This is a genomic window from Oscillospiraceae bacterium NTUH-002-81 (assembly GCA_032620915.1).
Lineage (GTDB): Bacteria > Bacillota > Clostridia > Lachnospirales > Lachnospiraceae > JAGTTR01.
Window position 1 is genome coordinate 961,769 of record CP136052.1, and the last position, 57,671, is coordinate 1,019,439.

At 49.8% G+C, this 57,671-nt stretch carries 53 protein-coding genes and 3 pseudogenes (2 of these 56 running past the window's edge); 53 read left to right on the forward strand and 3 right to left on the reverse strand.

Features of this window, described 5'->3' with window-relative positions:
• From RJD28_04650 to RJD28_04660, 3 genes and pseudogenes are all read right to left on the reverse strand, one after another.
• Positions 1-302: pseudogene (locus tag RJD28_04650) on the reverse strand (amino acid ABC transporter ATP-binding protein); it reaches 422 nt to the left of the window's first position.
• Between the two features lie 16 nt (positions 303-318).
• Positions 319-1,020, reverse strand: a complete 702-nt coding sequence (locus RJD28_04655; GenBank protein WNV58809.1) for an amino acid ABC transporter permease — start codon at positions 1,018-1,020, stop codon at positions 319-321.
• Positions 1,021-1,149: 129 nt separating this feature from the next.
• On the reverse strand, positions 1,150-2,061 hold the full coding sequence (locus RJD28_04660; protein ID WNV58810.1) for a transporter substrate-binding domain-containing protein: 912 nt from the start codon (positions 2,059-2,061) through the stop codon (positions 1,150-1,152).
• 223 nt (positions 2,062-2,284) lie between these two features.
• Here RJD28_04660 and RJD28_04665 point away from each other — a divergent pair, with 223 nt between their 5' ends.
• From RJD28_04665 to RJD28_04925, 53 genes and pseudogenes are all read left to right on the forward strand, one after another.
• The gene (locus RJD28_04665) at positions 2,285-3,253 is read left to right on the forward strand and encodes an SIS domain-containing protein (GenBank protein WNV58811.1); all 969 of its coding nucleotides are present in this window, start codon (positions 2,285-2,287) and stop codon (positions 3,251-3,253) included.
• Entirely contained in the window at positions 3,253-4,113 is an 861-nt protein-coding gene (locus tag RJD28_04670) for a PfkB family carbohydrate kinase (protein WNV58812.1), read from the forward strand. The genes RJD28_04665 and RJD28_04670 overlap by 1 nt, the downstream gene beginning before the upstream one ends.
• Positions 4,106-4,915 (forward strand): fructoselysine 6-kinase, encoded by an 810-nt coding sequence (frlD, locus tag RJD28_04675; protein ID WNV58813.1) that lies wholly within the window; start codon positions 4,106-4,108, stop codon positions 4,913-4,915. The genes RJD28_04670 and frlD overlap by 8 nt, the downstream gene beginning before the upstream one ends.
• 42 nt (positions 4,916-4,957) lie before the next feature.
• Complete coding sequence (locus tag RJD28_04680) at positions 4,958-5,809, forward strand: amidohydrolase family protein (GenBank protein ID WNV58814.1); 852 nt, start codon at positions 4,958-4,960, stop codon at positions 5,807-5,809.
• Between the two features lies 1 nt (position 5,810).
• A complete protein-coding gene (locus RJD28_04685) occupies positions 5,811-6,242 on the forward strand; it encodes a secondary thiamine-phosphate synthase enzyme YjbQ (GenBank protein ID WNV58815.1) in 432 nt (143 codons plus the stop codon).
• A gap of 483 nt (positions 6,243-6,725) precedes the next feature.
• Complete coding sequence (locus RJD28_04690; protein WNV58816.1) at positions 6,726-7,940, forward strand: ABC transporter substrate-binding protein; 1,215 nt, start codon at positions 6,726-6,728, stop codon at positions 7,938-7,940.
• Positions 7,941-8,169: 229 nt separating this feature from the next.
• Entirely contained in the window at positions 8,170-9,045 is an 876-nt protein-coding gene (locus RJD28_04695) for a branched-chain amino acid ABC transporter permease (protein WNV58817.1), read from the forward strand.
• Positions 9,046-9,047: 2 nt separating this feature from the next.
• Positions 9,048-10,034, forward strand: coding sequence for a branched-chain amino acid ABC transporter permease (locus RJD28_04700; GenBank protein WNV58818.1), 987 nt, complete (start codon positions 9,048-9,050; stop codon positions 10,032-10,034).
• Positions 10,035-10,036: 2 nt separating this feature from the next.
• Positions 10,037-10,801: an ABC transporter ATP-binding protein gene (locus tag RJD28_04705; GenBank protein ID WNV58819.1), complete on the forward strand. Its 765-nt coding sequence runs from the start codon at positions 10,037-10,039 to the stop codon at positions 10,799-10,801.
• Entirely contained in the window at positions 10,802-11,536 is a 735-nt protein-coding gene (locus RJD28_04710) for an ABC transporter ATP-binding protein (protein WNV58820.1), read from the forward strand.
• 102 nt (positions 11,537-11,638) lie between these two features.
• A complete protein-coding gene (allB, locus tag RJD28_04715; GenBank protein WNV58821.1) occupies positions 11,639-13,027 on the forward strand; it encodes an allantoinase AllB in 1,389 nt (462 codons plus the stop codon).
• A 19-nt stretch (positions 13,028-13,046) separates the two neighbouring features.
• Positions 13,047-14,339, forward strand: a complete 1,293-nt coding sequence (locus tag RJD28_04720) for a CapA family protein (GenBank protein WNV58822.1) — start codon at positions 13,047-13,049, stop codon at positions 14,337-14,339.
• Positions 14,340-14,358: 19 nt separating this feature from the next.
• Positions 14,359-15,582: a hydantoinase/carbamoylase family amidase gene (locus tag RJD28_04725; GenBank protein WNV58823.1), complete on the forward strand. Its 1,224-nt coding sequence runs from the start codon at positions 14,359-14,361 to the stop codon at positions 15,580-15,582.
• Positions 15,579-16,860: pseudogene (locus RJD28_04730) on the forward strand (dihydroorotase). The gene RJD28_04725 and the pseudogene RJD28_04730 overlap by 4 nt, the downstream one beginning before the upstream one ends.
• 217 nt (positions 16,861-17,077) lie before the next feature.
• Entirely contained in the window at positions 17,078-17,761 is a 684-nt protein-coding gene (locus RJD28_04735) for a YjjG family noncanonical pyrimidine nucleotidase (protein WNV58824.1), read from the forward strand.
• Positions 17,762-17,998: 237 nt separating this feature from the next.
• Entirely contained in the window at positions 17,999-18,439 is a 441-nt protein-coding gene (locus tag RJD28_04740) for a hypothetical protein (GenBank protein WNV58825.1), read from the forward strand.
• Between the two features lie 52 nt (positions 18,440-18,491).
• The gene (locus RJD28_04745; GenBank protein ID WNV58826.1) at positions 18,492-19,316 is read left to right on the forward strand and encodes a hypothetical protein; all 825 of its coding nucleotides are present in this window, start codon (positions 18,492-18,494) and stop codon (positions 19,314-19,316) included.
• 412 nt (positions 19,317-19,728) lie between these two features.
• Positions 19,729-21,132: an alanine/glycine:cation symporter family protein gene (locus tag RJD28_04750; protein WNV58827.1), complete on the forward strand. Its 1,404-nt coding sequence runs from the start codon at positions 19,729-19,731 to the stop codon at positions 21,130-21,132.
• Positions 21,133-21,282: 150 nt separating this feature from the next.
• Positions 21,283-22,416, forward strand: a complete 1,134-nt coding sequence (fliB, locus tag RJD28_04755) for a flagellin lysine-N-methylase (protein WNV58828.1) — start codon at positions 21,283-21,285, stop codon at positions 22,414-22,416.
• Positions 22,417-22,470: 54 nt separating this feature from the next.
• Positions 22,471-22,812: pseudogene (locus RJD28_04760) on the forward strand (AAA family ATPase).
• A gap of 676 nt (positions 22,813-23,488) precedes the next feature.
• Positions 23,489-24,493: a substrate-binding domain-containing protein gene (locus RJD28_04765; GenBank protein WNV58829.1), complete on the forward strand. Its 1,005-nt coding sequence runs from the start codon at positions 23,489-23,491 to the stop codon at positions 24,491-24,493.
• Between the two features lie 81 nt (positions 24,494-24,574).
• The gene (locus RJD28_04770; protein ID WNV58830.1) at positions 24,575-26,074 is read left to right on the forward strand and encodes a sugar ABC transporter ATP-binding protein; all 1,500 of its coding nucleotides are present in this window, start codon (positions 24,575-24,577) and stop codon (positions 26,072-26,074) included.
• Positions 26,071-27,042, forward strand: coding sequence for an ABC transporter permease (locus RJD28_04775; protein ID WNV58831.1), 972 nt, complete (start codon positions 26,071-26,073; stop codon positions 27,040-27,042). Before RJD28_04770 ends, RJD28_04775 begins: the two co-directional genes overlap by 4 nt.
• Before the next feature lie 2 nt (positions 27,043-27,044).
• Entirely contained in the window at positions 27,045-27,734 is a 690-nt protein-coding gene (locus tag RJD28_04780) for a D-lyxose/D-mannose family sugar isomerase (GenBank protein WNV58832.1), read from the forward strand.
• 18 nt (positions 27,735-27,752) lie between these two features.
• The gene (locus RJD28_04785; GenBank protein ID WNV58833.1) at positions 27,753-28,550 is read left to right on the forward strand and encodes a GntR family transcriptional regulator; all 798 of its coding nucleotides are present in this window, start codon (positions 27,753-27,755) and stop codon (positions 28,548-28,550) included.
• Between the two features lie 272 nt (positions 28,551-28,822).
• Positions 28,823-29,872: a galactitol-1-phosphate 5-dehydrogenase gene (locus RJD28_04790; protein ID WNV58834.1), complete on the forward strand. Its 1,050-nt coding sequence runs from the start codon at positions 28,823-28,825 to the stop codon at positions 29,870-29,872.
• 9 nt (positions 29,873-29,881) lie between these two features.
• Positions 29,882-30,814: a 1-phosphofructokinase gene (gene pfkB / locus RJD28_04795; protein WNV58835.1), complete on the forward strand. Its 933-nt coding sequence runs from the start codon at positions 29,882-29,884 to the stop codon at positions 30,812-30,814.
• Positions 30,815-30,844: 30 nt separating this feature from the next.
• A complete protein-coding gene (gene gatY, locus RJD28_04800) occupies positions 30,845-31,696 on the forward strand; it encodes a tagatose-bisphosphate aldolase subunit GatY (GenBank protein WNV59562.1) in 852 nt (283 codons plus the stop codon).
• Positions 31,697-32,103: 407 nt separating this feature from the next.
• The gene (locus RJD28_04805; protein WNV59563.1) at positions 32,104-33,153 is read left to right on the forward strand and encodes an alcohol dehydrogenase catalytic domain-containing protein; all 1,050 of its coding nucleotides are present in this window, start codon (positions 32,104-32,106) and stop codon (positions 33,151-33,153) included.
• 203 nt (positions 33,154-33,356) lie between these two features.
• Positions 33,357-34,391 carry a zinc-binding dehydrogenase gene (locus RJD28_04810; protein ID WNV58836.1) on the forward strand — a complete coding sequence of 345 codons (1,035 nt, stop codon included), beginning with the start codon at positions 33,357-33,359 and terminating at the stop codon, positions 34,389-34,391.
• A gap of 45 nt (positions 34,392-34,436) precedes the next feature.
• Positions 34,437-35,213, forward strand: a complete 777-nt coding sequence (locus RJD28_04815) for a glucose 1-dehydrogenase (GenBank protein WNV58837.1) — start codon at positions 34,437-34,439, stop codon at positions 35,211-35,213.
• Between the two features lie 18 nt (positions 35,214-35,231).
• A complete protein-coding gene (locus RJD28_04820) occupies positions 35,232-36,083 on the forward strand; it encodes an aldo/keto reductase (protein WNV58838.1) in 852 nt (283 codons plus the stop codon).
• A gap of 11 nt (positions 36,084-36,094) precedes the next feature.
• Positions 36,095-36,478, forward strand: coding sequence for a VOC family protein (locus tag RJD28_04825; protein ID WNV58839.1), 384 nt, complete (start codon positions 36,095-36,097; stop codon positions 36,476-36,478).
• Positions 36,479-36,503: 25 nt separating this feature from the next.
• The gene (locus tag RJD28_04830) at positions 36,504-37,496 is read left to right on the forward strand and encodes an SMP-30/gluconolactonase/LRE family protein (protein ID WNV58840.1); all 993 of its coding nucleotides are present in this window, start codon (positions 36,504-36,506) and stop codon (positions 37,494-37,496) included.
• 190 nt (positions 37,497-37,686) lie between these two features.
• Entirely contained in the window at positions 37,687-38,871 is a 1,185-nt protein-coding gene (locus RJD28_04835; protein WNV58841.1) for a sugar ABC transporter substrate-binding protein, read from the forward strand.
• Positions 38,872-38,945: 74 nt separating this feature from the next.
• A complete protein-coding gene (locus RJD28_04840) occupies positions 38,946-39,962 on the forward strand; it encodes an ABC transporter permease (GenBank protein ID WNV58842.1) in 1,017 nt (338 codons plus the stop codon).
• A gap of 15 nt (positions 39,963-39,977) precedes the next feature.
• Positions 39,978-40,796, forward strand: a complete 819-nt coding sequence (locus tag RJD28_04845; protein ID WNV58843.1) for an ATP-binding cassette domain-containing protein — start codon at positions 39,978-39,980, stop codon at positions 40,794-40,796.
• On the forward strand, positions 40,780-41,505 hold the full coding sequence (locus tag RJD28_04850; protein ID WNV58844.1) for an ATP-binding cassette domain-containing protein: 726 nt from the start codon (positions 40,780-40,782) through the stop codon (positions 41,503-41,505). Before RJD28_04845 ends, RJD28_04850 begins: the two co-directional genes overlap by 17 nt.
• Before the next feature lie 13 nt (positions 41,506-41,518).
• On the forward strand, positions 41,519-42,520 hold the full coding sequence (locus RJD28_04855) for an ABC transporter permease (GenBank protein WNV58845.1): 1,002 nt from the start codon (positions 41,519-41,521) through the stop codon (positions 42,518-42,520).
• A 364-nt stretch (positions 42,521-42,884) separates the two neighbouring features.
• A complete protein-coding gene (locus RJD28_04860; protein WNV58846.1) occupies positions 42,885-44,042 on the forward strand; it encodes a substrate-binding domain-containing protein in 1,158 nt (385 codons plus the stop codon).
• A 97-nt stretch (positions 44,043-44,139) separates the two neighbouring features.
• On the forward strand, positions 44,140-45,633 hold the full coding sequence (locus RJD28_04865; GenBank protein ID WNV58847.1) for a sugar ABC transporter ATP-binding protein: 1,494 nt from the start codon (positions 44,140-44,142) through the stop codon (positions 45,631-45,633).
• A complete protein-coding gene (locus RJD28_04870) occupies positions 45,633-46,589 on the forward strand; it encodes an ABC transporter permease (protein ID WNV58848.1) in 957 nt (318 codons plus the stop codon). Before RJD28_04865 ends, RJD28_04870 begins: the two co-directional genes overlap by 1 nt.
• 38 nt (positions 46,590-46,627) lie before the next feature.
• Entirely contained in the window at positions 46,628-47,746 is a 1,119-nt protein-coding gene (locus RJD28_04875; protein ID WNV58849.1) for a glycerol dehydrogenase, read from the forward strand.
• 36 nt (positions 47,747-47,782) lie between these two features.
• Positions 47,783-48,667 (forward strand): sugar phosphate isomerase/epimerase family protein, encoded by an 885-nt coding sequence (locus tag RJD28_04880; GenBank protein WNV58850.1) that lies wholly within the window; start codon positions 47,783-47,785, stop codon positions 48,665-48,667.
• A 157-nt stretch (positions 48,668-48,824) separates the two neighbouring features.
• Complete coding sequence (locus RJD28_04885; protein WNV58851.1) at positions 48,825-49,589, forward strand: GntR family transcriptional regulator; 765 nt, start codon at positions 48,825-48,827, stop codon at positions 49,587-49,589.
• 3 nt (positions 49,590-49,592) lie between these two features.
• Positions 49,593-51,119: a xylulokinase gene (gene xylB, locus RJD28_04890; protein WNV58852.1), complete on the forward strand. Its 1,527-nt coding sequence runs from the start codon at positions 49,593-49,595 to the stop codon at positions 51,117-51,119.
• Positions 51,120-51,213: 94 nt separating this feature from the next.
• On the forward strand, positions 51,214-51,990 hold the full coding sequence (locus RJD28_04895; GenBank protein WNV58853.1) for a glucose 1-dehydrogenase: 777 nt from the start codon (positions 51,214-51,216) through the stop codon (positions 51,988-51,990).
• Positions 51,991-52,013: 23 nt separating this feature from the next.
• On the forward strand, positions 52,014-53,033 hold the full coding sequence (locus RJD28_04900) for an alcohol dehydrogenase catalytic domain-containing protein (GenBank protein WNV58854.1): 1,020 nt from the start codon (positions 52,014-52,016) through the stop codon (positions 53,031-53,033).
• A 72-nt stretch (positions 53,034-53,105) separates the two neighbouring features.
• The gene (locus tag RJD28_04905; GenBank protein ID WNV58855.1) at positions 53,106-54,038 is read left to right on the forward strand and encodes a hypothetical protein; all 933 of its coding nucleotides are present in this window, start codon (positions 53,106-53,108) and stop codon (positions 54,036-54,038) included.
• Positions 54,039-54,059: 21 nt separating this feature from the next.
• Positions 54,060-55,013 carry a shikimate dehydrogenase gene (locus tag RJD28_04910; protein WNV58856.1) on the forward strand — a complete coding sequence of 318 codons (954 nt, stop codon included), beginning with the start codon at positions 54,060-54,062 and terminating at the stop codon, positions 55,011-55,013.
• 14 nt (positions 55,014-55,027) lie between these two features.
• The gene (locus RJD28_04915; GenBank protein ID WNV58857.1) at positions 55,028-55,630 is read left to right on the forward strand and encodes a glucose-6-phosphate isomerase family protein; all 603 of its coding nucleotides are present in this window, start codon (positions 55,028-55,030) and stop codon (positions 55,628-55,630) included.
• A gap of 9 nt (positions 55,631-55,639) precedes the next feature.
• The gene (locus RJD28_04920) at positions 55,640-56,290 is read left to right on the forward strand and encodes an HAD family hydrolase (GenBank protein WNV58858.1); all 651 of its coding nucleotides are present in this window, start codon (positions 55,640-55,642) and stop codon (positions 56,288-56,290) included.
• Between the two features lie 231 nt (positions 56,291-56,521).
• A protein-coding gene (locus tag RJD28_04925; protein WNV58859.1) for a S8 family peptidase crosses the window boundary here: on the forward strand, positions 56,522-57,671 show its 5' portion. The gene runs 629 nt beyond the window's last position; the window shows 1,150 of its 1,779 coding nt (coding positions 1-1,150); its start codon is at positions 56,522-56,524; the stop codon falls past the right edge of the window.

Genomic DNA, 57,671 nt, shown 5'->3' on the forward strand with positions numbered 1-57,671 from the left:
GCCGCGGTGATATTGTTCATGACGGTCATGTTGCTGAACAGGTTAAAGTTCTGAAACACCATACCGATCTTTTCTCGGATATGGTCGATGTTGGCCTTGCGGGAATTGATCTGCTCCCCCTCGAAGATGATCTCTCCGGCGGTGGGTTCCTCCAGCCGGTTCAGACAGCGGATAAACGTACTTTTGCCGGAACCGGAAGGGCCGATGACAGCGACCACTTCACCTTTGTGGATATCGATGTCAATGCCGTTTAATACTTCCAGATGGCCAAAATGTTTTTTCAGGCCCCGCACCTGGAGCAGGGCTTCTCCTGTCATCTTATCGTGTGACACTTGCGTTCATCCTCCTCTCTACATAGGAAACCAGCTTGGACAGCGGGTATACCATAATGAAATACAGGATCGCTGCGATGGCGTAAGGCTCCAGTGTCCGGTAGGAGATGGAGATGACGTCCTTGGCACAGAACATCAGCTCGCTGATGCCCACCAGGGAAACGATGGAGGTCTCCTTGATGATGGCGACGAACTCGTTCATCAGCGCCGGAAGGATGTTGCGGAATGCCTGGGGCAGAACGACCATTTTCAGCGTCAGTGTCTGGCTCATGCCAAGACTTCTGGCTGCTTCGGCCTGGCCCTGATCCACGGCGTTAATACCGCTTCGCACGATCTCAGCCACGTAGGCGGAGCTGTTCAGGATGAGCACGAGCAGGCCCCAGAAAAAGCTGTTGAAATCTTTCATAAAGGGCACCTGGATCTTCCAGCCCAGGGCAGCCGCGCCAAAATAGATGATCATGACCTGCACCATCAGAGGCGTGGAACGGAAGATCTCAATATAGGCGCTGACGATCCATTTGAGTGGTTTTATTTTAGACATCTTGCACAGTGCAAATAGTGTTCCGAAAACAGTCGCACAGCAAACAGTGATCAGTGACAGAATCAGCGCCATCTCGGCACCTTTCAGAAAGTGGCCGGAATATTTTTCAAAAATGGCAGCCATTCTGGAAAATGAGAATAAGTCCATCTCATTGCCTCCTCTTTCAGTGTTGGGTTTCGTGTAAAAAATACGGGGTGCGGCAAATCCGCGACCCCGCATACGCATTGCATATCAAGTTTTGATCCGATGGATCAGTTCCGTTTGGAAAGTGGTTGTTTACTCTGCCTCGTCTGTCAGGGAAGACTGCAGCGCAACGGCCTCGTTGTACCAGTTATCAATGGTACCGTCATCCAGCCATTTCTGGATCAGGGTGTTCACATAGTCGGTCAGATCGGTGTTGCCAAGCATGGTTGCTGCGCAGTTTGCAGCCTCCTCACCCTCCAGCATCGGCACTTCGAATGCAGTTGCCAGATCGGCATTCTGGGAAGCGTAAGCGGTTGCATTATCATAGTCCATGATGGCAATGTCAATGTTGCCGGCCTTCAGATCCATGATCACGTTGGGAATGGTTTCCATGTAACGGCCGGTGCAGTCCGGATAGTAATGCTCTGCAACGGTCTGCTGGTAGCTGCCCTTCTGGGCTCCCATGGTCACGCCGGCAACCATTGCACTTGCGTCCTTGAACTTGTCAGCATCCTCTGCGCGGACCAGGGACAACTGTCCGTGGGCCAGGTAAGACTCGGAGAAGGTGAATGCCTCTTTTCTATCAGGAGTGGGAGAAAGGGCTGCCAGTGCCATGTCATCCAGACCGGACTGTACGCTGGGCAGAACAGAATCAAAGGCCATATCGTCTATGACACATTTAACACCCATTTCATCTGCGATGGCCTGCATCATGGAAGGCTCCAGACCTACGATGTTGCCTGCCTCATCCTTGAAGGCGTAAGGAGCGAAGGTTGCCTCGGTTGCGAAATGGATCTCGCCGCGCTTCTGGATCTCTGCGACGGAATGATACTCGATATCGGTAGGGCTGTAGGACTTGCTGTCGGAAGCCTCTGCGGAATCGCCGGTTTCCTCTGCTGCTGCATCGGTGGATGCATTGTTTGCAGATGTGTCTTCTTTGCTGCCGCAGGCAACACATCCGACTGCCAGTGCTGCGATCAGCATAGCTGCTGCTAATTTTTTCATTAGAATATACCTCTTTCTTTTTTAAACTGTATCCTATTTTATATAGGAAACCTGTAAAAGTCAATAGTTCCTGACACGTTTTGAAAGAATTCGTAAAATTTTGGAAATATTTCTTGCCAGGCTCTGCCCGGAATGATACTATCTTGGAGGAAAGCTGTATGTTCTGCAGCAAAAACATGATTACGGTAAAACATGAAAATGTATTTTCAGGAGGAAATAAACTATGAACGCAAAAGAAGTCATCAGACAGGTAAAAGAACAGTGCGGCATCATCCGTCAGGTATACTGGACGGCCTGCGGCGGCAGCCTGGTGGATCTGTACCCGGCACACTGCATGCTCATGGGAGAGAGCACCATCGTGGAGTCCGGTTTCTATACGGCCAGAGAGTTTCTGCTGGCAACCCCGAAGAAGCTGGGCAAGGAGAGCCTGGTCGTTGTATGCAGCCATTCCGGCGGCACCCCGGAGTCCTTACATGCTGTAGAGCTGGCACTGGAAAAAGGAGCAGCGGTTGTCATGCTCACCAACCGTGCAGGCAGCCCGGCGGACAGTGACAAGTGGATCACCTGGGTATACCCGTGGGCAGATGAGCTGGAGACGCTGAAGATCCCCAGCGGCATCACCCTGTCTCTGGCAGCAGAGGTGCTGGCCACTCAGGAGGAGTTTGCTTCCTATGATGCACTCATGGACGGCCTGTCCAAAATGGACGGCATTGTGGCAAAGGCCAAGGAGAAAGTGAGAGCCGAGCTCTGCGACCGTTTCGCACAGCTTTGCAAGGATCACAATTTCCTTTATATTCTCGGCAGCGGCGCCACCTTTTCCCAGACATACGGGTTTGCCATCTGCAGCCTGATGGAGATGCAGTGGCAGAACTGCGCCTACATCCACAGCGGCGAGTATTTCCACGGCCCCTTCGAGGTGACCGAGGACGGCGTGTTCTATTTCCTGCAGAAGGGCTCCGGTAAGTGCCGTCCCATGGATGAGCGGGCAGAAGATTTCCTGAAAACCCACACGGACACACTGATGGTGCTGGATGCGCTGGAATATGGCATGGATGCCATTGATCCGGCTGTCCGGGATTATCTGGATCCGGTGCTGTTCTATCCGATGAACTGCGAACTGCGCTCCGCCAGAGGCAAACTGTTCGATCACGATGTGGACTACCGCAGATACATGGGAAAGGTGGACTATTGATGGATTATCCGGTAAAAGTGCTGGGCTTCGGCGATAACGTGGTGGATCTCTATGACCACCTGCATCTCATGTATCCTGGCGGCAACGCGGTGAATTTCGCCGTATTTGCCAAGCGGCTGGGGGTGGAACGAAGTGCCTACATGGGCATCTTCGGCACCGACCGGGCGGCGGAACACGTCATTTCCTCTCTGGAAAAAGAGCAGGTGGAGCTGGTGAAATGCCTGCAGATCCCCGGGGAAAACGGCTGGTCGAGAAATACGGTGGTGGACGGCGACCGGGTGTTCCTGGATTACAACAATGGCGGCATCCGGGGGGACGTGCGCTATCCTCTGGGCCGGTTTGAGTTGGCCTATGCGAAGCAGTTTGACCTGGTGCACACCGGCATTTATTGCTTCACCGAGCGGGAGCTGCCCAAACTGCAGAAGGCGGGCGTGCCGGTGAGCTTTGATTTTTCCGATGAATACACGGAAGAGGATGTGAAAGAGATCGCGCCCTATGTGACCTACGCCTTTTTCTCCTGCGGGGAGGAGACACCTCAGGAAAAGGTATGGGAGCGGCTGCTGACGACAGCGGAGTTGGGGCCGAAGATCGTCTGCGCTTCCCGGGGCGCCAAGGGCTGCATTGCCTATGCGGGCGGAGAGTTTTTCGTGCAGCAGGCGGTGCCGGTGGAGCATATGGCAGACACCATGGGCGCCGGAGACGCGCTGCTGACGGCCTTCCTTGTGGGATACCTTTCCCGGAAAAAGAAGGGAATGGAAGAGCATGCGGCCGTGAAGGACAGCCTGGCCGACGCGGCTCAGTTTGCATCACAGGTGTGCGGCATTGACGGCGCCTGGGGATATGGAGTGCATTATGAGTAAACAAAAAAGAGTGGCGGCAGTGGGGTTTTGCTGCGCCGATGTATATGAGAATCTGAACGAGTGGTACCCCACCGGAAACGGCGTGGACTTCGGCGTGCATCTGGCCCGGGCCGGGGTGCCGGTGAGTGTGGTCAGCGTGGTGGGCAATGACGAGTACGGGGAGCAGATGAAGGCGGTGCTGGAAAAAGAGGGCATCGACATTTCCCATCTGCGCACCGAGGAGGGCCAGACGTGCCGCATGCGGATGGAGCTGAAAAACGGTACCGACCGGGTGCATCTGGAATCCATCGACGGCGTGATGGAGCACTATGCCATCACCAAAGAGGATTTTGCCTTTGTGGCAGAGCATGATCTGCTGCACACCGATCTGTTCGGGAATGTGCTGCAGTATCTGCCGGCCTGGAAGGAAGCCTGCGTGGAGATCCTCATGGATTTTTCCGTATTTACGCGGGATCCGCAGTATGAGTGTGAGAAGCTGTTTCCTTTTGTGGATTATGTATTTTTCTCGGCAGATGGGATTCCCGGCAAGGAACTCACCGGCTGGATGAAGAAGATCCAGTCCTATGGGCCGAAGCTGGTGACCGCCACCATGGGGGAAGAGGGGAGCCTGTGCTATAACGGCGAATTTTTCTACTCCTGCGGTATTGTACCGGTGAAAAATGTGGTCAACACGGTGGGCGCCGGGGACAGCTATATCGCGGGCTTTACGAAGGCCATGCTGGAAGGAAGGTCCATTCCGGAGTGTATGGAGGCGGGGGCAAAGCTTTCCGCAGATGTGATCGGCAGGTTCCGGCCGTATTAAACAGACAGGAACCGCCTGCATAGAAGAACAGGAGAGATGACAATGGTAATTGATATGCATGTGCATCCGATTTTTTACAAATCGATCTGTGACAATAAAGAAGAACTGGAATTTCGCAAGGACACCTTCGGCGTCTGGAAGCAGGGCCCCATGGACTGGGATGAGGCATTTGCGGAGATGGATTTCGGCGGCATTGACAAAGAGGCGCTGCTGCCCATGGATGTGACCACCACCGAGGGCGGGTGGATCGTGACCAATGAGCAGATCGCAGCTCTCAAGAGCAGGTATCCGGAGCGGCTCATCGGCTTTGCCAGTGTGGATCCCCACCGGAAGGATGCGGCGGATGTACTCATCCACGCTTTTGATGATCTGGGGCTGGAGGGACTGAAGCTTCATCCGTCCAAGCAGAAATTTTACCCTGCGGATCCGTGTATGGAGCCCATTTATGAAATCTGTGAGAGCAGAAATAAGCCCATCATTTTCCATGCGGGCACATCCTGGGAGCCCAACACCCCTGCAGAATACGCCCATCCGCTGGCCTTTGAGAAGGTGTTCATCGCCCATCCGCATCTGCGGTGCTGCCTGGCCCATTTTGCCTGGCCCTGGGTGCGGGAGATGGTCATGCTCATGATCAAGTATCCCAACGTATACACCGATACCTCCGTGCTGTACATGGATTCCCCGGAGGAGTCCATGAGCCGCCTGTTCACGGTGGACATGGGGCCCCACTGGTTTGAACGGGGCTTCCGGGAGCAGGTCATGTTTGCTTCCAACACCCCCAGATTCCGCGCTTTCAAGATCAAGCGGGCGCTGGATGCGGTGCCCATGAAGGACGCAGCCAGAGAAGCTTTATATGGAGGAAACGCACTTCGTTTCCTGAAAGGAGACAGGTAGGATGGTCGTACTCAAGGAGCTTTACCGCCTGAGCAAAAAGGCGGAGGAATATATCAACATCACGGAAGAGGTGCATCAGCTCATCCGGGAGAGCGGCGTGAAAAACGGCATCGCTGCGGTCATCACCTCCCACACCACCACGGGCATCTTCGTCAATGAGGCGCTGCCCTGCGTGGAGTCCGACATCAGCGATATGCTGGAAAAATCTGCGCCCTTAAATGAAACGTATGCCCATGCCCATTTCCTGCCGGATTACGGCGCCACCGGCAACAACTCTCAGGGCCATTTGAAGAGCCTGCTCACCGGCAATCACTGCGTCTTTCCGGTCATCGACGGGGAGATCGTCTGCGGCGGCGCTCAGGAAATCTATCTGGCGGAATTCGACGGCCCCCAGAGACGACGGGTATATGTAGAAGTGATGGGAGAAGCCTGATTGCAGATGCGGCAGAGGGATTGCCGATCAGGACTGCTTCGCGTCTGTCCGGCATGGAAAGATTTTCCATATAAGCAAAATCGGTATTGACAAAAGCAGGAAATCATGCTAATCTTATCACCGTATTAGAACTGAATCATTTTTATTCTGAAAAAGAAGCAGAGATTTCATACAAAGGCGTATTGATCGGAAGGTCGGTACGTCTTTTTTTGTATATAATGAAAGGATATTTTCAACATGGGAAATGAGCGGAAAGCAGCTGCGAAGCAGCGAAACATGCGGCCGCACAGTTCTGCGGATGATCCGGCTGCACGGTAATTATTTTTTTGTTGAGAATGAATTCATTTCTTGTGAAAAGTCATGTTTTATGGTAATATAATTACTTAAAAAGATTATTAAATTACTTACCTGTCATCGGGGAGCCGAAAGGGTGGGAAATTAATAATAGACTATCAATTTTATTCAGAGAAGAGGAGGCAAACTATGAAGAAGAAAGTATTAAGTATTTTACTTTCCGCAGCCATGGTAGCAGCAATGGTATCCGGATGTGGATCCAAAGATGAGGGCAGCTCATCCGCAGACAGCGCAGACAAGACAGAGGCATCATCTGACGATGCAGCAGCATCTGATGCAACGTATGAAGGAACAATCAAGATCGGTGTTGTAGGACCTTTCTCCGGATCTTCCGCAATGGTTGGTGATACTGAGAAGAAGGGCGTTGAGCTTGCTGCAAAGCAGATCAACGAGAACGGCGGCATCAATGGCATGACCATCGAGCTGATCGAGGAAGATGACCAGCAGGATCCCAAGACGGCAGTATCCGCCATCAACAAGCTGGTTTCCAGTGATGAGGTTGTTGCAGCAGTTGGTACCGTCAACAGCTCCTGTACACTGGCTATGATGGATGTGACAGAGAACAACGAGATCCCGCTTGTTACTCCGATTTCTTCCGGTGTTGCCATTACAGATCCGTCCAACAGCTACATTGTCCGTCTGCAGGCATCTGACAAGCTGCAGGCAAAGGCAATCACAGAGTATGCGATCAATGATCTTGGATATAAGAACATTGCCGTTATGTTCCAGAACGATGACTTCGGCGCAGGCGGAAAAGATGTTGTAGTAGAGACACTGAAAGACGCAGGCATCGAGCCTCTGGCAGTAGAAGCTTTCGATTCCAGTGCAACCGATATGTCCGCACAGCTTCTGAAGATCAAGGATCTCAATCCGGAAGCTATCATCATGTGGACCATGTACGGCTGCGGCGCAACCATCGCAAAACAGTGCGATCAGCTTGGTATCGACTGTGACCTGATGGGCGGCGGCGGACTGACCAACGCAAAGCTCTATGAGCTGGGCGGAGAATCCGCAGTTGGCATCCTGAACACCCAGACCTTCTTCCCGGATAAGGAGAAAGCTTCTGAGACAGCAGGCGCATTCATTGATGCTTACGAGACAGAGTACGGCGAGACTCCGGACTCCAACGCAGCTATGTCCTATGATGCAATGATGGTTCTGGCAGAGGGCCTGAAGGCAGCAACACCGGATATGAAGGCTGACGATATCATGGCTGGTATGAAGGCTGTCAAGGATATGCCTCTGGCAACCGGTACCATCACCATCGATGAGAACGGCGACGCAAACAGAGACATCCTGATCATCCGTCTCTGCGAGGGCGGCACCTACGAGTTAGTTAAGTAGAGCGTTGAAAACGCGGTTTTGCGAATAAAGCGCTCCTGAACGGTGCGCAGAGTATGATACCATGCGCTGCAAAATAACTGGATCGGCAACAGCCTGTATGGACGATGGGAAATACAGGCTGTTTGCCAGTCTGAAAGAATTTCTGAATAGAATTGATAAAATAGGATAAGTCAAGATGTGACATTTGGACACTGGAACATATACGCTACGAAGAAGAAGGAGATGCAATATGCAGATTTTACAGCAGCTGATCCAGGGACTTTCTCTGGGAAGCATTTACGGATTGGTAGCACTCGGGTATGTACTGATCTATCAGGCATGGGGAGTGCTGAACTTTGCACAGGGTGAGGTATGTGCCATCGGCGCGTTTTCCCTGCTTGTGCTTCATGTGGAACTGGGAATGCCCATTATTCTGGCCATGCCGCTGGCAATCGTTGTGAGTATGATCGTCGGCTACATTATCGAGTTTCTTTCCTTCCGTCCGCTGGAGAATGCGAAGGATATGAGTAAGCTGATCGCCACCATCGGCGTCAGCATCTGTGTGAGAAACCTTTTGCGCGTCATCTTCGGCGCAGATGCATTTGCGTTTCCGTCTATTTTCGGTGACAAGCCGTTCCATGTGGGCGGCCTGATCCTTGTCCCGCAGAACTTATGGAATACGGTATTTGGTTTTGGTCTGGTGATCCTTCTGAACCTGTTTTTAAAGAAGACGAGAGTCGGCAAGTCTATGAGAGCAACCGCGCAGGACAAAGAGGCTGCCCGTCTGATGGGCATTAACGTCAGGGCTTCCCTGACAGGTACCTTTGTTATCGCATCTGCCATCGGTGCGATTGCCGGTATGCTTCTGGCGCCGGTTTACCTGTTCAACGCCAGCATCGGTGCCACCATCGGAACAAAGGGATATGCGGCAGCCGTTCTCGGCGGTCTGGATTTTGCCAGCGGTGCCATGGTGGGCGGCATCATCCTCGGTATTGCCGAGTGTCTGGCCGTTGCGTTTGGTTCCTCTGCTTATCAGTCGGCTATCGCGTATATCGTATTGTTCCTGGTGCTGATCCTGAAGCCGTCAGGTATCATGAGTAAGAAGAAAACAGTAGAGAAGGTGTAAAAATGACGTTTGGAAAAGTATATGAGAAAACAAGAATCTGGATCCTGCTTGTCATCGCCATCATCCTGCCGATGACCGGAATCAGCAACTACTGGCTGCACGTACTGAATATCGGCGGCATTTTTGCCATCTGTACGCTGAGCCTGAACCTTCTGACCGGCTGTACCGGCCTGTTCTCCGTGGGCCACATCGCCTTCTACGGCATCGGTGCCTACACGGCGGCTGTTCTGGCAACGAAGTTTGACATGCCCTTCCTCGTCTGTGTGCTGTGTGCCGGCCTGATGGCTATGGTATGGGGCATCATCCTCGGTATGCCGGCCCTGCGTCTGAAGGGGCTGTATCTGGCAATCTCCACCCTGGCCTTCGGCGAGATCGCCTACCGTGTATTCCTGAACTGGGAGGCTGTCACCAACGGCTCCCGCGGTATCTTAGGCATCAAAGCACCGATCCTGAACCTGGGATTTCTGGAGATCAACTTCAAGACTTACAAAACCTATTATTATATCGTGCTGATCTTCCTTGTGCTGATGATCATCTTCACACGGAACATCATCCATTCCCGTACCGGCCGTGCCCTTCTCTCCATCCGTGAGAGCGAGATCGCCGCACAGGCACTGGGCGTGAACACCGTCCGTTACAAGATCATTGCATTTGCCACTTCCGCATTCTTTGCAGGCATTGCCGGATCTCTGTACGCTTACGAGGTACACTTCATTTCTCCGGAGTCTTTCGTCAGTGCAGAGTCCACCTCCGTTCTGGCCATGATGGTCGTGGGCGGCATCGGCAGCATCGCCGGTTCCATTGCCGGTGCGTTCGTGCTGACCATGATCCCGGAGCTTTTACGTTCCGTGGGTGATATCCGACTGGTCCTGTACGGCGCAGCCATCGTAGCCATCATCATTTTTGCCCCCAAGGGACTGGGCGGTGCCATTGCGTGGCTGGACAACCTGCTGTGCGGCAAGCACAAGAAAAAGACGGAGGAGGAATAACCATGGCATTACTGGAGACAAAAGATCTGGGCATTACCTTTGACGGTCTGGTGGCCTTAGAGGGCGTCAACTTTGCCGCAGAGGCAGGAAAAATCACAGCAGTCATCGGCCCCAACGGTGCCGGAAAGACGACCTTCTTCAACCTGATCGCCGGTTTCTACACACCGACTCAGGGATCGGTTGCTTTTGAGGGAAAAGAGATCACAAAGCTGAAAGCATTTCAGAGAGCGGAGGCGGGCATTGCCCGTACCTTCCAGAATATCAACCTGTTCAAGGATATGTCCGTCATGGATAACGCGCTGGTGGGCCTTCACTGCCGCAGCAAGAGCAACGTTCTTTCCTCCATGTTCCGCACACCGGGACAGAGAAAAGAGGAGAAGCAGCTGCGGGAAGAGGTTATGAGCGAGCTGGAGTTCATGGGACTGGACAAATATGCGAATGAAAAAGCAGGCAGCCTGTCCTACGGCATGCAGAAGAATCTGGAGATCGCCCGGGCACTGGCCTTACAGCCCAAGGTGCTGCTTCTGGATGAGCCCGCATCCGGCCTGAATACCCAGGATCTGGATGAGCTGTCCAAACGGATCCTGGCCATCCGTGACCGGGGTATCACGGTAGTGCTCATTGAGCACAAGATGGACGTGGTCATGACCATTTCCGATCACATTGCGGTGCTGAACTTTGGTAAGAAGATCGCTGACGGCACCCCGGAGGAGATCCGCAGCAATCCCGAGGTAATCGAGGCTTATCTCGGAAAGGAGGACGACTAAATGCTGGAACTGAAAGATGTGCGTGTGGCCTATGGCAATATCGAAGTGCTGCACAAGATCAATATTGAAGTCAAAGACGGCGAGATCGTGACGATCATCGGCGCCAACGGTGCCGGAAAGACCACGACCTTACGCTCCACAGCCGGCCTTCTCCCGAAGAAAAAAGGCAGCAGCATCATTTTTGACGGCAAGGATATCACCAACATGGGCGCAGAGAAGATCGTGGCAGAGGGGATGGCCCTGTCCCCGGAGGGACGGCATATCTTCCCGGATCTGACTGTACAGGACAACCTGGAGATGGGTGCCTACTTAAGATACAAGGACAAAGAGGGCGTGGCCCGGGACTTAAAGAGCGTCTTTGACATGTTCCCCCGTCTGGAGGAAAGAAAGAAACAGCTGGGCAAGACACTGTCCGGCGGCGAGCAGCAGATGCTGGCCATCGCCAGAGCACTCATGTCCAACCCGAAGATGCTTATGCTGGATGAGCCTTCCACCGGTCTTGCACCGCTGGTGGTAAAAGAGATCTTCCACATTGTCAAACGGCTGAACCAGGAGAAGGGTCTGACAGTTCTTCTGGTAGAGCAGAATGCGAAAATGGCACTGGGTGTGGCAGACCGCGGCTATGTGCTGAAAAACGGCGAGATCGTCATGAGCGACACAGGTGCAAACCTGCTGAATAACGATGCCATCCGCGCCGCCTATCTGGGCGAAAACGTATATAAAGAAAATAAATAAGCGCGCCGGAAGAGGAGCGCCGAAAAACATGCGCCAGTTTACGGAAGGGTTTCCGGAGACTGGCGTCCGTGTTTTTCTTTTTTTAAAAAGGAGGAGCAAAAAATGTTTGATCTGAGAATTGAGAACGGAACCGTGGTTACACCGGAAAAAAGTGAGCGCACGAATATTTATGTGCTGGACGGCAAGATCGCACAGCTGACGGATGAGGTGCTGGAGGCCAGGGAAGTCATCGATGCTTCCGGCAAGCTGATCTTCCCGGGCTTCATTGATCCTCATGTGCACTCCAGAGACGGTGGTGCTACCCACAAGGAGGACTTCTTCCATTCCACCAGAGCGGCAGCCCTGGGTGGCCTGACCAGCCTCATCGAGATGCCAAACGCTGTCCCGGCTGTGACAGACGCCGAGCGGTTCAAAGCGCAGAAGGCCAATCTGGAATCCAAGGCATACATCGACTTTGCCATGTGGGCACTCTGCCTGGGCCGCCTCAACAACGACGATCTGCAGGAGCTGGACGAGCTGGGCGTGGCTGCTTACAAGTTTTTCTGGGGCTATGCCATCAACAAGTCCAACTACAATCTGGTATACAACTATGAGAAGGGCGATCCCAACGTTATCCCGCCGCTGGGTGACGGCGAGATCTACACCATTTTCGAGCATGTGGCCAAGACCGGCAAGCCGCTGGCCATCCACGCCGAGAATGCAGACGTGATCAGCGAGCTCACCAGCCGCCTGAAGGTGGAGGATTACGAGAACGAGTACGAGGCACTGCTGGCCTGCCGTCCGTCCGTATGTGAGGAAACGGTTGTTAAGACCGGCATTTCCTTTGCCAAAGCCACCGGCGCCCACCTGCACATCCTGCACATGAGTGCCAAGGAAAGCGTGGATCTGTTAAAAGAAGCCAAGGAACAGGGAATCAACGTCACAGGTGAGACCTGCCCTCATTATCTGAATCTGACCAACAAGGATTTCCTCCGGGTAGGAACAAAGATCAAAGGCTATCCGCCGGTGCGTTACCAGGCAGACCAGGATCGGCTGTGGGAAGGCGTGGAACAGGGGATCATTGATTCTATCGGTTCTGACCATGCGCCCCATACCGCAGAGGAAAAGACCGGCAGTCTGTTCAAGATCCCGTCCGGCATGTGCTGCATCCAGACCATCGTGCCGCTGATGATCAATGCGGTAAGCCAGGGAAAGATCACTGCCAACCAGCTGGCAGCCGTACTTTCCGAGAATACCGCAAAGCTGTACGGCCTGTATCCGAGAAAGGGCTCTGTTCTCGTGGGCACCGACGCGGACTTCACCATCGTGGACATGGATCTGGAGAAGACCATCCATATGGAAGATATGTACAGCATCAGCAAGGTAACCGCGTTTGACGGCTTCCAGGTAAAGGGCTTCCCGGTACAGACCATCGTCAGAGGCCGCACCGTCATGAAGGACGGCAAGCTGACCTGTGAGCAGGAGAGCAACGGCGAGTTTATCCCGGCATAAGAAAAACGGAGGAATCATCATGAGTAAATCATCTTTTGTAGCGGCAGGAGATCTGTTTATCACAAGAAAGCTGCCGGAAAAAGGATACGAGGGCATGCAGGAGCTGGTGGATTTTGTGGAAAAGCAGGACATCCGGTTCGTGAATCTGGAAGTGACCGTCCATGACCGGGAGGGCTATCCCTTCGGCTTCTCCGGCGGCACCTGGGCCATGGCCCATCCGTCTCTGTTAAAAGACGTGAAAAAATACGGCTTTAACGTATATAACAGCGCCAACAACCATTCCATGGACTACAGCCATAACGGCCTGCTGGCGACGACAAAATATCTGAAACAGGAAGACATGAATTTCGCAGGCATCGGAGAAAACCTGTCGGATGCGTCCGCGCCGGTGTATGTGGAGGGAGAAAACATCCGTGCGGCGGTCATCGCAGCCACCTCTTCCTTCCATGAATCCTGGGCAGCGGGCAACCAGCGGTTGGACATGAAGGGCCGTCCCGGCGTGAACCCCCTGCATTTTCAGAACAAGTTCCATGTGACACAGGAATATTACGATATGCTGCAGAAGTTGGCCGGAGAGATCGACATCAACGCCCAGCAGAACTTGGATGTGAAGGAAGGCTTTGCCGTGGCACCCGAGGGCAGCTTCAAATTCGGCGGCCATGAATTTATCCCGGACAATGCCAACTTCAAGGAGACCGTTCCTTCCGCGGCAGATGTGCAGCGGATCACCGATTCCATCCGGGAGGCGAAAAAGCAGTCCGACTATGTGATGGTCAGCATCCACTCCCATGAGATGACCGGGGAGGACAAAGAGCGTCCGGCACAGTTTTTACAGACCTTCGCCAAGGCGTGCATCGATGCAGGCGCTTCCGTGGTGCTGGGCCACGGCCCGCATATTCTGCGGGGCATCGAGCTGTACAAGGGCGGCATCATTTTCTACAGCCTGGGCAACTTCCTGTTTGAAAATGACACCACCACTCATCAGCCTGCTGATTTTTACGAGAAATACCACATGTCCAACACCAGCATGGTGGGCGAAGGCATGGATAACCGGAGCAAGAACGGCACCATCGGCCTGGGCGTGAACCCGGACGTATGGCGTTCTGTTATCGCTCAGTGGGATGTGGAGGGCGGACAGGCAACAGCGCTTCGTCTCTATCCGATCCATCTGGGCATGGAGCTGCCCAGATACCGGAGAGGCCTGCCGGCCTTTGCGGAGGATGATGCGCTGCTGGCTCATCTGGCAGAGCTGTCCGCGCCTTTTGGCACAAGAATTGACATCGTAGATCACGTGGGAATCGTGAGACTGTAACGAAAAGGAGGACAAGGATATGCAGCATTCGATTGAAGATATCGAGTATGCCGAGTATCTGTTTGACCGTTTCTACGGGATCGGAAGCTCAGACAACGGCGGCGTGACCCGTCTGGGCTATACCGAGGTAGAGGACGAGATGCACGACACCCTGCGGGCGCTGGGCGACGAGAAGGGCTACGGCAATTACGAGGACGAGGTGGGCAACACCTACCTGTACGATAAAGACTGTGACATGGATGACCCGTATTACCTCATCGGTTCCCATCTGGACTCCGTTATCGAGGGTGGCCGGTATGACGGCGTGGCCGGTGTTATCACAGGCCTGATGATCTTAAACTGGGCCAAACGGGATCACCTGGGACTGCCCATCCGGGTGGGCGCCATGCGCTGTGAGGAATCCAGCAACTTTGGCAGGAGCACCATCGGCAGCGGCCTGATCACAAAGGAAGTATACAAACACGACATCGGCGATGCGGTGAACAAGCGGGGGGAGACGCTGCGGGAGGTATTTGCCCGCAAGGGATACAATCTCCAGCCCCAGCGCATCCAAGGTATCAAGGAATACATCGAGCTCCATATCGAGCAGGGAAAGGTGCTGGAGGAGTACGGCGATAAGGTGGGCATTGTGCAGACCATCGCAGGCCCCCGCCGGTTCAACATCCACATTCACGGCAACGCGGAGCACTCCGGCGCAACACCCATGGGCATGCGTACCGATGCCCTCTGCGCGGCAGCGGAGATCATTCTGGAAATCGAGGAGATCGGAAAATCCGAGTCCATGTACCAGTCGGTAGCCACCGTGGGTGTCATCACCAACCATCCCAACGCCCTGAACGTCATCCCCGGCGAGGTGGAGTTGGGCGTGGACATGCGAGGCATCGACCCGGCCAGCCTGGATCGAATGGAAGCCCGGCTGAAAGCGGTGTGCAAGCGGGTGTGCGAGAAGCGGAAAATGAAATATTTCCGGGAAAAAACCTCCGACATTCCGCCCATCGGCATGTCTGTGGAACTGCAGCAGAAGCTGCTCCACGCGGCGAAAGAGCTGAAAATCCCTCACCGCTCCATGATCAGCGGTGCCGGACATGACGCCATGTCCTTTGCCCATATCTGCGACACGGCCATGGTATTCATCCCCTGCGCCAAGGGCATCAGCCATAATAAGAAAGAGTTTACTACCATCGAGTCCATCTGTGACGGCGCTAAGGTGATTTATGAGTATCTGAAGGAGGAAGCACGATGATCCTGATTAAAGACGGCCGGGTCGTTGACCCGAAAAGAGGCATTGACGATGTGCTGGACCTTCTCATCGAGGACGGCAAGATCAAGAAGATCGGAAAATATCAGCGCTCCGACGATTACGAGCGGATCGTGGAGGCCAAGGGGGCTCATTGTGGCGCCGGGGCTCATCGATGTGCATGTGCACTTCCGGGATCCGGGATTTGAATACAAAGAGGATATTGTCAGCGGTTCCAGGGCTGCGGCCAGGGGCGGCTACACCACCGTCATCTGCATGGCCAACACCAAGCCGGTGGCAGACAATTCCGACACCATCCATTACATTCTGGAAAAAGCGGCAGGCTGTGACGTCAACGTGCTGACCTGCGGTTCCATCACCAAGGGGTTAAAAGGCGAAGAGCTGGTCAATATGGAAGAGCTGAAAGCCTGCGGCGCGGTGGGCTTCACCGACGACGGCATCCCGCTGATGGATGAGAAACTGACCAAGGCTGCTATGGAAGAGGCCAAGCGGCTGGACGTACCTCTGTCCTTCCATGAGGAAGACAAGGCCTTCATCGAGACACCCGGTGTGAACCAGGGAAAAGTATCCGAAAAGCTGGGCCTGGGCGGCGCTCCGGCGCTGGCTGAGGACGTGCTGGTGGCCAGAGACTGTATGCTGGCGCTGCACACCGGCGCCAAGGTCAACATCCAGCACATCAGCTCCGCCAACTCCGTGCAGCTGGTGCGGCTGGCAAAGGAGATGGGCGCCCACGTCACCGCAGAGGTGACACCTCATCATTTCTCCTTAAACGAGGATGCGGTGCTGACGAAAGGCACCCTGGCGAAGATGAACCCGCCGCTTCGTACCCGGGCAGACCGGTACGAGCTCATTGAGGGCATCAAGGACGGCACCATCGACATCATCGCCACCGACCATGCACCCCATAGCAAGGAAGAGAAAGAGCGTCCCTTCACCGAGGCACCCAGCGGCATCATCGGCCTGGAGACAGCCCTGGGCCTTGGCATCACCAAGCTGGTGCGCAAAGGTCATGTCACCGTCATGCAGCTCATGGAGAAAATGAGCCTGAACCCGGCCAAACTCTACAACCTGAACAAGGGCTACATCGAGGAAGGCGCGGATGCCGATCTGGTCATCTTCAGCGAGGGCGAGCAGTGGACCGTGGACGAGCATTTCGCCTCCAAAGCCTGCAATTCTCCTTTTATCGGCGAGAAACTGTATGGCAAGGTAAAATACACCATCTGCCGCGGAAAGATCGTGTATGAGGATGGAGAGGAAAAGTAAACTATGTTACAATAAAATCCGGGGACTGTGTAAATGGTTTCCGGATTTTATTTTTAAACGAAAAACCTCCCATGTATCATGAAAGGGTTCGCCAACCGTATCACAAAACAAAGGAGGTTGTCCAATAGACAATCATCGTGTATCATTTGTAGTGCAGAACTGCAAATAGAAAAGTTGATGATAGATTTTGATGATTAGTAATAATGGGGGATTGAAAATGGGAAAATATACGAAATTATTGTGGGATGTGGATGAGACGCTGCTGGATTTCACCGCAGCAGAAAACAACGGTGTGCAGGCGGTGCTCCGGGCCTACGGCGTGGAACCGGATGCGGAAAAGATCGCCTGCTACAGTCGGATCAACGACAGTTTGTGGAAAGCCTGCGAGCGGGGCGAGATCACCCGGGATCATATTCTGGAAAGCCGGTTCCCGCTGTTTTTCAAAGAACTGGGCGTGGAAGGGGACGGTCTGGCGGCAGAACGTCTGTACCGGAAGCAGCTGGACGAATCCGCCGTCCTCATCGACGGGGCGCTGGAAATACTGGAACGGTTGTCCGGCCACTATGAAATGTACGTCATCACCAACGGCGTATCCAAGACCCAGTACAGCCGTCTGAAAAAATCCGGCATCGACCGGTATATGAAAGACATCTTTGTGTCCGAGGATGCAGGTGCTCAGAAGCCCCAGAATGCCTTCTTTGATTACTGCCTGGAGCGGATGGGGCATCCGGCGCTGGAACAACTGCTGGTCATCGGTGACTCCCTGACCTCCGATATCCAGGGTGGCATCAACGCCGGGATCGACACCTGCTGGTTCGACCGGAAAGGAACAGGGGATACCCAGGGACGGGAAGTGACGTATATCATTCGGGCGCTGAAAGAACTGGAGGAGATACTGTAAAAGCTCAGCCGCGCCCATTCGCAGAACCGCGCATATATTATGCGCTCTCCGCTGCTGCGAGCTCATTTCTGCTCATGCACGGGCGCTCCGTCCATGCACAGGCGTCGCAGAATTTATGTGCAAGCACAACATCTCCGCTCTTTTATACATGGCTGAGCTTTTTTTGCAAAAAACTCTATGAAGTTTCTTTGATTTACGGTATAATAAGGGAAGATACTGGATCAGGGGGAACAGATAATGGACAATACAGGTAAAAAAGCAAAGCAGTCAACCATCGGCTACCGGGAAATGCTTCCCTGTGGCTGTTATCTTGCAATAGAGGGAAAGAACGCTTATGTGGCATATGATTTCCTGAGCGTTTATCACAAGCGGGAAATGGAGTACCGGGTGCCGTTGGACAAGATCCACAAGCATCTGGAATATCTGAAGGAGAATCTCAAGGTATACGAGGAGACGAAGGATCAGATCCCAAAGATCGTCATGAGTGCCACCGGTAAGGGCGGCATGCGGATCTGGTACAACAACGAGTATCCGGGCGTGTGTATCGAGGGAGATTATTTCGCCGTGGAGACGTGGGAAGAGTATGAGGTATATGAGAAGAGCTTCCTGCGGGCAGAAGAGATCGCGAAGAAGTATCTGGCGAAACATGAGGGTGAGAAAGTTGACAGCCAGGAATAAAAATAGTATAATTATATTTTCCTAATACAAGACCAAAGGGGAGGAATCGATAATGAATAAGAACACAACAGATATTACATTATCTGCATATTTTAATGATATTGTCATCGGCTACTACGAGGATGAAGATCTGGTGAAGTCTTTCGGCAAGAAATTCGGTTTTGATGTAGATAAGGATACATTTATGGCGGTTTCTTTCCTTTATCCGTCAGACGCTTATGTGACAGGGGAGGACAAGGAGCTGCTGAAGCCTGCGGCAGAGGCGATGATCCATTTTTCCGAGATCAATAAGAAGATCGGCGGCAGCCAGGTGATGATGGCTGATATGGGCTTGGTTGTTATTCTGATGAGCCATTCCAAACGGGACATGAGATATATGCTGAAGGATCTGGAGGACGAAGCCCTTCGTCAGCTGGAGAAGCTGGATTCCGATATGCGCGTGCGCGTCGGCATCGGCACCATGGAGAGCGGTATCAAGGGCATCAAGCACACCTACAAGAACGCACTGGATGCAGTGGCAGCAGGTGAGATCTTCAAGCCTGACCGTGTGATCCTGGAGTACGTGGGCATGGAGATCTACAGTGCCATCAACCAGATGGTAGTCAGCTACGGCGACCGCCTGACCCGCACCGTGCTCAAACAGCTGGGCGAGACCGAGAAGCAGGTGCTTTCCAAGTACTACAAGTGCAAGGAGGACGTGGCACTGACCGCCAAGCAGCTTGACATGACCGAGGAGGAAGTGCAGGCGAGCCTCAATCAGGTAAAGATCAACACAGGACTGGATGTCAGCGATAATGAGGATAATTTTAAGCTTCATTTCATTACTATCGCCAAGAAGGTCCTGGAGAACGACGAGAGAATCAAACGCAGCCGTTAGTCCGATCGGGATACAGCCGCGCAGAGCATCAGAACGTGCTTATTCGCTCCGGATATCCGTTGTATAGTCGGGTATCCGGAGTTTTTTTTTGCGCGAGCAACGAGCCAGATCCGTGCTTGCGCGAGATCTTGGCGTTGCTAAGCGCCAGTGGCGCTTGTTTATCAAAGACCAAAACGGAGTGTAGATGCCGCGATAACCATGAGAAACTCGCAAAGCATGTTTCTTATGGTTCGTGTATGATGTATCGAAAGAAATTGGAGAGGTGTGACTGCGTGGATGTTAGAAATGGTTATTTCAGGATATAATGACTGGTGAAGATACCGGATGCAGGATATAGAAAACAGGGATTATGCGGTTTTACGGCCTGCATTATAGTGCAGCCTGTATTTGAAGCAAAGGGAAAAGAGAAGCTATGTTGAATGCGATTTTATCAAAATTAAATGATGTTATGTACACGTATGTGCTGATTTTTCTGCTGGTGGGAACCGGATTATATTTCACCGTGCGGACAAAAGGCGCCCAGCTGCGGCTTTTCAAAGATGCGTGTAAGGTATTGTTTGAAAAGGAAAGCGGTGATGGCGAGAAGAAGGGTGTTTCTTCTTTTCAGGCGCTGATGATCTCCACGGCATCCCGGGTGGGGACCGGAAACATTGCGGGCATTGCCACGGCCATTGCGGCAGGCGGCCCGGGCGCAGTGTTCTGGATGTGGCTCATGGCACTGGTGGGGGGCGCGTCCGCCTTTGTGGAGAGCACCCTGGCCCAGATCTACAAGGTAAAGGACGGCAGCGGGTACCGGGGCGGCCCGGCCTATTACATGCAGATGGCGCTGAAAAAACGCTGGATGGGCGTGCTGTTTTCTGTTTTGATGATCATTTGCTTTGCCTATGGCTTCAACGGGCTGCAGTCCTATAACATGTCATCGGCGCTGGCCTACTATATCCCGGATTACAGCAAGACCATCTGCCCTATGCTGGTGGGGTTGGTGCTGGCAGCGGCTTCCGCCTGGGTGATCTTCGGTGGCGTGCACCGGATTGGATTTATTACTTCTGTCATTGTGCCGGTGATGGCCATTGGCTATCTGCTGCTGGGCGCGGTGACGATCCTTATGCATCTGCCCCAGATTCCGGGCATCCTTGCCATGATCGTCAGCCAGGCCTTCGATGCCCAGGCGATTTTCGGCGGCTTTGCGGGCAGCGCCGTGGTCATCGGCGTGAAGCGCGGCCTGTTTTCCAATGAGGCCGGTATGGGCAGTGCGCCCAACGCCTCCGCTGCGGCAGAGGTGTCCCATCCTGTGAAGCAGGGCATGGTGCAGGTGTTGTCCGTGTTCATTGACACCCTGCTCATCTGCTCCGCCACGGCCATGATGCTCATTACCTCCGGTGTGGAGGGCGTCAGCGGCGTGCTGGACGGCATTCCCTACGTGCAGGCGGCGGTGCAGGCCAATGTGGGCACCTGGGGCATTCACTTTATCACGATTTCTATTTTTGCCTTTGCCTTCAGCAGCCTCATCGGCAATTACTATTACACGGAATCCAACCTGCTCTTTCTGAAAAACAACAAGGTGTTGCTCTTTGCGTTCCGCTGTACCTGCCTGCTGGCCATTTTTCTGGGCGCACAGGCAGATTTTGAGGTGGTGTGGAACCTGGCAGATGTGACCATGGGCTTCATGGCCATCGTCAATATTGCTGCCATTCTCCTGCTGGGCAATGTGGCGATTCATGCATTGCAGGATTATGAGAAACAGAAAAAGCAGGGAAAAGATCCTGTATTTCATGCAAAAGATATCGGTCTGGACGATACAGAAGAATGGAAGTAGCAGAAGTAAAGAATCAGACCAATATTTATGTGTCAATGATGGATGGGCATGAATTGGCATGCAGAGTACGGGGAACCCGGAGAGAGGGACAGTGTGCATGCATATATGGAGTGTGTGGCCTGGTATATAAAAAGTAGGAGGCGTTATCAAATGCGATATGTGAAAACCGACGATTACGACAGCTTTGTCTGTCTGGCGGGCGCCTGCCCGGACACCTGCTGTGCAGGCTGGGAGATCGTCATTGATGAGCATTCCCTAGAAGCCTATGGGCAGCGGTCCCAAAAAGGGGATGCTTTCGCAAAACGGCTGGCACGGTCTGTGGACTGGGAGGAAAGTGTTTTCCGACAGACGAACCGCCGCTGTGCCTTTCTGGAGGATAATGATCTGTGCGCACTTTACACAGCCATGGGGCCGGAAGCCCTCTGTGATACGTGCAGAAACTATCCCCGGCACATGGAAGAATTCGAGGGACTGCGGGAATATTCCCTTTCCCTGTCCTGCCCGGAGGCGGCACGGATCATCCTCGCCGGCAAAAATCCCCAGTCCTTCCTGACGGAAGAGGACGATATTGAGGACGAGATTTTTGACGATATGGATCTACTGCTCTTCTCTCAGTTGGAGGACGCTAGAGCGGCTATGTTCGAAATTTTGCAGGATCAGACACTGAAAATGCAAAATAAGAAGGATTTGATCGTACATATGGCCGCGGACATCCAACGCCAGATAGACGAAAATGAATATTTTAAAATTGATGAAACAATACAAAACTATAAAAAGAAAGAAAATAGTTTCAAAATAGCAAAAACTACCAAGCAAGACAAAATGACGGAATTTATGCAGAAAAAGGAGGAACTGAAAGAGCTGAACCATTTGGAACGACTGCGCCCGGAGTGGCAGGAGCTGCTGGACGCGGCAGAAGAAATGCTCTTTGCATCAGGCTGGGAAGCCTATGATCGGGAGACAGAAGACTTTGAAACGGCTCTGGAAACGGCAGACTGGGAGCGGATGGAAGAACGGCTGGTGCTGTCTCTTCTATACACATACTTCTGCGGTGCAGTGTACGACGGCTTCATCTATGCCAAGGCGGCGCTGACGGTATTCTCTGCCAGGTGGATCCGGGAACTGGTGCGGGTGGTGTGGAAGCAGAACGGGGGAAGCATTTCAAGAGAAGATATCATTGGCATTACTTATCGGTACGCCCGGGAGATCGAGCACTCGGATGAGAACCTGGGGGAGCTCATGGAGTATCTGGATGGACGGGAACCTGATTCCTTGTGCGGATAGGTGTTTCATGATATCATAATACTATGTAAAGGAATGAAGGAAGGGGATGTCAGAATGCCAGAAATAATCATACCAGTTGGGATTTCAAATTTTAAAGAAATTCGACAGAATGGGTATTACTATGTCGATAAGACGGGATTGATTAAAACATTATTGAAAACAACAGGGGCAAAAGTTACGTTGATTACTCGCCCGCGTCGTTTTGGAAAAACGCTGGGTATGCGTATGCTGGCTGATTTTTTTGACATCCGGGAAGATAATAAAAAACTGTTTGATGGCCTGTAGGTTTCATCAGATATCATTCTTTGTGGAAAGTGGCAAAATCAATGGCCAACCGTATTTTTGACATTCAAAAATGTGGATGGCCTGGATTTTGAGAGTGCTTATGAGATGCTGACATGATGAAAATCTAACCTATGACTATCTCTATTCGTCGGAAGAAAATCTATGGAGTATATCTCCTTTAGGTGGATTGGTTGATAGTTTCTCGATAACTCTATTTTACCGTAAACTTTGAGGAGATATTTTATTTTGACAACATAAAAATGCCGTATTTATGCGGCTTTAGACGTTTCGCAAACGTCTAATAACATACTTGACCGTAAGGAGAAAACCAGAATTGTCTATCTAGACAGAATTATAAAGGACAGCCGATAGAAGATATCTTTTCCAGATATAGAGGCGATACCAATCAATTTACGGTAACCACTGTTCGAAAATTTTAAAAACAAAAAATGCGAAGAATCCTGAGAAAACCCGGGTTCTCCGCATTTTTTGTACATATTGTCCAGGGGGAAGAAAACAGAAAATATATTTCGAAGCAGGGATGAAACAAAAAAGGAGGATAAAAAATATTATGGGAAAGAATAAAAATTTAAGAAAAATAATAAATAAAAACAGGCAAAATAAAGCTATAAGAAATTGGCAATATACACAATAAAAAGAGAGTAAAAAAGATTAGATGTTGTGATAATTGACAATTGATGGGGGACGTTATATGATGATATCACAACATAATGACGATGTCACAATATGACAGCATATTGTGAAAACAAGAAAGGGAGGTATCGTGATGAAACTGAAGAAAATGTTGGGAATGATGCTTTGTGTGACAATGGCGGCAGCTATGGCGGGTTGCGGATCCAAAGATACGGGTACCGATGCTGCAAAAGAAACCTCAGCTTCTGCAGAAGACGAAGAAAAAACGGCGGCTGCAGACGGGGAGACCTCTGGAAAGGTATACGGCGTGTCTGTAATGACACATAACAATTCCTTCTTTGTTGCGGAGATTGACGGTGTGAAGAGCGCAATCGGACCGAATGATGAAGTGATGGCGCCGGATCCGGAGCTGGATATTCAGACCCAGATTGACCAGATTGGGGATATGATTGCAGCCAAGGTAGATGTGATCTTTGTGGATGCCATTGATTCAGATGGAATCAAGCCGGCACTGGTGGCAGCACAGGAGGCCGGCATCCCGGTGGTTGCTATTGATACGGAGGTAACAGACAGCGATCTGGTAAAGAGTACCATTGTATCAGACAACACAGATGCAGGAAGAATTGCAGGAAAAGCGCTTTGCGAGGCAATGGGCGGAAGCGGAAAGGTTGCACTGATTGACCACAATGAGGTTGCCTGCGTACGGGACCGTACAGATGGCTTTGAGGAAATTCTGAAAGATTATCCGGATATTGAAATCGTTTATCGTCAGTCTGCTCATGGAAGCGTAACGGAATCACAGGAGCATACAGAGACTGCTCTGCAGGGAGATCCGGATATTACAGGAATTTTCGCTATCAATGATCCGACGGCTGCAGGCTCCGTGGCTGCAATCAAGGGCGCAGGAAAACAGGGGATTTATGTGGTGTCTATTGATGGTTCGCAGGATGCGCTTGATATGATCAAAGCAGGAGATCTGCTGTGTACAGCAGCACAGTCTCCCCAGCAGATCGGTGCAACGGCAGTTGAAATTGCACAGAAAATTTTTGCGGGAGAAAGCTTTGATTCCCAGGTAATCATTCCGATCACAGAGATTAATGCAGATAATGTTGCAGAATATGATGGAAAACAGTTTTAATATTTAAAACTGATGAAAAATCGGGCTCTCTTCGCAAGCTGGAGGGCCCGATTAGTTTATCGGCAGGGAAGGAGAGTGTGTATGGACGGGAATACGATACTGAAAATGGAAAATATCCATAAGGAATTTCCGGGAGTGGTTGCACTGGACAATATTAATTTTGACCTTAAGAAAGGAGAAATACATGCTCTGCTGGGGGAGAACGGCGCAGGGAAATCTACGCTGATAAAAATTCTCGGTGGAATTTATCAGCCGGATGGCGGTGATATTTATGTGGAAAATCAGAAAGTAAAGATAGAAGCCGTGCAGGATGCGAGAAAATTGGGAATCAGTGTGATTCATCAGGAATTATGTCTGGCAGAAAACATGACGGTTACAGAGAATATTTTCCTGGGGAGAATGGAGAAAAATTCCCTGGGTTTGGTCAGGGATAAATGTATGAATGATAAAGCCAGAAATATCATGCAGACATTTGGCCTGGAAGATATAGAACCAACCATTAAGGTCGGAAAACTGACTACGGCGCAGCAGCAGATGGTGGAGATTGCAAAGGCGCTGTCGATGGAAGCGAAAATTATCGTTATGGATGAACCGACATCTTCTCTTTCGGAAAAGGAAGTTGAAAAGCTGTTTGACTTTATCCATGTTTTAAAGGAAAAAGAAATTTCTATTATTTATATATCCCACAGGCTGGAAGAAATATATAAAATATGTGACGTAATCACGGTGATCCGGGATGGGAAATATATCGCAAGTATGCCGGTAAAGGGGACTTCGGAGGACACGCTGATGTCCTTGATGGTAGGAAGAGATCTGTCGGATGTTTATCCGGAGCGGTCCTGGAATCAGGGGAAAACGATATTTGCAGTGAAAAATTTATCGGGAAGCGGAAAAATAAAAAATGTTAATTTCGAACTACACGAAAAGGAAATTCTGGGTTTCTATGGGTTGGTGGGAAGCGGAAGAACAGAAGTGATGAGGATGCTTTTTGGTGTAGATCCCATAGAAACCGGGGAAATTTGCATGGACGGAAAAGTGCTGCAGATCCATTGCCCGGAGGATGCGATCAAAGCGGGAATTGCCTTGTCGCCTGAAAGCAGAAAGGATCAGGGCCTGGTTCTGATTCAGAATATAGACTATAATGTGACAATTTCTATTATTAAGGAGCTGATCAGGGGCTTCCGTCTGGATAAGAAGAAAAATGATCAGATTGTAAGAGATTACTGTACAAGGCTGAGAGTAAAGACCCCTTCCTATGAGCAAAAGGTAAAAAATCTGTCCGGAGGAAATCAGCAGAAGGTGGTTCTTGCAAAATGGCTTGCAACAAAGCCTAAAGTGCTTATTTTGGATGAACCTACCAGAGGAATTGATGTGGGGGCAAAGCAGGAAATCTATCATCTGATAAAAGAATTGTCAGAGACAGGCATTGGTGTACTGTTTATTTCTTCTGAGCTTCCAGAGATTGTACAGCTGAGCCATCGAGTGGTGGTCATGCGGGAAGGGGAGCAGGTGGTAATTCTGGGAAAAGACCATATTGACCAGGAAGAAATTATCAAATACGTTATGGGGGGAGCAAAATGACAGAAAAGAAAAATCGAAAAGACAGAGTATTGAGTAAAAACCCGATAATCCGGTATATACAGGAAAATTCAGGCATTTTAGGAGCTCTTTTGATTATGTGTATCGTTTTATGCATAACCGTTCCCTCTAAATTCATTTCATACAGCAATTTCATCACCATTCTGAGAACGAACTCGACAACGGCAATTATGGCCTTTGGAATGACCTTTGTCATTATCACCGGTGGAATCGACCTGTCGGTGGGATCTGTGGTGGCACTTTCCGGAACACTTTGTGCTGGACTGATAGAATCAGGCTGGCCGTATGTGCCGGCGGTGCTTGTGGGGCTGCTTGTCGGAACACTGATCGGTGTGGTAAATGGAGGCGTGATCTCCAATACAAGCATTCCACCGTTTATCGTTACGATGGCCACGATGAATATTGCCAGAGGAGCAAGCTATATTTATTCCTCCGGAAAACCGATCCGTACACCGGACAGCTTTGGCAATTTTGGAAATGGATATTTCCTGAAAATTCCAATCCCGGTATGGGTAATGATCGGATTGCTGATCATTACAGCGCTGATACTGTCCAAAAGTGTATTTGGACGGCATGTATATGCCATTGGTGGAAACAAAGAAGCGGCACAGTTTTCCGGAATTAATACCAAAAAGGTTATATTCCTGGTGTATGTGATGCTGGCGTTTCTGGCATCGGTTGCGGGAATTATTACGGCATCCCGTCTATACTCCGGTCAGCCGACAGTGGCAGACGGAATTGAGATGGATGTTATTGCAGCCTGCGTTTTGGGCGGAACGAGCATGACAGGCGGCGTTGGACGGATCGGCGGAACGATTATCGGTGCCATTGTCATCGGCGTTCTTTCCAATGGAATGAATCTGCTGAAAATCCCTTCCTTTTACCAGATGATTGTTATGGGCCTGGTTATTCTTGGAGCAGTGTATCTTGATGTCAGAAAGGAAAAGTAAGTATGAAACGATCGGAAATTAACAGGGCAATCAAAGAAATGGAAGCTTTTATTGCAAAATCCGGGATGTATCTGCCGCCCTTTGCCGGATTTTCTCCCGGGGACTGGAAAAACAGAGGGCATGAATGGGATGAGGTAAGAGACTGCAGGCTGGGCTGGGACATCACAGATTATGGAAAAGGTGAATTTGCACATTTCGGATTTTCCTTATTTACGATAAGAAACGGATCCGTCGATATGCCGGAGAAATATCCGCTTGTGTATGCGGAAAAATTATTATATATAAAAGAAGAACAATATGCACCCAATCATTTCCACTGGGCGAAAACGGAAGATATCATCAACAGAGGCGGCGGAAATTTACTGATCAGGGTATACAACCGGCTGCCGGATGAAGGGATAGACCGGGAGTCAGAGGTCATTGTACATACAGATGGGCTTATGCGTACTGTCCCGGCAGGAACAAAGATCCGGCTCACACCGGGGGAAAGCATTCATGTGTATCATGGAATGTATCATGATTTTCAGGTGGAAGAAGGAAGTGGTCCGGTTCTGATCGGGGAGGTCAGCCAGGTGAATGACGATGAGCATGACAATTGCTTCTATCCACCGGTGGGCCGCTTTCCGACGATAGAAGAGGATGAAGCGCCTTATCGGCTGCTGTGCTTTGAATATCCGGAGGCGGGCAGATAAAAGAGGCGGAGGGAGGCGATGGAAGTGTTCAGAGAGGATGAATCAAAAACCTTGGATAAAAACATTCCTGTTCCTCTTTATTATCAATTGAAAGAATTGATATCGGATGCAATAAAGGAAAAGCAGTACAGACCCGGGGATGCAATTCCGACGGAAAAGGAGATCGGCCGCTATTATCAGCTGAGCAGAACGACGGTGAGACAGGCAATCGGAGAACTTGTACAGGAAGGCGTACTGTACCGGGTGAAGAGCAAAGGTACTTTTGTCGCAGAGCCCAAGATCCGGCAGGAATATATCCGAAAAATACAGAGCTTTAACGATGAAATGTTACAGAAAGGGATGATGCCGAGTACGGAAGTCCTGGCATTTGAAATTCTGAACGGCGAGGAGATTCCTCCTGAGGCGAAGGAAATTCTCTGCCTTGATAAGACGGATGCGGTCATATTTCTTCATCGGAAAAGAATGGCGGACGGTTATCCGATTGTACATTCCAAAACATTTCTTCCGTATGCACAGTGTGAATGCCTGCGGGAATATGATTTGAGCAGGGAAGGGCTGTACCGTATACTTGACCTGAAGGAGGAAACGAGAATCCAGTATCTTGACCGGACCATTGAAGCGGAGGAAGCGACATCGGAGGATGCGGTATTGCTGGACTTGGCGAGAAAAAAGCCAATTCAGCATATTCGCTCTGTCGGGTATAACTGCCGGGGAATTCCGGTGGAATATACCATATCCAGATACCGGGGAGACAGGAATCAGTTTACGGTAACTACTGTCCGCAAAAACGGTGAATATATCCGCAGAGAAAAATAAATGTGCTGTTGACGAACCCTCTGAATATGTTATAATCCCATCTTTGACAGTTGGAAAGATAAAAAATGGCTACAAACCCAGTAAACATGGGAGCTGTAGCCGTTTTTCTTTTCTAATAACCGATCGAGAAGTAAAATGATGCCGTAATCATTCTTCAGACAGGCGTACAGGCTGACGCAGTCGCTTTCCGGAAGGGTAAAATTCGGAAACATGTTTGCTTTGGAAAAATCCGAATCCGAATAATTTGTTCTTTCCTTTAAAATGTAGGAAGTATGAAAGCTGGAGTTGTACACGCAAGAGAGGATATCCGGTATGAGGAGATTGAAAAACCCAAGGCAAAAGCAGGTCAGGTATTGATCAAGGTAAAGTATACGGGAATCTGTGGATCTGATATTCCGCGGGTGAACGGAAATGCCTGCCATTTCTTTCCGAATGTACTCGGACATGAATTTTCGGGAGTGGTAGAAGAAATTGGAGAAGGTGTAACAAGCCTCAAACCCGGCGACAGAGTAGCCGGTGTTCCGCTGGTGCCCTGTATGAAGTGCGAGGACTGCCAGAAGGGCAACTATTCTCTGTGCAAGCATTATAGCTTTATCGGTTCCAGAGAGTTTGGCAGCTTTGCAGAATATGTGGCAGTGCCGGAAAAAAATGCTGTAAAATTTGATGATAGCGTTTCCTTTGAACAGGGGGCATTTTTTGAACCTGCAACAGTAGCACTGCATGGGCTGTTGAGGGTGCCTTATGAAGGAGGAAAGACAGTAGCCATCCTTGGCGGCGGCACTATTGGTATGTTCACGGCACAGTGGGCAAAGATTTTCGGGGCAAAAGAGGTTGTTATTTTTGATATTGCCAAGGAACGTTTGGACATGGGTATGCGCCTGGGAGCAACGGCAGGCATCAATACGAAGGATGCAGATTTCATGGAGCAGGCAATGGCACTGACCGGTGACAGTGGTTTTGATTATGTATATGAAACTGCAGGCAATACCATCACCATGAAAATGGCATTTGAGCTGGCTGCCAATAAAGCCAATGTATGTTTCATCGGCACCCCTGTGAAAGAGCTGACCTTTACCGTGACCGAGTGGGAGAATATTAATCGCAAGGAGTTCAATCTGACCGGTTCCTGGATGTCCTACAGCGCACCGTTCCCGGGAAAAGAGTGGGATCTGGCAGCGCATTATTTCAAGACCGGAGAACTGAAGTTTGACGATTCCTTTGTTTTCAAAAAAATGCCGCTGAGCCAGATTGCGGATGCTTTTGAGATGTACAAGACCCCCGGTACTGTAAAAGGGAAAATCCTGATCGACAGCGAAAAGTAGGAGAAATATATGATAACGACAGTTACAATGAATGCGGCGCTGGATAAGGCGTATTTTATGGCAGATAAGATTGTAAATGGCACAGTGATGCGGGTGTCCAGAAGTCGCACCACCGCAGGCGGTAAAGGACTGAATGTGGCCCGGATTGTTGCACTGTGCGGGGCAAAAGTACAGGCAACAGGTCTGGTGGGTGGTTACAATGGCCAGCAACTGGAATATCTGCTGGAGAAGGACGGTATTCCTCACAGATTTGGCTATGTGAACGGAGAGACCCGTTGCTGCATTAATATTCTGGATCCGGGATACGGTTCCACGGAATATCTGGAGCCGGGTTTCACTGTCAGCACGGAAGAAGAGAAGCAGTTTATGGATCGACTGCCACAGATCATACAGGACAGTGATGTAGTGACGATTTCCGGCAGTATCCCTCGTGGTATGAGTACGGATGTATATGGAAAAATTATTTCTCTTGCGAAAAGCATGGGGAAGAAAGTTATTCTGGATTCCAGCGGAGATACGTTAAAATCCGGTCTTGCTGCATGCCCGGATATGGTGAAGCCGAACCGGGATGAGATGGAGCAGCTGTTTGGAGAGCAGCTGAAGGATATGGATGCGGTCATTGCCTGCGCGGAGAAGATTCGGGACATGGACGTTCCCTATGTGGTTGTTTCTCTGGGCGGGGACGGGGCACTGCTTGTGTGCCGGGAAGGCTGTTTCCGTGCTGTGATCCCGAAAGTGGAAGTGGTGAACACGGTAGGCTGCGGAGATTCTATGGTAGGGGCCTTTGCGGTTGCACTTGAAAAGAATTATCCGCCGGAAAAAGCTCTGAAATATGCGGCATCTGTTGCTACTGCTAATGCATTATCTCCGAATACCGGAGACTTTGAGCCGAAGATGGCAGGTGTTCTGATGGAACAGATCACTGTTGAGAAGCTGAAATAAAAAAGAATAACAGGAAAGAAGGAGATAATGATGGCACTGGTTACGACAAGAGAACTTTTTGCAGACGCACAGAAAAACAGCTATGCGATTGGCGCATTTAATGTGGAAAATATGGAAATGGTACAGGCTGTGGCGGCAGCGGCGGAGGAACTGAAAGCGCCTGTGATTATGCAGACGACCCCGTCTACGGTAAAATATGCAGATTTACGATATTTTTATGCCAATGTAAAGGCGGCGGCGGAGATGGCATCGGTACCGATCGTCGTGCATTTGGATCATGGCAACAGTTTTGATTTGGCTATGCGTGCTCTTCGGGTGGGCTATACATCCATCATGATTGATGGCTCCCATGAGAGCTTTGCGGATAATGTCGCGGTCAGCAAGGCAGTGGCAGACGCGTGCCATCCATCCGGCGTGCCGGTAGAGGCTGAGCTGGGGAAAGTAGGAGGCAAAGAAGATGATCTGGAAGCAGGAGATGAAAATCCTTACACTGATCCGCAGCAGGCAAAGGAGTTTGTGGAGCGGACAGGTGTTGACTCTCTGGCAGTTGCCATCGGCACCGCCCACGGGGTATACAAGGGAATCCCGAAGGTGGATGTAGATCGCTTAAGCGCTATTCGGGAGGTAGTGTCCATTCCGCTCGTTCTGCATGGTACTTCCGGTGTGCCGGATGATATTGTAAGAGAGTGTGTTCGCCGCGGTATCTGTAAGGTTAACTATGCAACAGACTTAAGAATCGCATTTTCCAGGGGTGTGAAAGCTTATATGCAGGAGGATCCTGATGTGTTTGATCCGAAAAAATACAATGCTAGGGGAAGAGAAGAAGTGAAGCAGTACGTTATGAGCAAGATCCTTGTGTGTGGCAGTGACGGACGGGGCTGACCGGACAGAGATTTGGAGGTATTGGCATAAAACTTATGAAGAGAGTGACTGGACGCGTTCTGGTCACTCTTTTTTGGCTAGTGCCAAAATGGCTTTAGCGTTGTTTTTGAGAATGAAAATCCTCCAATGTACCATGAGAATGGTTCGCCAACCGTATCATTAAACAAAGGAAGATGTCCGGTGGACATAATAGTTTATCACATATAACGAAGTATCCGGATGTAGTGGAATGCGATCTGAGATGAAAGAAAAATAAAAGAAAAACAGAGGCGTTTTATTGACGAATGTCTTGAATATGTTATAATGTAGATATATAGTTACAATACGGATGTGAGAAGGCATGGGGGTATGTCTTCCACAAATATTTCTTTTAGGGGAAAGGAAGTAAAGACAGCATGAAAGGTACAATGAAACAGCAGGTAATGATGAAACCGGCAACCAAGACAGAACCCGCGGAGATCGTATTTAACGATATTCCGATTCCGCAGATCAGCGGCGATCAGGTACTTGTGAAGATTAAGAGAATCGGTGTATGCGGTTCTGATATCCATGTATATTATGGAGAGCATTCCGGAACTGGTTACCCGGTAACTCAGGGACACGAGGTGTCCGGCCAGGTTGCAGAGATCGGCCCTGATGTAAAGAATCTGAAAGTTGGTCAGAAGGTAACCATCGAACCGCAGGTGGTATGCGGCAAATGCTATCCCTGCCGCCATGGAAAATATAATCTCTGTGAGAAGCTGAAGGTAATGGGCTTCCAGACCACTGGTACAGCCAGCGAGTATTTTGCAGTGGAGGAATCCAAGGTTACTGCACTTCCGGATGAGATGGATTACAACGATGGCGCAATGATCGAGCCTCTGGCTGTAACGGTACATGCTGCAAAACATTATGAGCATCTGGAAGGTGCCAATGTGGCAGTGCTGGGCTGCGGCCCCATCGGTATCCTGCTGGCACAGACGTGTAAGGCACTGGGGGCAGCAAAGGTGATGATCACAGACGTATCTGACTACCGTCTGGATCTGGCCAAGAAATGCGGCGTGGATTATGCTATCAATACCAAGAATGTGGACTTTGGCGATGCAATGGTAGAGCATTTCGGCCCGGACAAGGCAGATGTTATTTATGACTGCGCAGGCAACAACATTACCATCGGACAGGCCATCAAGTATGCAAGAAAGGGAAGCAAGCTGGTGCTGGTAGCAGTATTTGCGGGCATGGCTACGGTAGATCTGTTTACACTGAATGACCACGAGCTTGATCTTGACAGCACGATGATGTACCGCCACGAGGATTATGTGGATGCGATCCGTCTTGTCAACGAGGGCAAGATCCAGCTGAAACCTCTGCAGAGCAAACATTTTGCATTTGCTGATTATCTGGATGCTTACAAATATATCGAGGCAAATAAAGAGAAGACCATGAAGGTTCTCATTGATGTAGATCCGGAGGATTAATCGAATATCACGGAGCAGAAACATGTACAGAAGAGGCAGGAGACGGTTCCTGCCTCTTTTTTGATAAAAATATAACAGACTATTGTGCAAATATATGAAAAAATAAAGAATATCGCACGCCTTTCTGTTGACAATGAACATGCTTTGTTGTAACATTACGATATAAGTATGTACATAAAATGCAAGCGGAGGGAGACGAATATATGAAAACTGTACTTGTTGACAAAAATGGAACTGTATCTGTGGCGGAGATTCCGAAGCCGAAATACGGACCGAAGCAGGCACTGACGAAGACCATTGCCAATGGTATCTGCGGAACGGATGTACATCTGATGAAGAGAAAATTCAAAGGTGTGCCGGAAAGCGAGTATCCGATCATGCTCGGACACGAGAATGTGGGCGAAGTGGTTGAAGTCGGCAGTGAGGTAAAAGGCCTGAAGGTAGGAGATAAGGTGCTTCTGCCGTTCCTGGATGCAGACAGAGAGTATCTTGGCGATTATGGTTCTGCATGGGGTGCCTGCAGTGAATACTGTGTGGTGAATGACCCGCTGGCATTCCCGGAAGGAGAAGTTCCGGATCTGGCAAAGGCACAGTGCATCATCCCGGATGATATCGATCCTGTGGACGCCGTGATGCTGGTTACTTTTGGAGAAGTGCTGAGCAATGTACATTATTTTGGCATTGAGAAGGACAAACCGGTTGTGATTTTCGGCTGCGGCCCTGTGGGACTTACCTTCATCAAAATGTGTAAGCTGGTAGGTGCCAACCCGGTTATCGCAGTGGCAAGAAATCCTGAGAAGCAGAAGAATGCACTGGACGGCGGCGCAGACATTGCACTGAACAGCAGCGAAGTAGATGTTACCGCAGAAGTGCGGAAGCTTTTCCCTGGCGGCGTTCCGTATGTCATCGATGCGGTTGGATCTGAGCAGGTTGTCAATGATGCCATGGGGCTGATCTGCGACAGAGGTGAGATCTGCTGCTACGGCGTGCCGACACAGGAAGAAATGCATATTGATTTCTCCAAGGCAGATTATAACTGGGTACTGAATTTCCAGCAGATGCCGAGAAAGGACGAAGAGGCAGTTGCCCATGAAGAGGTGTTCCAGTGGATCCGTGAAGGCAAACTGGATATGAAAGAATTCATTTCTGATTACTTCACCTTTGACGAAGTGGTAGAGGCTTATCAGAAAGCATTCGACAAGAAGATCCAGAAAAAGGGAATCGTTGTATACAAATAAAAAGACAAAAACAATAATGATATAAAATCAAAGGAGGCAGTTATCATGACAGTTTTGGAACAGTTATTTTCCCTGGAGGGAAAGAACATCATCGTAACCGGAGGTGCACAGGGAATCGGTAAGATCGTGGCAACCCGTCTGGCAGAGATCGGTGCGAACCTTGCTCTGTTTGACATGCAGGAGGAGAAGGTGGCTGCGACCGCAAAAGAGATCGCTGAGGCTACTGGCAGAAAGGTATTCTCCTATGGCATGGATGTAACTGATCCGGCACAGGTAAAAGCAACCATCGAGAAAGCAGCAGCCGGTCTTGGCGGATTGGATCATCTGTTCAACAATGCAGGTATCGTTATCCACAAATCTGCTTACGACGTGACACCGGAAGAGTGGGCACATGTCATCAACGTGAACCTGAACGGAGAATATTACATGGCTTCTGAGTTTGCAAGATATCTGAAAGCAAACGGAAGAAAGGGCTCTATCGTCAATACCGCATCCATGTCCGGTCATATTGTAAACCAGCCGCAGAATCAGGCATCCTACAACTCTTCCAAGGCAGCTGTGATCCAGATGACCAAGTCTCTGGCAGTGGAATATTGCCATGACAATATCCGTGTAAACTGCATCAGCCCCGGATACATGAAGACAGAGCTGTGCGTATTTGTGAACCAGGAGTGGCAGGATCGCTGGATGGATTTGACTCCTTACGGCAGATATGGCGTGCCGGAAGAACTGTGCGGTGCTGTTATCTACCTGATGAGTGATTCTGCTTCCTTCACTTCCGGATGCGATCTGGTCGTAGACGGATGCTTTACCTGCGTATAAATACAGGAAAGGAAAAGTATGGATAAATTAACGGATTGTTATCGGCTTTCTAACGGCGTTGAGATTCCCTGTATCGGTTTCGGTACGTGGCAGACACCTGACGGGACAGTTGCGGAAGAGGCGGTAAAAGCAGCGATCGCAGCGGGATACCGTCATATTGATACGGCGGCTGTGTACGGAAATGAGGTTGGTGTCGGCCGGGGAATCAAGGCGTCCGGCATTGATCGGAAAGATTTGTTTGTGACGAGTAAGGTCTGGTGTACGGAACGGGGATATGAGAAGACACTGGCTGCCTGTGAGAAGACCTTACAGGATCTGCAGCTGGATTATCTGGATCTTTATCTGATCCACTGGCCGGCAAGTTACAATCACTTTGACAATTGGGAAGAGATCAATGTGGACACGTGGAAAGCCATGATGGAACTTTATCGGAACGGGAAAGTACGCGCGATCGGCATATCCAATTTTATGCCGCACCACATGGAAGCCCTGCTGGATGCGGAGGTGAAGCCGATGGTAAATCAGCTTCGGTACCATCCGGGCATGACTTTCTGGGATGAGACGATAGAATTGTGCAGAAAACACGATATTCTGATCGAAGCATACAGTCCGCTGGGAACCGGCACACTGCTGGATGATCCGGTGATCGCAGAGATTGCGGGGCGATACGGGAAATCACCGGCGCAGCTTTGCATTCGCTGGTGCATGCAGAAGGGTACACTGCCGCTTCCGAAGTCTGTGACACCATCCAGAATTGCAGCTAATGCGGATGTGTTTGATTTTGAGATTTCCGATGTGGATATGCAGACGATGGATCATATCAAGAATATGAAGAAACCGTTTGATCATCCGGATGAGGTTCCTTTTTAGAGGGGGAAAATATGAGCGAAATCACAATTACCGGTCTGCAGCATATCGGTCTGCCGACCAATGATATGAAGGCAACAGTTGCGTTTTACGAAAAACTGGGATTTACGGTTGCGTACCGTACCATGAATAACGGAGAAGAGGTTGTTTTCCTGAAACATGGCAGCCTTTGTATCGAGAGTTATGAGAATGGCCAGGCAAAGAAGATTAACGGCGCCATTGATCATATCGCCATGGATGTGGAAGATGTGGAAAAGGCCTGGGAAGAAGTAAAAGCACTGGGTATCACACCGATTGAGACAGAGATCCAGGAACTGCCTTTCTGGGAAAACGGTGTCCGTTATTTCAACATATACGGCCCGAACCGGGAAAAAATTGAATTCAGCCAGATGTTATAAGTGTTTTGGAAAATGGGGGGATCAAATGCAGACATCAAAACTGTTTACACTGTTACCCGAAGAATGTTGCTGTACACCGGACGGAATGGCGATTGACCGGGAAGGCAATCTGATTCTGTCCTGTCCAAATTTTGCGGACATGTCGATGCCAAGCTGTGTGCTGAAGATTGATAAGGACAAAAATATCCGTAAGTGGTTTGATGTACCGCTGAATCCACATACAAAAAATGCGCGGAGCATGGGCATTGAATTCGGACCGGACGGAGACCTGTACATGGTGGATAACCCGGGATGGACGGAAGATCCCGGCCTGGTATTTACCGGGAGAATTTTAAGACTGCGCCTGAATGACGAAGGCGTGGTGAAGTGTACCGTTGTTGCAGACAACATGGAGCATCCAAACGGCATCCGTATATGGGGAGATTATATGTATGTGACCCAGAGTTATCTGCGCAGGGAGAAGACGGAATCAGGAAATCTGATGAGCTGTGTATACCGCTTTCCGCTGGATGCGGAGAATATCCACTGCACGAACACGCTGGATGACAAGGAAATCTTCCTGACATTTATCACGGAGAATCCCAAATGTCAGTATGGGGTGGACGGCATCATATTCGACCATGAGGGCAATCTTTACGTGGGTAATTTCGGAGATGGCGCTGTACACAAGATCACGTTCAATGAAGATGGTTCCGTGAAAGAAAATAAGATCTGGGCGAAGGATCCGGAGAATCTGAAAAGCACGGATGGTATGACCATTGACCAATATGGCAATATTTATGTGGCGGATTTTTCTGCCAACGCCATTGCCCGGATCACACCGGACGGAACAGTGAAACGGATGGCGGTGAGCCCGGACTGCGATGGATTCAACGGAGAACTGGATGAACCGGGAGAACCCATCGTATACGGCGATAAGATCATCGTATCCTGCTTCGATCTTGTGACGGATGAAGAGAAAGTAAATACAGCCCATGAGATGCCCGCGACCATGGCAATGCTGGATGTGGAACCGTAACGAACGAAATTAATTACATGAAAGGCCTGCGTTGTGCAAAAAGTACAGTACAGGCCTTTTATATACACTTTGAATAGCAATAATTACAATATATGTCAAGAAATGTTAAGAGAGCTGTTGACAAAATGTATAAATTTGTTATAATGTAACTACAAAGCTTTTACAAAGTGAATAAAAAGGGGGACGTTTTATGAAAATGAAAAAGCTGTTGTCGCTGCTGACGGTGTCAGCACTGGTCGTTGGACTGATGGGATGTGCAAGTTCCGATACGAGCACAAGCTCTGAACCGGCGGACACCAAGGAGGAGGCCGCAGAGTCCACAGATGACACGGAAGAGGCAAAGGATACTGCAGGTGCAGTAGATTACAAGAACTTTACCATCGACCCGTCTCAGATTCCGCAGGAGAAGCTGGATACCACGGTTTATCTTGCAGTATCCGTACGTGGACTGGAGAATCCTTACATCGCTACCATCAACGAAGGTATGAAGATGTTTGCAGCATATCTGGATTCCATCGGACAGAAGTACGAGACCCAGGTTCTGGATTCTCAGGGTGATTCCGTTGTCGAGGTTGACAACATGCGTCAGTTTGCTGCAAAGGCAAACGGTAATGCCATCGCATACGCTGATCCGAATGAGGACTCTATCGCATACTCTCTGGCAGAGGCAATGGCAGAGTCCGGCGGATATCTGGGAACTGCATGGAACAAGCCGGCAGATGTAAGTCCGGAAGATCTTACCCCGAACTGGGTAATCCATACCGCTCCGGATAACGTAAACAATGGTTATCAGATTGCCAAGGCTCTGTTCGAACAGATGGGCGGCTCCGGCAAGATCTTTGCGATCCAGGGACTGCTCGGAAATACTTCCAACACAGACCGTTATGCAGGACTGCAGAAGGCTCTGGAAGAGTATCCGGACATCGAAGTTGTTTATGATGACACTGCAAACTGGAACACCGACGAAGCTCTGGCTCTTGTTGAGACATGGCTGACCACCTGCCCGGATGTTGCAGGTATCTGGTGTGCAAATGACAGCATGGGAACCGGTGCTCTGCAGGCTCTTGATGCAGCAGGCCTCAAGGGCAAGGTTGGTGTTGTAGGCGTTGACGCAAACACAGACTTCGTTCAGGCAGTTGCTGACGGATATGCAACCGCTACCGTTTCTTCCAATGGATATTTACAGGGCGGTTATACACTCGCTATCTGCTATGCGGCATGGGCTGGTCTCATTGACGTAGCAGAACTTCCGGCAGAGTATCGTGAATTCGCTACTCCGGTACAGATCATCGATAGCGCAGATGCTGCAAAAGAATATCTGTCCTCCACACCGGAATTTGATTTCAGCAAAATCTTTGATTGCAAAGCTGATTAAATAAGTAACCAATTCATGCAGGGGACGGATCAGTGATCCGTCCCCTCTATTTCTTAAAATTCGGGGTGATGCTCATGAAAACTCATAATTCTTCGATTACGATACAGGAAGAATTTGTACAGAAAATTCAGGACGACAACCGTAAGGAAAAGCTGATGCAGCTGGCACCGCTCCTGGTGTTGGTCGGATTGATCGTTGTGTTTACCTGCATCTGCGGAACCGCATTTGTCAGCCCTGGCAACTTTATCAATCTGATGAACCAGCTGGCACTGCCTTTGGTGGTCGCTCTGGGCCTGACCTTTGTTATTATGCTTGGAAGCATTGACCTGTCTATTGATGGAACCGTAGGTATGGCAGGATCTGTTTTTGCCTGCCTGGTCATGAATACACAGAATGATAATGATTTTGGATTTGCCGGAGTGATCCTTGCGATCCTTCTGAGCACGTTATGCGGTATGCTCATTGGCCTGTGCCATGTATATCTGAGAATTCCGTCCTTTATGGCTTCCTTTGCTTTTATGTATATCTGCAGAGGTATCGGAATGATTTCTTACCAGGGCCATCCGCCGACAATTACGGATGAGTTTTTTGCAGGTCTGTCGAAAGTGAAGACCTTTGGCATCCCGGCGGTGACATGGGTTGCGCTGGTGATGTTTGTGATTTGTTATGTGATTCAGGAATATACTCCTTTTGGACGCCACATTTATGCGGTCGGAACCAATGAAGCGATACCGAAGGCAGTTGGCGTCAGCGTACAGAAGGTTAAAATTAAAGTCTTTACCCTTGCAGGTTTTCTGTTTGGCGTGGCAGGCGTTCTCGGTGCCATCCGTATGGGACAGGGACAGGTTGCCATTGGCGCAGGAAAGATGTTCCCGGCACAGGCGGCCGTTGTTGTGGGTGGCACGGCACTGAGCGGCGGTAAAGGCGGTGTCAGAAATACCTTTGTCGGTGTTTTGATCATGACTGTTCTGGAAAATGGTCTGACAATGGTTGGTGTGAATCCAAATATCCGGACCGGTATTCAGGGTGTGATTATTCTGATTTCAGTTATCCTTACGGCGGCTCGCGGCGCCAAGGTTATCAGCAAGTAAAGGGGGCGTCTGGGAATGGAAGAAAAAGATTATCTGTTTTACGCGAAAGATATTACCAAGTCCTTTGCCGGAACAAAAGCGCTCAAAGGTGTTGACCTTGCGGTAAAGCCGGGCGAGATCGTCGGACTGGTAGGTGAGAACGGCGCGGGAAAATCGACCCTGCTGAAGATCATCATCGGTGCACAGCCGCAGACATCCGGCACGATGACACTGGGCGGCAGCAATTATGAGCCGAAGAATCCCATGGATGCCAATAAAGCCGGGATCGGCATGGTATTCCAGGAGCAGTCTCTGATCGTGAATCTGAATGTGTCTCAGAATATTTTCTTCGGACATGAACATGAATTCAGAACCGGTGGATTTGTCAACTGGAAGAAAATGAATGCAGCGGCATCGGAAGTGCTGGCGGCCGTGGATATCACAGATATCAATCCGGCCAAGAAAGTCAGTGAACTGAATTTTGCGACCCGCCAGATGGTAGAGATCGCCAAGGTTATGAACGTAACCAAGCAGTCCGGTGCAGAACACTGCCTGATCTTGCTGGATGAGCCTACCTCTGTGTTGAACCAGAGTGAGGTTGAGAATCTGTTTGTGCAGATGAGAAAGATCACGGCACAGGGGCATTCCATTATTTTTGTATCTCATCATCTGGATGAGATCCTGGAGATCACAGACAGAATCTATGTTTATAAAGACGGAACGAGTGTGGGAAGCCTGGATACGAAGGATGCAACAGAGGATATCCTGTATGAAATGATGGTAGGAAAAGAGACTTCTTCCGAGTACTATCACAGAGACCGGATGACGAGGCCTTCGGATGAAGTACTCCCTTGAAGTGAAAAATCTGGGTTCTTATGGCGTATTTAAAAATGTCAGCTTCCAGCTCCATGCGGGGGAAGTACTGGGTCTGGCCGGCGTTGTCGGTTCCGGCGTGGAAGAGATCTGCGAGGTGATCTGCGGAGATGAGAAACCGACTTCCGGCGAGATGTATGTGCGCGGACAGAAGGTAAACTTCAGTTGTCCGAGCAAAGCCATGAAGAAGGGGATTCTGATGATCCCGAAAGAAAGACTGTATGAAGGAATCGTCGGTATCATGTCTATTGAAGATAACATTGCACTGTCCAACGGCGACAAGATCGCCAATGGTCTGTACATTTCTGCAAAAAAAGTAGAAGAACAGGCAACGAACTGGATCGAAAAGCTGCGGATCAAGGCCAATGGGCCCAAGGAATCTCTGATGCAGCTGTCCGGCGGAAACCAGCAGAAGGTCGTATTTGCCAGAGCACTGGCCAGTGAATGCGACATCCTGATCCTGAATCATCCGACCCGTGGCGTGGATGTGGGCGCGAAAGCGGAGATTTATGCGCTGATCCGTGATATCACAGAACAGGGGAAAGCAGTCATTCTCCTGGGAGATACGACGGATGAATACCTGGGTCTTTCTTCCAGACTGATTGTCATGAAAGATGGTATTGTGACTGGTGAATTTGACGCGATTGATGAAATGCCGTCTCAGGTTGAAGTTGTCAGCTACATGATGTAAGGAGGGGTGATTCATGAGTGAAGAAAAGAAGAAAAAACCGTTAAAAGAACGGATTGGAGAAAATATCGTACAGTTCTTCAGCTTTTCCGCGATCATTGTGCTGGTTGTTTTCCTGTCCATATCTCAGAAGACATTTTTAAGCCCGATGAACCTGAGCAATCTGTTTCGTGATACTTCGACACTGATTGTTCTGGCATCCGGAATGTTTATGGTACTGCTGTTTGGCTCCATTGATCTGTCCATGGGAGCTGCGTGCTCGGTGTCTAACGTTCTGTATGTAAAGTTCCTTCTTACCTATGGACCGAAATTTATTCCGGCTGCAGCGGGGGTTATCGGATTGCTTATCTCCCTGATGTTTGGCGTGGTCGCAGGCGGACTGCTCGGATTTATCCATGTAAAATTAAAAGTGCCGTCCTTTATCGCATCCCTGGGATTCATGTCTGTATGGCAGTCAACGGCGCTGCTCATTACAGAGAATCCGGAATCCATTCCGAAAGCCATGTGGGGAGCGGTGAACTGGTATAAGATTTCCTTTGGTGTATTTGGACTGCCAATTATTCTTGCACTGCTGATTGTTGCGGTGATCTTCTTCTTTACCAATTATACAACGGTAGGAAGAGCGATCTTTGCCATCGGCGGCAATGAGCGGACGGCCAGGGTGGCAGGTCTGCACGTGGACAAGATCAAAATCATTGTATTTATCATCAACGGTATGCTGGCAGCACTGGCAGGCGTGTTCCTGGCAGGCAGCGTGCGGTCCAGTTCTCCGACCATAGGCGATGCATATACGCTGAAGATTGTTGCATCCTGCGCCTTGGGCGGTGTTTCCCTGGCAGGTGGTAAAGGAAGTGTTCTTGGCGCATTGCTCGGTGTGTTTACCATTACACTGATTCAGAATGGTATGACTTTCCTTGGCGTAGATGCTTATTCCCAGAACATTGTTCTCGGCGTGTTTGTGCTGGCAGCCATCGCCATGACGGCTGACCGGAGAAGAAAAGATCTGATCATCAAATAACATATAACGGATAAAACATAGGAAGAAGATACCGCAGGGGGATAAAGCTCTCTGCGGTATCTTTTTAACAATCTTTTTCTGCTTAACACCTGAAATATCTTGCCTGTATATGTAAAATGCCTGCTTTTGACGGAAAACAACAAAAATACCATGTTTAAAACTTAACAATATTATATTTTATTATATTTTTAGATGGGAAATAAAAAGATGATCAAGGACTGTTGTTATTGTGCACAATAAAGTTGTGAAAAAAAATAACTTTTAAATAAAAAGTTGACAAAATGACAAAGATATACTAATATCATAATGTAACTACATTACGAACAATGGTGTGTAGCATCCATTGAAAAAAAGGAGGATAACTATGAAAAGAAAAGTAATTGGGGTAGTTCTCAGCGTAGCTATGGTAGCTTCCATGCTGGCTGGATGCGGAAGCAGTGATTCTTCTTCCACCACATCGACAGATGCGGCTACAGAAGAGAAGACAGACGACACAGCAGATGCGGCTGCAGAGGAGAGCGGAGACAAGAAGTTCAAGATCGGTGTTGCAATGAAAACACAGGACGGACCGTACTTCGTAGCTCTGGCAAACGGACTGGTTGAGCAGTGCGTAGAGCAGGGGCTGGTTGACAAGGCTGAGGACGTGGTTGTTCTGAATGCGAACATGGATGTAACAAAGCAGACAGAGAACTTTGAGACATTCGTTACACAGGATTACGACATGATCTTCTGTGACTGTATCGATCCGGATAACGTAATCGCAGATGAGAAGAACGCAATGGATGCCGGCATTCCGGTTATCAACGTTGACTCCGGCGTAAACGAGAGCCACTGTGTAACAACCGTTTATTCCGATAACAAACAGAATGGACGTGCATGCGGATTATCCTACGCTGAGTTCATGGGTGACAAAGAGATCTACAGCATCATGCTTTCCGGTGAGAAGGGCAATGTTGCTGGTAATGAGAGAAGACAGGGCCTGATCTGTGGTATCCTTGAGAAGAGACTTGGTATCTCAGAGGAAGAGGCTTGGAAGATGACTGAAGAGGCTGACGCTACTCTGCTGAGCACAGGTTCTTATACAAACGAAGATGCAAAGTTCACCATCGCCGGACAGGGCTGGGGCAACTGGACTGTCAACGATATCCTGAACGATGCAAACGACCTGGTTGTCAAGACAAAAGACAAGCTGAACACCATGTTCGGTGAGAACGACCAGATGCTGTTCGGCGGCATGCAGGCAGCAAGCGATGCAGGCCTGACCGGTATCTACTATGTAGCAGCAGCTGACGGCGCAAAAGAAGCTTACGATTACATCAAGGGCGACAAGACAACTGAGTCCGGCGAGTACTACTGCACAGGTGAGAACTCTCCTGTACAGGTTGCAATCAAGGCAGTTGGTATTGCAAAAGAGATTCTCGTAGATGGCAAAGATATGAACAGCTATGATGAGGTAACTCTGACAGATGCAGTTTGCGTTACAAAGGACAACGTAGACGAGCGTTACGAGTACGGTTTCTAAATCCCGGGCGGATTAAAAAAGGCAATCCTCCTCAATTAAGAGGGGGATTGCTCTTTATAAGAAGGAATTACAGACAGATGGGAAGGATGGTGAGCACATGGCTCAGCAATACAGGCTGGAAATGAAAGGTATCACAAAGCATTTCGGCGGTGTTAAGGCGCTGACAGATGTTTCTCTCAGTGTTGAACCGGGAGAAATCCATGCGCTGATAGGAGAGAATGGTGCCGGTAAATCTACATTGATGAAAATCTTATCCGGAGCATATCAGAGAGATAAGGGACAGATCTTCATCGATGGACAGGAAGTGAAAATCACAAATCCAAAAGAGTCCAAAGATTTGGGAATCGCAATTATTTATCAGGAGTTTATGCTCGCACCGGATCTTACGGTGGCAGAGAATATCTATATTGACAAGCTGAGCGGCGGCAAAGGCCTGATCGACTGGAAGAAGCTTCGGGAAGATGCAAAAGCACAGCTGGAGAAACTGGGATTCGGGGACATTGACCCGAGAGCAAAATGTGGTTCTTTGAGTGTGGCATATCAGCAGGTGGTAGAGATCTGCAAATGTCTGACACGAAATGCAAAGGTTCTTGTATTCGATGAACCTACCGCAGTGCTGACTTTCTCCGAAATTCAGAAGTTATTTGAAGTAATCAAAAAACTCAGAGATGAAGGCGTAAGTATTATTTATATCTCACATCGACTGGAGGAGATCTTTGAGTTAAGCAAACATATTACAATATTAAAAGATGGAACGTATGTGGATACGGTAGATACAGCATCCTTTGACAAACAACGTCTTGTCAACCTGATGGTAGGCCGTGAGATGACAGAGATGTATCCGCCGCGCAATGCGAAGATCGGCGATGTTGTATTAAAGGTAGAGGATTTACACGCAGGGAAACTGGTAGACGGTGTCAGCTTTGATGTGAAAGCCGGAGAGGTTCTTGGCTTTAACGGACTGGTCGGTGCCGGACGTACAGAAACCATGCGGGCGATTTTCGGAGCAGATAAGAAAGAATCCGGAAAAGTATATTATTTTGGAAAAGAAGTTAATTGGAAGACACCGGGCCAGGCGATCAAAGAAGGATTTGGCCTGCTTCCTGAAGATAGAAAGAAACAGGGATTACTGCTGAATCAGAGTATCCGGGTAAATACCACACTTGCGTGTCTGAAAAAGGTGACCAACCATGGCGTCATCCAGCATGCGAAGGAAAAAGAGTACGTCAAAGAACTGCTGAAGAGTATTCAGACAAAATACGGAAGTACAGAAGACGATGCAAGCAGCCTTTCCGGTGGTAACCAGCAGAAGATCGCGCTGGCAAAATGGATCGCAGCTGACTGCAAATGCGTTGTCTTTGACGAACCGACCCGAGGCGTAGATGTCGGTGCGAAGACAGAGATTTATAAGATCATCAATAATCTGGCAGAAAACGGCGTTGCAGTTATCATGATTTCCTCTGAGATGCCGGAGATCATCGGCATGTGTGACCGGGTAGTTATCATGAGAAATGGTAAGGTGACCGGTGAACTGCAGAAAGAGGAACTCACGGAGAATATGATGATTAAATATGCGATGGGGGTACAGTGATGAATACGAAAAAATTCGATTTGAAAAAATTTCTTTTGAACAATAATACATATGTGATCTTTCTTGTATTGTTTATTATCTGTGCAGTGCTTTCCAGCACATTCCTGGATATTGCCAACCTGACCAATATCCTGCTGCAGCAGTCCGGCCCGATTCTGGTGGCACTTGGTATGCTGTTTGTAGTCCTGACCGGCGGTATTGACCTGTCTGTCGGTGCGGTAACCGCCCTTTCTTCCTGTGTGGCTTACGTGCTCATGAGAGACTATCAGGTAAACTTCGTTCTTGCATTCCTTGCAGCACTTGTGATGGGACTGCTCATCGGTCTGCTGAACGGCCTGCTCGTTGCCTATGGCGGCATGCAGGGATTCGTTACCACACTGGCAACACTTTCCATCGGTAACGGTTTTGCCCTGATCGTATCCAACGGTGCTCCTGTCAGATGTTCTGATGTGGCAGCAGTATCCGCAATGGCCAGCAAGAAATATGGCTACCCGATCATCATCGGATGCGCCATCATCATCGTGATCATGGCATTCATCCAGAACTACACTTCCTACGGAAGAATCGTCATTGCCTGCGGTTCCAACAAGACAGCCGTTCAGCTGGCAGGTATTGATGTAAAGAAATATGTATGCTCCTGTTATCTGGTATCCGGTTTCCTTTCTGCTGTCGCAGGAATGTTCATGGCATCTAGAACCCAGACGGCAGCGTCCACACTGGGAAGCGGCGGTGAGCTGAATGCGATTGCTGCCTGCGTTATCGGCGGTGCCAGCCTGGCAGGTGGTAAAGGTAACGTGATTAAAGCGGTGATTGGTGCTTTTACAATTGCACTGATCAACAATATCATGAACCTGAAGGGGGTACCGGCATACCCGCAGGAGATCGTAAAAGGTCTGATCATCATTGCAGCAGTATTACTGCAGATTAATACAAATAAAGCTGAGGCAACTGTTTAATTGTATCATGAATTGTAACAAGGGGAGGTTTACAAATTATGGGTGCATCAAGAACAATGTCTTTCGGGGCTCCTGGACGCTATATCCAGGGGCCCGGGGAGATTAACCGGGTTTCTGTTCATACAAAAAAATACGGAAGCAGCGTGTTTGCTGTGATCGATCCGTATTTCTTTGCTTCTATGAATGATCTTCTGAAAACGCAGTACGAGGCTGACGGACAGTTGTTCCAGGCTGCACAGTTCGAAAATGAGGTGACAGTGGAACGGATCCATGCACATGCGGAGGCAGCGAAAGCGTGCGGCGCCAATGTGATCATGGGAATTGGCGGCGGCAAATCCATTGATACGGCCAAAGGCGTAGCGAATGAGTTACAGCTGCCGGTTGTGATCATTCCAACCAGTGCTTCTACCGATGCGCCGACCAGCGCACTGTCTGTTATCTACAAAGAAAATCACGAACATTCTCATGCAATCAATTATATCAAGAGTCCGGATATGGTGCTGATCGACAGCACGATCATTGCCAATGCACCGGTACGGTTCCTTGTGTCCGGTATGGGAGATGCCATGGCAACATGGTTTGAAGCGCAGGCGAATGCGGCTTCCAACAGCGGCAATTATATCTGTCAGGAAGCAGGCTGTTTCCGGAGAACGAGAACGGCTATGAAGATTGCCCAGTTCTGCTATGAGACGATCCTTGATTTTGGCGAGGCTGCCAAGATCGCCAATGAGAACCATGTGGTGACGGACGCTCTGGAGGCTGTTATTGAGGCCAATACGCTGATGAGCGGACTGGGCTTTGAGAATACGGCCTGCGCCTGCGCACATGCGGTGGGGGACGGCATCACGGCAACACCCAACGGCGCTGCAACACTCCATGGTGAAAAGGTGGCTTTCGGTACGCTGTGCCAGCTGGTGGCAGAGAATGCATCGTGGGAGACCATCAAAGAATATGTGGAATTCTGTAAGAAGGTGGGGCTGCCGACAACACTGGCGGATCTGCAGGTGGAGCTGACAGAAGAAAACCTGCAGTTGATCGCGGATAACGTATCGCAGCCGGAACTGGTGAGAGAACCGTTTGAGATTTCCTCTGACATGCTCAAAGAGATCGTGAAGGCGGCCGATGCCATCGGACATCATATCACAGACGGTATGTGAGACAAAAACTGGATGTAAAACAGAAGGGGGCAGGAAATGAAATACGGAATTTACTTTGCATACTGGGAGAAAACCTGGGGATGTGATCAGAAAAAATATATTGAGAAAGTCCGTGATCTGGGCTTTGATATTCTGGAGATATCCTGTGCGGCACTGAAAAATATGTCCAGAGAAGAGATGCAGGCATTTCGCGATGAAGCAAAAGCACAGGGCGTGATGCTGACCGCAGGATATGGGCCTGCAGCGGAGGAGAATCTGGCGTCTGCAGATCCGAAGGTATCAGAGCATGCGGTTGCTTTTTATACAGACCTTCTGAAAAAACTGGAATTTATGGATATTCATACCATTGGCGGTGGCATCTATTCCTACTGGCCAGTGGATTATTCCAAACCTATCGACAAAGAAGGCGACTGGGCAAGAAGTGTGGCCAACGTAAAGAAGGTCGGAAAAATTGCCGGAGAGTGCGGCGTGGATTATTGTCTGGAAGTGCTGAACCGGTTTGAGGGATATATCCTGAATACTTCTGAGGAAGCGGTTCGCTTTGTAAAAGAGGTGGACGTGCCTGCGGTAAAGGTCATGCTGGATACCTTCCATATGAATATCGAGGAAGACAGTATGATCGATGCCATCCTGACTGCCGGTGATCTTCTGGGACACTTCCATGTGGGCGAGAATAACCGCAGAGTGCCGGGAAAGGGCAATTTCCCCTGGCCGGAGATCGGCAAGGCACTGCACCGGATCGGCTATGATAAGAATGTTGTCATGGAGCCTTTTGTCATCGGCGGCGGAGAAGTAGGAAGTGATATCAAGATCTGGCGGGATCTGAGCCATGGTGCTTCACAGGAACGGCTGGATGAAGATGCAAGGAATTCTGTGGCTTATCTTCGGAATGTTTTTGCAGGGCCGAACAACGAGTGGTAATACTTACCCTACAGTGGAGAAAATTTTTCAATCTGCGTGAATGTCATGACATTACCAAAAGAGGTAATTGACAGCCATTTATACAAAGCATACACTGAATAGCGTCAGAGCACCATCAGTGTATGCTTTGCAGATTGTAAAAAATAAGGAGAAGACTATGCTTAACGAGACAAAAACCATTGATAAAAACACTCCTGTTCCGCTTTATTACCAGTTAAAAGAGCTGATCCTGGAAGCGATCAATGAAAATAAATATACCGCCGGTGATGTGATCCCGACAGAAAAAGAGATCAGCAGTTACTATCAGATCAGCAGAACGACGGTCCGGCAGGCCATTGGCGAGCTGGTGCAGGAAGGAATTCTTTATCGGGTAAAGAGTAAGGGAACCTTCGTTGCCAAACCGAAAATTAAGCAGGAATATATCAGCAAGATCCAGAGCTTTAACGATGAGATCCTGCATCGGGGCATGACACCCAGTACAGAGGTATTGCAGTTTCGGGTACTGGAAGGAGAGGAGATCCCGGCGGAAGTGATAGAGGCATTTCAGCTGTCTGCGGAGGAAAAGGTAATCTTTCTGCACAGAAAGAGAATGGCAGACGGCAGGCCGATCGTACATTCCAAGACCTTTCTTCCGTATGCGCTGTGCAGTAAAGTATTTCAGTATGATCTGAATAAAGAACGGCTGTACAGTATCCTGGATATGAGTGACGAGACACGAATTCACCATCTGGATCGTACCATTGAAGCGGTAGAGGCGGGAACGGAGGATGCCAAGCTGCTGGAAATGGAGAAGAAAAAGCCGATCCAGTATATCCGTTCTGTGGGATATAATTCGTTTGGAAAAGTAATTGAGTATACCATGTCCCGTTATCGCGGGGACAGAAACCAGTTTACAGTAACAGTATTTCATGAGGTGAATTAAGAGATGACAAGATATATTTTAGCACATGATTTGGGAACATCAGGAAATAAGGCGACCCTTTTTTCGGAAAACGGAGAGTTGATCAAAAGTGTAACGGTATCTTATCCGGCACATTATTTTAATGACACATGGGTGGAGCAGGATGCAGATGACTGGTGGAATGCGGTATGCCAGTCCAGCAAACAGCTGATCGCAGAGGCAGGCATCGCGCCGGAAGCCATTGGTGCCATCAGCTTCAGTGGCCAGATGATGGGCTGCCTGTGCGTGGATAAGAACGGCAAGCCTTTGCGTCCGTCGATCATCTGGGCAGATCAGCGTGCGCAGAAACAGGTGGCACAGATTGAGGAACATATTGATCAGCAGAGCTTTTATCACATTGTAGGACATAGAAATACAGCTTCCTATGGGGTGCAGAAGCTCATGTGGATCCGTGACAATGAACCGGAAATCTATGAACAGACGTATAAAGCACTCAATGCAAAGGATTATATCACCTTCAAACTGACAGGAAAATTCTATACGGAATATTCTGATGCCAACTCTTTTGCATGCTTTGACATCAACAAACTGAAATGGTCAGAGGAACTGATCGAATATACCGGTATCGATCCGGATAAACTGCCGGAAGTAAAGGAATCCACCTTTGTGGCAGGCGGTGTGACCAAAGAAGCAGCAGAACTGACCGGACTGGCAGAGGGAACGCCGGTAGTGCTTGGTGCCGGAGACGGCGTGGCTGCAAACGTAGGATGCGGCTCCATCACACCCGGTAAGACATACTGCTGTATGGGAACGTCCGCATGGATCACGACGACCGCAGAGGTGCCGATCTTCGATGAGCAGATGAGAACGGTAACCTGGGCGCATGCGGTTCCGGGGCTGTATGCACCGAACGGAACGATGCAGTATGCCGGCGGAAGCTATAACTGGCTGAAGAATACCATCTGTCATGCAGAGAGTGCGATGGCAAAAGAAAAAGGCGGTTCTCCTTACGATTACATCAACAAAGAAGTGGAAGGTTCTCCCATGGGCGCCAACGGCGTGATCTTCCTTCCCTATCTGCTCGGTGAGCGTGCGCCCAGATGGAATGCACAGGCAAAGGGAACATGGCTGGGCATCAAGCCGGAGACGACCCGCGGCGACATCCTGCGAAGTGTACTGGAAGGCGTGACCATGAACCTGGATATCTGCCTGAACATCCTGCGGACGAAGATGGATATTTCTGAGATCATCTGCGTGGGCGGCGGTGCCAAAGGTGAGGTATGGCGTCAGATCATGGCGGATATTTATCAGGCAAAGATCCTGGTGCCGACCACATTGGAAGAGGGAAGCTCCATGGGTGCAGCTGTCATCGGCGGCGTAGGAAGCGGTATCTTCAAAGATTTCTCCGCAGTTGACCGTTTCCTGAAGATCGATTCCGTACAGGAACCCAATCCGGCAGCAGTGGAAGCCTATGTACCGGTGAAGAAAGCCTTTGACCTGTATTATAATGCATTGGCAGATGCGTATAAAATGACTGCCAGTGAGAAATAGGTTTTGTTAATATTTTATGGATTAATGCTTGATTTTAAAGTCCGAATGTAGTAACATAATAACATAATGAGATACCGAGAAAGGAGTCTTACAAATGACAGTATTGGAAAAGCTGTTTTCTCTGGAAGGCAAGACGATTGTTGTTACAGGGGGAGCACAGGGGATTGGTAAAGTAGTAGCCACAAGAATGGCTGAGGTTGGCGCTGACATCGTGATTTTTGATGTGCAGAAAGAGAAGGCGCAGGCAGTTGCAGATGAGATCGCTGCATCTACCGGACGCAGAACCGCAGTTTACGAGGTGGATGTTACAGACCCGGCACAGGTAAAAGCCGGCATCGATGCAGCAGCAGAGAAGATGGGCGGCCTGGATGGTCTGTTTAATAACGCGGGAATTGTTATCCATAAGTCCGCATATGATGTGAAGCCGGAAGAGTGGGCACATGTCATCAATGTGAACCTGAACGGAGAATATTATATGGCATCTGAGTTTGCAAGATACCTGAAAGCAAATAATAAGAAGGGTTCCATTGTTAATACGGCATCCATGTCCGGACATATTGTAAACTGGCCGCAGGAGCAGGCTTCCTACAATGCATCCAAAGCAGCAGTTATGCAGATGACCAAGTCTCTGGCAGTAGAGTATTGTCATGACGACATCCGTGTGAACAGCATCAGCCCCGGATACATGCGCACAGAGCTTTGTGTATTTGTTGATCAGGACTGGCAGAAGAGATGGATGGATCTGACCCCTTACGGAAGATATGGCGAGCCGTCTGAGCTTTGCGGCGCAGTGATCTATCTGCTTTCCGAGTCCGCATCCTTCACTTCCGGTGCGGATATCGTTATTGATGGTTGCTACACTTGCGTTTAGTCTGAGAAAAAGGAGATAAATATATGCGTCAGTTTGAATTGGTTGCACCAAAAACATTTGAAAAACATGAAGTGCCGATTCCGGAGCCGGGCCCGGGCGAAGTGCGTATCGCGGTCAAGTCCGTCGGAATCTGCGGATCAGATATCCACGCATATTACGGAAAACATCCGTTTATGAGTTTTCCCATCGTTCTGGGACATGAGTGCGCAGGCGTTGTGGAAAAGCTGGGAGAAGGCGTGACAAAGGTTGCTCTGGGTGACAGAGTGGTGCTTCGGCCGCAGCAGGTATGCGGAAAATGCCGTCCCTGCCGGGAAGGCAGATACAATATCTGTGAATCTCTGAAAGTGCTGGGATGCCAGTGCACCGGCGGAAGTTCTGATTTCTATGTGGCAAAGGAAGAACTGTTTTACAAGATTCCGGATCAGATCGGCTTCGGCGAGGGAACCATGATCGAGCCGTTGTCTGTAGGCGTACATGCCGTGAAGAGAATCGGTGATGTGAAGGGAAAGAAGGTGCTGGTATTAGGTGCCGGTACCATCGGTAACCTGGTGGCACAGAGTGCCAAGGGACTGGGTGCTTCCGCTGTTATGATCACTGATGTTTCCCGGGAAAAGCTGGATATGGCAGCAGAGTGCGGCATCGATTATACCGTAGATGTATCCAAAGAAGATCTGGAGGCTGTCATCAAGGAGAAATTTGGCCCGGATGGCATGGATGCGGTATATGAGTGCTCCGCAAGTCCGGCAGCACTGAATCAGGTGCTTGACATTGCAGGAAAGGGAATCCCGATCGTGATCGTTGGCGTATTTGCCGGTATGGCCAATACGAATATGGCCAATGTACAGGACAGAGAATATGAGCTGATCGGTACCCTGATGTACATAGAAGAGGATTATTTTGAAGCAATCCGTCTGGTGGACGAGGGCAAGATCAATCTGAAACGGTTGATTTCCAAAGAATACTCCATCGAAGATGTGAGCAGCGCATACCAGTATATCGAAGACAATCGAGCTACTGCTCAGAAATTGATTCTCAATATTTAAAAGGGAAGGCTGCCGGATATACAACAGAGTTCGGCAGCCGTTTCTTTCAAAACAGGAGGAACGAACAGCGTTATGATTCGTACAGTATGCAGAATGTTGACCCCGCAGGAGCTGGGGCATTGTCAGTGCCATGAACATATCTGGCTCCGCAAAGGCGCTTCCTTTCAGAGCAATGAAGCGCTGTGCATGGATGATGAGTATCGATCCCTGGCAGAGCTGAAAGAGTATGCGGCGGCAGGTGGAAGCCTGATCGTGGATGCCCAGCCCACAGGCTGCGGCAGAGATGGGCGGATGCTGGCGCAGTTGTCGGAGAAAAGCGGCGTGGATATCGTGGCTTCTGCAGGATTTCACAAGAAGATGTTCTTTGATCAGACAGAGCTGCTTTCCTGGGACAGCAAAAAGCTGGCCGATCTGTATGTCAGTGAGATCGAGAAAGGCATGACGGATACGGACGGAACGGTTTTGCCGTATCGGGCAGGCATCCTGAAGGTGGCCATGGAGAACAACTGGAACACGGATCCTGTGTATATCCGGCTGTTTGAAGCTGTGGCAGAGGCGGCGGACAGAACCGGTGCGCCGGTGATGGTACATACGGAGAAGGGGAATGACATTGCAGGGCTGATCTGCTGGTTTGAGCAGCGAAAGATCGCGCCTTCCCGGCTGCTGATCTGTCATCTGGACCGCACCCATTATGATGCTGCATATCATAAGGAAATTCTGGCATCGGGCTGCATGTTCTGTTATGACAGCGTGCACCGGCTGAAATATGTATCGGAACAGGAGGAACTGGAACTGCTGGCGGAAATGCGGGAGGCAGGACTTCTTGGCCAGATTGTGATCAGCCTGGATACGACGAATCAGCGGCTGCGGGCTTACCATGCAGCAGATATGGGTCTGGATTATATTTTGAAGGATTATATTCCCAAAATGAAGGCAATCGGGTTTACAGATGGGGATATCCACCGGATGTGTGTGGAAAACCCCGGCAAAATATTAGACTTTTGAGGAAAGAGAAGGGATATTACGATGAAATTAGAAGCAGCAACAAGACCTACCATGTACTTTATTGGCGTTACCACAGGATCTTCTTCTATCATGAAGGTGTTCCCGGAGTGGGTAAAATATCTTGGCATTGATGCCCAGATCAAGGGCATTGACATTGCCATCCACGAGAAACCGGAAGTGTACCGCGAGGTAGTAGACTTTATCAAAAAGGATCCGTTATCTCTGGGTGCCCTTGTTACCACCCACAAGATCGACATTTATGCGGCTGCTCATGACATGTTTGACGTGATCGGGCCTTACGCAAAACAGTTTGGCGAGATTTCTTCCATTTACAAAGATGGGGACAAATATTGCTGCGAGGCAAAGGATCCCATCACCTGCGGCATGGCAATGGAGGAGTTTGTTCCTGCAAATTACTGGAAAGAGCATCCGGAAGCAGGCGTGATGATCATGGGCGCAGGTGGAAGCTGTATTTCCATGTGTTCTTATTACATGAGAAATTCCGGCAAGGGCAATGATCCGAAGAACATCGTTGTGGCAAACCGTTCCACACCGAGACTGGATGAGTGCAAAAAGATCAACGAAGAGTTTTATCCGAACACCATCCCGGCAGAGTATTTCCTGACACCTGATCCGGGCCAGAACGATGACGTCATGGCAAAAGAGATGGGAGAGGGCTCTCTGATCATCAATGCCACCGGCCTTGGAAAAGACCGTCCGGGTTCTCCGCTGACAGATGCGGCACAGTTCCCGAAGAAAGCCATCGTGTGGGAGATCAACTATAGAGGCGAGCTGACCTTCATGCATCAGGCAGAGGCACAGGAGAAAGAAAAAGAACTGGATATCCAGGATGGCTGGATGTATTTTGTATATGGCTGGACACAGGTAATGGCTGATGTGTTCCACTGTGAGCTGCTTGGCGAGAAACTGAAAAAACTCAGCGAGATTGCACGTGAGGTACAGAGCAGAAAGTAGAAAGGAGATAGCATATGGCACATTTTAATGGCGGCGATAAACCGTTTGATTTTGAAAGAGGATTTGTCATTGATTTTGATCCCCAGACAGGTCTTTCCAAGACCCTGGATACGGGAAAAAGATATTTAAGCCAGATGAAAGGTATGTTTGCCGACGAGAAGGCCTATGAAGAGGCACTTGCAAAGGAAGACTCTGTTGTTTATGAGTTCCATTCCATGCCGGCACCGGAGACACCGGGCGATTTTGCTTTTGGCTGTTCTATTCTGAATCCTGGGAAAGTGGGAGATGAGTATTATTTCACGAAAGGCCATTTCCACACCATTCTCGACACCGGTGAAGTGTACTACTGCCTGAAGGGCCATGGCTATATGCTCATGGAGAACCCGGAGGGAGACTGGCTGGCACTGGAGATGAAGGCGGGAGAGACACTGTACGTGCCGAAACGCTATGCACACCGCAGTATCAACGTAAGCCCGGACGAGCAGCTCATCACTTTCTTTGTGTTCCGCGCAGATGCAGGTCATGACTACGGTACCATTGAGACCAAGGGTTATCGCAAGCTTATGGTGGAGCGTGACGGAAAACCGGCCATCATTGATAATCCGAACTGGAAGTAAGGATCGGATATGGAACAAAACGCAGATTCTGTTCTGTTTGATCTGGATGGGACGCTGTGGGATGCGGTACCGGTGATTTTTCGGGTGATTCAGGATCTTTTCCGGGATTATCCGTCTGTTCCGGCGGCGGACACAACGCTGGATGACATCTATCACTATATGGGGCTGCAGACCTGGGATATCCTGAAGCTTTGTTTTCCCGGCGCAGAGGACGAGACGGTGCAGAAGATCATGGATGATTACTGTTCCAGACTGCATCCTTATCTGAAACAGGGCGGGGCCGTGCTGTATGACGGTGTGGAGGAGACCCTTCACACATTGTCAGAGCGGTATCAGCTGTTTCTGGTGAGCAACTGCGATGCAGAATATCTGGAGGGCTTCTGGGATCTGTTCAACCTGAAACCCTATTTCACCGGCTGGATCTGTGCCGGAGGAACCGGGCGGCCCAAGGATGAAAATATCCGTATCGTGCAGAAACAGTATGGTTTGCAGCATCCGGTGTATGTCGGTGATACGAACAAAGACCGGGAGGCGGCAGAGAAAACGAATGTGCCGTTTATCCATGCGGCTTACGGATTTGGAAAAGATGTACCGGCGGTGCACAGGATCAGTAAAATTACAGAATTGCCAGATTATTTACAAACTTCTTCTATATTTTAAAACAGGCCTCGGAGCGTAAAGCTTCGGGGTCTTGTTTTATGCAAAATCAAATGAGGTGTGATACTTAGATGTGTGAACAAAGTTGTCATGTGTTGTATATGCTAAAAAAGGTACTCATATAAGTAGTTCGAAATACATATTTCCTGCATATGTTGGAAGCAAGAGGTGTGTTTGAATCTATGGAAATGTGTACAAACAAGGTATATGTGTCAAGTAGTGGAGGGTGAGTAGTTGCAGGATCAGAAACTGGAAAACCTGCTGAATCTGGCATTGGATGCAGCACCGGCAGAGCGGGAAAAATCCCTGAACCTGAATGTGGGATTTGACGAGGAGACGGACACCTGGGATGTGATCGTGAAATATTCCGGGGAGCTGACACCGGTGGAGGCGGAGACGGTGCAGGTGGTTCGGCTGCTGAATGAATATGCCATCATTACGCTGACGGAGCAGCAGCTGGAGCGGCTGGCGCAGTTCCCGCAGATCGAGTTCGTGGAAAAACCAAAACGGCTTTTCTTTGCGCTGAACAGAGGACGGGCTGCTTCCTGTGTGGATCAGGTGCGCAACCTGGGGCTGAACCTGACGGGCCGGGGCGTGCTGGTGGCGGTGGTGGACTCCGGCGTGGATTACACGCACCCGGATTTTCGAAACGAGGATGGCACCACAAGAATAGTTTCCATCTGGGATCAGACGATCCCGGCTGATGGGATGCTGGTGGAAGCAGATGGAATGGTTTTTCGCAATCTGCCGCCCAATGGCTACAGAGTGGGAACCGAATACTCCCGGGAACGGATCAATGCGGCGCTGGCAGCGGACAGTCTGGAAGAACAACAGCGTTTCGTCCCCAGCCGGGATCTGAGCGGACATGGCACAGGCGTGCTGGGCATTGCAGCGGGAAATGGGCGGGCATCTGCCGGGCGATATCGGGGCGTAGCATCGGACAGCGATATTCTGGTGGTGCGGCTGGGGACACCCAGGCAGGGAGCGGCGGGGTTTCCCAGAACCACGGAACTCATGCAGGGCATCGACTATGCGGTGCGTCGGGCGCTGGAATTGCGGCTGCCGCTGGCGCTGAATCTGAGCTTTGGCAATACCTACGGTGCCCATGATGGCTCTACTCTGCTGGCAAGGTATCTGGACGACGTGTCCAATCTGTGGAAAAGCGTCATCAGCGTGGGAACCGGGAACGAAGCGGACAAGGCAGGCCATACGGCGGGAGATGTGCGGGAGGGAGAAGTGACGGAAATCCCGTTCACCATTGGCGCCTATGAGCCTGCCTTAAACATGCAGCTCTGGAAAAACTATGCAGATGTGTATGACGTTGCCATCATCCATCCCTCCGGCCAGTCCACCGGGGAACTGCGCCGGGGGCTGGGAACACAGC

What these genes read in the sequence shown, in the direction of transcription:
- RJD28_04665 (WNV58811.1), top strand. Translation starts at nt 2,285, where the DNA reads ATGAACGCAAAAGAAGTCATCAGACAGGTAAAAGAACAGTGCGGCATC.
- RJD28_04740 (WNV58825.1), top strand. Translation starts at nt 17,999, where the DNA reads ATGGACAATACAGGTAAAAAAGCAAAGCAGTCAACCATCGGCTACCGG.
- RJD28_04685 (WNV58815.1), top strand. Translation starts at nt 5,811, where the DNA reads ATGGTCGTACTCAAGGAGCTTTACCGCCTGAGCAAAAAGGCGGAGGAA.
- RJD28_04830 (WNV58840.1), top strand. Translation starts at nt 36,504, where the DNA reads ATGCAGACATCAAAACTGTTTACACTGTTACCCGAAGAATGTTGCTGT.
- RJD28_04835 (WNV58841.1), top strand. Translation starts at nt 37,687, where the DNA reads ATGAAAATGAAAAAGCTGTTGTCGCTGCTGACGGTGTCAGCACTGGTC.
- RJD28_04820 (WNV58838.1), top strand. Translation starts at nt 35,232, where the DNA reads ATGGATAAATTAACGGATTGTTATCGGCTTTCTAACGGCGTTGAGATT.
- RJD28_04735 (WNV58824.1), top strand. Translation starts at nt 17,078, where the DNA reads ATGGGAAAATATACGAAATTATTGTGGGATGTGGATGAGACGCTGCTG.
- RJD28_04770 (WNV58830.1), top strand. Translation starts at nt 24,575, where the DNA reads ATGGACGGGAATACGATACTGAAAATGGAAAATATCCATAAGGAATTT.
- RJD28_04865 (WNV58847.1), top strand. Translation starts at nt 44,140, where the DNA reads ATGGCTCAGCAATACAGGCTGGAAATGAAAGGTATCACAAAGCATTTC.
- RJD28_04705 (WNV58819.1), top strand. Translation starts at nt 10,037, where the DNA reads ATGGCATTACTGGAGACAAAAGATCTGGGCATTACCTTTGACGGTCTG.
- RJD28_04700 (WNV58818.1), top strand. Translation starts at nt 9,048, where the DNA reads ATGACGTTTGGAAAAGTATATGAGAAAACAAGAATCTGGATCCTGCTT.
- RJD28_04660 (WNV58810.1), bottom strand. Translation starts at nt 2,061, where the DNA reads ATGAAAAAATTAGCAGCAGCTATGCTGATCGCAGCACTGGCAGTCGGA.
- RJD28_04680 (WNV58814.1), top strand. Translation starts at nt 4,958, where the DNA reads ATGGTAATTGATATGCATGTGCATCCGATTTTTTACAAATCGATCTGT.
- RJD28_04725 (WNV58823.1), top strand. Translation starts at nt 14,359, where the DNA reads ATGCAGCATTCGATTGAAGATATCGAGTATGCCGAGTATCTGTTTGAC.
- RJD28_04915 (WNV58857.1), top strand. Translation starts at nt 55,028, where the DNA reads ATGGCACATTTTAATGGCGGCGATAAACCGTTTGATTTTGAAAGAGGA.
- RJD28_04920 (WNV58858.1), top strand. Translation starts at nt 55,640, where the DNA reads ATGGAACAAAACGCAGATTCTGTTCTGTTTGATCTGGATGGGACGCTG.
- RJD28_04750 (WNV58827.1), top strand. Translation starts at nt 19,729, where the DNA reads ATGTTGAATGCGATTTTATCAAAATTAAATGATGTTATGTACACGTAT.
- RJD28_04790 (WNV58834.1), top strand. Translation starts at nt 28,823, where the DNA reads ATGAAAGCTGGAGTTGTACACGCAAGAGAGGATATCCGGTATGAGGAG.
- pfkB (WNV58835.1), top strand. Translation starts at nt 29,882, where the DNA reads ATGATAACGACAGTTACAATGAATGCGGCGCTGGATAAGGCGTATTTT.
- RJD28_04845 (WNV58843.1), top strand. Translation starts at nt 39,978, where the DNA reads ATGGAAGAAAAAGATTATCTGTTTTACGCGAAAGATATTACCAAGTCC.
- RJD28_04670 (WNV58812.1), top strand. Translation starts at nt 3,253, where the DNA reads ATGGATTATCCGGTAAAAGTGCTGGGCTTCGGCGATAACGTGGTGGAT.
- RJD28_04780 (WNV58832.1), top strand. Translation starts at nt 27,045, where the DNA reads ATGAAACGATCGGAAATTAACAGGGCAATCAAAGAAATGGAAGCTTTT.
- RJD28_04810 (WNV58836.1), top strand. Translation starts at nt 33,357, where the DNA reads ATGAAAACTGTACTTGTTGACAAAAATGGAACTGTATCTGTGGCGGAG.
- RJD28_04825 (WNV58839.1), top strand. Translation starts at nt 36,095, where the DNA reads ATGAGCGAAATCACAATTACCGGTCTGCAGCATATCGGTCTGCCGACC.
- RJD28_04805 (WNV59563.1), top strand. Translation starts at nt 32,104, where the DNA reads ATGAAACAGCAGGTAATGATGAAACCGGCAACCAAGACAGAACCCGCG.
- gatY (WNV59562.1), top strand. Translation starts at nt 30,845, where the DNA reads ATGGCACTGGTTACGACAAGAGAACTTTTTGCAGACGCACAGAAAAAC.
- RJD28_04710 (WNV58820.1), top strand. Translation starts at nt 10,802, where the DNA reads ATGCTGGAACTGAAAGATGTGCGTGTGGCCTATGGCAATATCGAAGTG.
- frlD (WNV58813.1), top strand. Translation starts at nt 4,106, where the DNA reads ATGAGTAAACAAAAAAGAGTGGCGGCAGTGGGGTTTTGCTGCGCCGAT.
- RJD28_04885 (WNV58851.1), top strand. Translation starts at nt 48,825, where the DNA reads ATGCTTAACGAGACAAAAACCATTGATAAAAACACTCCTGTTCCGCTT.
- RJD28_04775 (WNV58831.1), top strand. Translation starts at nt 26,071, where the DNA reads ATGACAGAAAAGAAAAATCGAAAAGACAGAGTATTGAGTAAAAACCCG.
- RJD28_04695 (WNV58817.1), top strand. Translation starts at nt 8,170, where the DNA reads ATGCAGATTTTACAGCAGCTGATCCAGGGACTTTCTCTGGGAAGCATT.
- RJD28_04690 (WNV58816.1), top strand. Translation starts at nt 6,726, where the DNA reads ATGAAGAAGAAAGTATTAAGTATTTTACTTTCCGCAGCCATGGTAGCA.
- RJD28_04905 (WNV58855.1), top strand. Translation starts at nt 53,106, where the DNA reads ATGATTCGTACAGTATGCAGAATGTTGACCCCGCAGGAGCTGGGGCAT.
- RJD28_04860 (WNV58846.1), top strand. Translation starts at nt 42,885, where the DNA reads ATGAAAAGAAAAGTAATTGGGGTAGTTCTCAGCGTAGCTATGGTAGCT.
- RJD28_04785 (WNV58833.1), top strand. Translation starts at nt 27,753, where the DNA reads ATGGAAGTGTTCAGAGAGGATGAATCAAAAACCTTGGATAAAAACATT.
- RJD28_04815 (WNV58837.1), top strand. Translation starts at nt 34,437, where the DNA reads ATGACAGTTTTGGAACAGTTATTTTCCCTGGAGGGAAAGAACATCATC.
- fliB (WNV58828.1), top strand. Translation starts at nt 21,283, where the DNA reads ATGCGATATGTGAAAACCGACGATTACGACAGCTTTGTCTGTCTGGCG.
- RJD28_04655 (WNV58809.1), bottom strand. Translation starts at nt 1,020, where the DNA reads ATGGACTTATTCTCATTTTCCAGAATGGCTGCCATTTTTGAAAAATAT.
- RJD28_04765 (WNV58829.1), top strand. Translation starts at nt 23,489, where the DNA reads ATGAAACTGAAGAAAATGTTGGGAATGATGCTTTGTGTGACAATGGCG.
- RJD28_04870 (WNV58848.1), top strand. Translation starts at nt 45,633, where the DNA reads ATGAATACGAAAAAATTCGATTTGAAAAAATTTCTTTTGAACAATAAT.
- RJD28_04875 (WNV58849.1), top strand. Translation starts at nt 46,628, where the DNA reads ATGGGTGCATCAAGAACAATGTCTTTCGGGGCTCCTGGACGCTATATC.
- RJD28_04850 (WNV58844.1), top strand. Translation starts at nt 40,780, where the DNA reads ATGAAGTACTCCCTTGAAGTGAAAAATCTGGGTTCTTATGGCGTATTT.
- allB (WNV58821.1), top strand. Translation starts at nt 11,639, where the DNA reads ATGTTTGATCTGAGAATTGAGAACGGAACCGTGGTTACACCGGAAAAA.
- RJD28_04910 (WNV58856.1), top strand. Translation starts at nt 54,060, where the DNA reads ATGAAATTAGAAGCAGCAACAAGACCTACCATGTACTTTATTGGCGTT.
- RJD28_04855 (WNV58845.1), top strand. Translation starts at nt 41,519, where the DNA reads ATGAGTGAAGAAAAGAAGAAAAAACCGTTAAAAGAACGGATTGGAGAA.
- xylB (WNV58852.1), top strand. Translation starts at nt 49,593, where the DNA reads ATGACAAGATATATTTTAGCACATGATTTGGGAACATCAGGAAATAAG.
- RJD28_04895 (WNV58853.1), top strand. Translation starts at nt 51,214, where the DNA reads ATGACAGTATTGGAAAAGCTGTTTTCTCTGGAAGGCAAGACGATTGTT.
- RJD28_04880 (WNV58850.1), top strand. Translation starts at nt 47,783, where the DNA reads ATGAAATACGGAATTTACTTTGCATACTGGGAGAAAACCTGGGGATGT.
- RJD28_04840 (WNV58842.1), top strand. Translation starts at nt 38,946, where the DNA reads ATGAAAACTCATAATTCTTCGATTACGATACAGGAAGAATTTGTACAG.
- RJD28_04745 (WNV58826.1), top strand. Translation starts at nt 18,492, where the DNA reads ATGAATAAGAACACAACAGATATTACATTATCTGCATATTTTAATGAT.
- RJD28_04720 (WNV58822.1), top strand. Translation starts at nt 13,047, where the DNA reads ATGAGTAAATCATCTTTTGTAGCGGCAGGAGATCTGTTTATCACAAGA.
- RJD28_04900 (WNV58854.1), top strand. Translation starts at nt 52,014, where the DNA reads ATGCGTCAGTTTGAATTGGTTGCACCAAAAACATTTGAAAAACATGAA.